This is a genomic window from Rhizobium sp. CFBP 8762, from assembly GCF_014841565.1.
In the GTDB taxonomy this organism is placed as follows: domain Bacteria; phylum Pseudomonadota; class Alphaproteobacteria; order Rhizobiales; family Rhizobiaceae; genus CFBP-8762.
This window is the reverse complement of the sequence record NZ_JACYUD010000013.1, coordinates 1-41457: the sequence shown is the minus strand read 5'-3', so window position 1 is coordinate 41457 and position 41457 is coordinate 1. Positions and strand designations below refer to the sequence as shown.

The following is a 41457-nucleotide window of genomic DNA, read 5'->3' as shown; positions in this document are numbered from 1 at the left end:
GGACCGATGGACACGACGACAACTTCGGAAGCCTTGCCAGCCTCTTTCAGGCGCAGCGCTTCTTCCACCGAGATTTCGTCGAACGGGTTCATCGACATCTTCACATTGGCCAGTTCCACGCCTGAACCATCCGGCTTGACGCGTATCTTGACGTTGTAGTCCACAACCCGCTTGACCGTGACCAGTACCTTCATATGTTCAATTCCTTCCCCAGCAGACGCACGAAAATGCGATACTTCAGACCCGCGTGATAGTCGATTGACGACATCGATACGCGTTTTTTCTCCAATTACAACAGACGTTTCATGGCATCCTTAAACTTCTTCAGGAACGGCCCCAACGTGTCGGTTCCGGCTCCGCTTGGGTTTGCGGGACCGGAATTTCAGGTTTTTCGTGCGCAACGGCCTTTGGTGTCACGATGGTGCGGTCGAACAATGGCACATCGGTACGTCGCAAAAAGACAATCAACAAAGACCCGGTCACGATACCGCCGACATGGGCTGCCCAGGATACGCCGCTGTCCTGATTGATAACCAGCATGTAGACCTGCTGACCGATCCACAGCGCAAGCGGAATGAAGGCGGGCAGGGGAAGCGGTATGCGGAAAAAGACGAGGACCCAGACCCGCACCTTCGGATGCAGCAGAAAATAGGCCGCTACCACGCCGGAAATCGCGCCGGATGCACCAATCAGTGGTGCTTCGGACTGCGGGTTGATCAAACCATGCGCCAACGCACCGGCCGCAGCACACAAAAGGTAGAAGCAGAGAAATCGAAAATGCCCCATGGCATCCTCGACATTATCGCCGAAGACCCAGAGGAACAGCATGTTCATGCCGAGATGGGTAATGTCCCCATGCAGAAACGCGTAGGTGATATAGGTGGCATATGGGGGCACCAGCACGGAGGCCGGGTCGATATACGCGAAATTGAAGGCCACCGCCGGAATGTAGCCAAGCCCCAGCACCGCAGCATTGGCAAACTGGTCGCTGGCAACCGGCCCCGTCAGCAGCCACACAACGATGTTGGCGAGGATCAGGGCAATCGTGACATATTGCTTGCGAATATGTTTCAGGGAATTTCGATCGTAGAGCGGAATGAACATGAAATTCCCTGAACAAGACTAGAGCATAATCCGACCGGAGCGAAGCGAGGATCGAAAAGATTATGCTCACAAATAAACGACTTAGAGCGCCGATCTGATTCAATCAGATCGAATAGCGTTCTAGCGGTTTTTGCCGGGGACCCACAGCACATCGGCGCGGCCCTGGTCGTTGACCCAGCGCGCCGCCACGAACAGAAAGTCCGATAAACGGTTGACATAGGCCAGCGCCTCGCGGCTCACCACTTCCCCGTCTGTCTTCGACAACGCCACCATGTCGCGCTCTGCGCGCCGGGCAATGGTGCGCGCCACATGCAGGGCTGCGGATGCGGCACTGCCGCCGGGCAGCACGAAGGAGGTCAACGGCTGGAGATCGGCGTTTAACCGGTCGATTTCCTGCTCGATTCGGTCCACCTGTTGGCTAACGATGCGCAACGGCTCCCATTCCGGTTTTTCTCCCGTGTCAGGGGTTGCGAGATCGGCCCCGAGATCGAACAGGTCATTCTGGATCCGCATCAGCATGGCATCGAGGTCTGGCAGATCAGCGGTGTACTGGCGGGCGACGCCAAGATAGGAATTGGCCTCGTCGACGGTACCATAGGCTTCCACGCGCAGATCGGCTTTCAGGCGACGGGGGCCGGAAACCAGACCTGTCGTGCCGTCGTCACCGGTTTTCGTGTAGATTTTATTGAGCTTGACCATGATCGGACCCCTTCAACTTATCGACCGCCGCCCGTTATCCAGAGCGTAAACATGATGAGAAGAATGGCTACCGCCTGTAGCAGGATGCGGGCCTGCATCAGCTTGTTGGATGTATTGCCGCTGCCGCCGCGCGCCATATTGACGAGACCGCGCACCAGCACAATGGCGACAAGGCCCATGACGATCAGGGTCAGAACTGTAAGAAAAGTGGACATGGGACCATTCGATTTTTGGTTGCTGGGCGATTTTGGTTGATAGATTCAGCCGAACTTGGCGATGATGCGGTAGAACGTGGCAGCGGGCAAAAGCTTCTTCAAAAGCATACCCTGCTTTGCAGGCGTCGTAACAGGGTAGTGGGGCTTTGGATTTCTAGCCGTCAACGCATGGGCGAGAACCTTGTACACGGCATCCGGTTCCAGCTTGCCCTTGGCCGGCGGCGCCTCGCCCTTCAAGCGGCGCAACTGGCGGCGATAGTCTTCTGCATGAACCGAGTTCTCCACATCAATGTTCTTCTCGACATGAAGTAGCGCATTGGCGGTAAATTTCGAGGCGATGGGGCCGGGCTCAATCAGGCTGACGTGAATGCCGGTGCCGCTCAGTTCCATGCGCAGGGTCAGGCTTAGCCCTTCCAGCGCAAATTTGGAGGCGTTATAGGCCCCGCGCCAGCGATAGGGCACAATGCCAAGCACCGACGAGCACTGCACGATGCGGCCATGACCCTGACGGCGCATGATGGGAATGACCTGCCGTGTCAACTCATGCCAGCCGAACACGTTGGTTTCGAACTGCTGACGCAGCACCTCCGTGGTCAGGTCTTCCACCGCGCCGGGCTGACCATAGGCACCGTTGTTGAACAGCGCATCCAGCGTGCCGCCGGTGCGGGTGAGCACCGCTTTGACCAGACTCGAAATGGTATCAGGCTGCGTATAGTCCATGATGAACGCCTCAATGCCGTCCGAGGTCAGCGCTTTCAGGTCTTCTGTTTTGCGCACGGTGGCAAACACCCGCCAGCCATCCCGCTGCAAGGCACGCGCGCACCATGCGCCAATGCCGGATGAACAACCGGTGATGATGATGCTGCGTTGTGCTTTCATACATACGATCCCTGTATAAATCGGATCAGCTTTCCCATATCTAGTCGCTCCTTACAATTGCGATAGCCGATGCCAAGACGGAGATTACATGCCTGTAGCCCTCAAAATGGCTTATAAAGTAATTTTTGATGCACTGTGGCATTTTAGCGATGACGATGGGTGGGCCATGGCCAGCCATATTGCGCTGTCCACCCTGTTGGCCTTGTTTCCGTTTCTCATCTTTGGTGCAGCGCTCGGCAATTTTCTGGGTGCGGACCAGTTTTCCGCAACTGCCGTTCATCTGATTTTCGATACATGGCCGGAAGTCATCGCCAAGCCGATCTCGGATGAAGTGGTGCGGGTGCTGACCATCCCGCGCGGTGGCTTGCTGACGGTATCGGTGCTGGCTGCAGCCTACTTCGCCTCCAACGGCGTCGAGGCCTTGCGGGTATCGCTGAATCGGGCATACCGCGTGCCGGAAACCCGGCCATGGTATGCCACCCGTCTTGCGAGCCTTGGTTTCGTCATTGCTGGGGTGTTGAGCCTTGTCGCGGTCAGCATCGGGCTGGTCGCGGCACCGCTGGCGCTGAACTTTACCTATCGGTTTATTCCCGGTTTGCGCGAATTTCTGTCGCTCATCGGCAATTGGGGTCTGGTGGTTGCGCTCGTGGTTCTCACCATTGGCCTGGTGGTCTGCCATCTCTGGCTACCCGATGGCCGGCGCAAGATCATGGATGTGGTGCCGGGAATTCTGTTAACTTTGCTGCTCTGGTCTACCGGTGCCTACGCCTTTGCTTATTATCTCTCTATGTTTGCCAATTACGCTGCAACCTATGCCGGTCTGGCCTCGCTGATGATCGCACTGGTTTTTCTCTATATGGTAGGCATGATTTTCATCATCGGCGCCGAAATCAATGCGGCGATCATGAAATTCAAAGTAAAACGCATGGTCATCCGCAGCTTTCGCTCGTCTGAGGAAAAACGCCTGTCAGAGGTTCAGTAGCGAACGGATGGTGCCGGGGGTGCAACCTTCCGCGCGCAGCTGGTGGAGCCCCTTGTCCCCGTTGCTTTTGGCAAGCTTACGGCCATCCGGTCCCGTGATCAGGCGATGGTGGTGATACACCGGCTCGGGCAAATCCAGCAGATGCTGCAGCAGGCGATGGATGGACGTGGATGAGAAGAGATCGAGGCCGCGCACCACATGCGTGACCCCCTGAACTGCATCGTCCAGCGTGGCCGCCAGATGATAGCTGGCCGGAGCATCCGAGCGGGACAGAATCACATCGCCCTAGACTGCCGGGTTGGCCTGGACAATACCCTTCTGGCCATCCCCGGTTTCCTGCCATGTGAGGATCTCGCCAACGTCCTGCAAAGCGCGTTGCATATTGAGCCGCCACGCATGGTGTTCGCCATTGTCCAATCTGCGTTGACGTTCGCTCGCGTCCATGTCGCGCTCGAATGTCGGGTAGAGCGGTGTGCCATCGGGGTCTTTCGGCCAGTCGGCGGTGGTCTGTGCTCTCACCTCCTTGCGCGTGAGAAAGGCAGGGTAGACAAGGCCGCGAGCTTGAAGTCGCTCCAGCGCGTGCGCGTAGTCGGCGAAATGGTCTGATTGTCGCCGCACCGGTGTCTCATAGGAGACGCCAAGCCAGTTCAGATCGTCGTAAATCCCCGCCTTGAATTCGGGCGCACACCGGACGCGATCGATATCCTCGATCCGCAGCAGCAGACGCCCGTTCCCTGATTCTGCCATCGTCTGATTCAGCAATGCCGAAAAAGCGTGGCCCAGATGCAGGCGGCCATTCGGACTGGGGGCGAAGCGAAAAACCGGCTGAGACATCGAAGAGGCAGAAAGAGGCGACATGTCCAAGGTTTTGCCATAGAAATTGTGTCTTGCCTATGTCCAGAAGAGGCTGATGGTATGCAGATCATTCATACCCATGAGGATATGACAGCGGGTCTCAATGGCCTGATGATGCTGGATGCGCGGCTGATTGCCGTTGTGGAAAAAGCAGGCCCGGTGCCTTTGCGCCGAACCCCGCCCGGCTTTCCCAGCCTTGCCGATATCATCGTGTCGCAAATGGTTTCCAAAGCCAGTGCCCGTGCTATCTGGCAGCGGCTGGAACAGGTCTGCGGTATGGTGACGCCGGAGGCTGTACTAGGGCTGGATGAAGAAGCCTCCCGGCGTATCGGGCTCTCCCGTGCCAAATTCTCCACCTTGCAGGCTGCCGCGCATGCAGTCGCCTCCGGTGCGCTGGATCTTTATTCCGTGTGCGAGATGGAGCCGCATCTTGCCATATCATCGCTCACCAAAATCCGGGGTATCGGGCGCTGGACTGCGCAAGTGTATCTTGTGTTTTGCGCGGGCCATCCCGATATATTTCCAGTGGGCGATGTTGCTTTGCAAAATGCCGTTGGACACGGTCTGTCTTTGGGCATGCGGCCAAGTTTAGTAGAACTGGATGTTGTTTCTGCTGCGTGGTCACCGTGGCGCAGCGTCGCCGCCCGCCTGTTCTGGGCCTATTATGCACGGCAGATTCGCCGGGATAGTGGGGTTTGAACAATACCGCTGAATTTTAGCGTTTTATCTTCACAATTCTGTTGCAACGCGCTTAGTATATATTTGCAGGTGCCGTATCGATCAGGAGACTAGCTTGACGATTGCAGTTTCACCACAAGGCCTTCCGGCGCTCGTTCTGAACGCCGACTTTCGGCCGCTGAGTTACTACCCCTTGTCGTTGTGGTCCTGGCAGGACGCGATCAAGGCCGTTTTTCTTGACCGTGTGAACATTCTGGCAGAATACGACCACTCGGTTTCATCCCCAAGCTTTTCCATGCGGCTTCCAAGCGTCGTGTGCCTGAAAAGCTATGTTCAGCCCTCCCGCCACCCGGCCTTTACCCGATTCAATGTGTTTTTGCGGGATAAGTTTGAATGCCAGTATTGCGGCTCACCGGATGATCTGACCTTCGATCACGTCATTCCGCGGCGGGCAGGCGGGCAGACGACCTGGGAAAACGTCGTGGCGGCCTGTTCACCGTGCAATCTGCGCAAGGGCGGCAAAATGCCCAAGCAGGCGGGCATGTTTCCGCACCAGAAGCCGTATGCGCCCACAGTGCAGGATTTGCACAACAACGGGCGGCATTTTCCACCCAATTTTCTGCACGAAAGCTGGATGGATTATCTCTATTGGGATGTCGAGCTTCAACCCTGACCCTTGCTCACGCCCCAGAAGGCGACAGCGGCAAGCGCGAGGCTGGCGAGAACATTCCACCCGGCAAAGGACAGGCCGAGAACGCGCAGCGATGCGTCCGAGCAGGATGGCGGCTTGACCGCATCCAGATCCCCCAGCAGGTTGCCGGCGCTGGTGGTAACGGACGGTGCGCTGGTGGCGCAGGTTGCTGGTCCTGCCCAGAAATGCCACTCCACCCCTGCATGGTAGACGGCAATACCCGCGCCAATCAGCATCACAACGCCGATAATGGCGAGCAAGACCCGCACGGTCCATAGCGGCAGGTGAAAGGCGATGAAGGCAATCGCCAGAATGCCAAGCGGAATAGCAAAATAATAGGGATCGCGTTGTACAAGGCACAGCGCGCATGGCACGTAACCACCCAGATGCTGGAAGCCAAGCGCGCTTGCGACCGTGACAATCATGCCAAGGGTAACGATGAGCGTTGCCGTCAACGGCCGGGAAGGCGCAACAGGTGTTCTTTCCATCAGAAATCCCACTTCAGATCAGGGTGCGGTACGCACCATACAAAAGAATCAGTATGAACGCGCCCAACCCTGCAATCAGGCCAAGCTTATTCTCGATAAAGTGCCTGATACTTTCGCCATAGCGCTGCAACAGCCAAGCCAGCACCAGAAAACGGGCACCGCGGGCAATGATGGCAGACACCACGAACAGGCCAAAATTGATATTGACCGCGCCCGCCAGGATCGTCACGACCTTGATGGGGGGCAGGTGTGCCAGGCCGGATGTGACCAGCAGCAGCACCATCATCTCATAGCTGACGGAGCTCTTCATCTGCTCGAACACATCGAGCTTGCCGTAAAACTCCAGAACAGGGCGTGCGATGGCCTCGAAGGCAAAATGGCCGAGCAGCCAGCCAGCCATGCCGCCAAGAACTGAAAACACCGTGGCAATAATGGCGTAGCGCCACGCCTTTTCCGGCTTAGACAGCGCCATCGGTACAAACAGCACATCGGCAGGCACCAGAAAAACCGAGCTTTCGACGAAGGCGATCACGCCGAGCCAGGCTTCAGCGGATTTTCTGCCTGCCAGAGACATGGTCCAGTCGTACAATTTGCGCAGCATGCAGATATCCAGTTTTCGTTGCGTTTGCCTTGTAAGCAGGAACGGCCAAGCTGTAAATGCCGCTGGTTATGACTGTGCTCTCACGCATTTGTGAAAGAAGCTGAGTGTTGATGCAAAATCCCAGTTGACCGCACGGAAGCTGTTCGTATAGATCGTCTCCGTCGACCAGACATGACGGCTTTGCGGGTGTGGTGGAATTGGTAGACGCGCTGGACTCAAAATCCAGTTCCGAAAGGAGTGTCGGTTCGAGTCCGACCACCCGCACCATCGTTATCCCCCCGCCGAACATACAGATGCCTTCGTCTGGAAGAGGCTTCAACCTCACTGTCTCAGAACCAGAACACCAGCTACCTTGTTCGAGCGGTTGCATATCGACGCAAGGCGCGCCGCGCGGGACATTCCAGCAGCGAATAGGACGCCTGGGAGACAATGGTGAGGGCTGCGATAAAGCCGAACAACATGGCGGGCTGTGAAAATACCGTTCGGGCATAGCCTAGGCTGTCCAGGACCAGAGCGAAGATTAGCTGTAGTGGAAAATGCCACAGGTAGATCGAAAAGCTGACGTCCCCCAGCCATTTCAGCGCCCGGTTGGCAACCGGCCAGCAGAAATTTACCGCTGCCAGAGCTACAATCGTTACAGGAAAAGCAATGGTGTTGAGCAGGAGCTGGCGGCTCGCTGGAAACGCGGCGATTGCCAACCAGCAGATGACGGCAGTCACCACACACAGAAGGATCGTTGCCTTGCGGGACCGCGCAAAACCGTATCGAAATCCGATGAATAAGAGTCCTGCCGCATAAAACTGTGTGAGCCCCATGGCCAATTTGTCGGTCGGTGCTGGCAGACAGTAGCCAAGGAGAAGAAGTGCGGCAAAGGCCAGATACCGAAGTCTTCCCGTCAGGCATGCGCCTACAAGGCTTATGTACAGGAAGATCTCGACCGAAATGGACCAGACCGGTCCATTGAACGACCATCCCTTTTCAAAGCCCCATCCCGACATGAACAGGATATTCAAAACGGCATGGTAGAGGTCGTTATAATTGTAGACGAAGAAATGGCCTTTGTGATGCAGGTAAAGCGCCTGCAATAAAATGACAGCACCGAAGGTGGCATAATAAAGCGGCGCGATTCTACTGAATCGATCTATACAAAATTGACGCACACCGATGTCCCGCCTTGCCAACCGTTCCTCAAACAGCCAGAAAAAAATGACGCCTGAAAGGGCAAAGAACAGCGGCACGGCAAGCCATCCATGCAGATAAAACAGTGAGAAGACTGGAAATAATGGCTGGCTTTCCATGTCGTACTGATAAGGTTTTTCCGGTACGAGATAAAAATGGTGCCAATGCCAGAAGACAACAGCATAGGCGGCAATTCCACGAAGTCCGTCCAGCAGAAGAAGTCGATTTTCGCTCGGTCGGTTCTTCATCATCGGCCTGCGCTAAAGTCTGTCATGGACGGGATGTCTCCAGCAACTCTTGATAGACTGTTGCGTAGGCATCGGCCATGCGGGTTGCAGTAAAGTGTTGCTCGTAGCGCGCCAGCGCCGCTTGTCCGTATCGGGCCGCCAGATCAGGATTGTCCCAAAGGCGCGTCATTGCCTCAGATAATGCCGGTGCATCGTCCGGAGAAACGATAAGACCTGTTACCCCGTCAAGGTTCACAAAGCTGGTTCCGGTACCAATTTCGCAGGAGATCATCGGCTTGGCGAACATGGATGCCTCGACCAGAGACAGGCCGAACGCTTCTGAGCGAAGGTGGGAAGGGAAAACCACGGCGCTGCACAGGTCCAGAAGAGCCACCTTATCCTCATCCTGAACCGGCCCGAGGAAATGAATATTGGTCAGCCCCAACTGTGCCGCTTGTGTTTTCAGGTCCTGTTCGGTCGGCCCGCCACCCACGATCACGATAGGATAGGGGGCAAGCTTGGCCGCATTGAGCAAAATGTGCAGGCCCTTGTAGTAGCGCAGTACGCCGATGAACAGAAAGAAGCGGTCGGGGAGCCGTTCTCGCCATTGCTCTCTTACGGTGTCATCAACCTGTGGATAGGAACTGCGTGCCAGTCCAATGGGAATGACCGTGGTTTTGTCCTTGAAGTCACGCAGTTGCTCGCTGGTTTCCAGATAGTTCGACGAGGTTACGACGATCCGGTCAACGCTGCGCAGAAACCGGCGCATCAGCGGCCTGTACAGTTTCAAAAGTCCATTCTGCTTCACAATATCGGAATGATAGGTAACGAGGCTGGGCTTCTGGACGCGGCTGGCAAAGTGCACGATATCCATGAATGGCCATGGAAAATGATAGTGTATGATGTCTGCTTTTGCGGCCAGTGACGAGAATTTTGAGAACGCATCACGGGAGAATCCGGTCGATGCGAATTCGAAATCCTGCTTCGCCTTATGAGCATGGTGACCGTTGAAGACGACCGAGTTTTCCTCAGGCGTCTTGCTGAGTGACAGAACATCGGTCTCGATCCCATGCTTGGCCGTGCCCGTGGCAATTGCATCAATCGTGCGTTCGATGCCGCCAAACGTATCGGGCCAATAGGTTTTGAAAAAATGAAGAACCCGCATGGACTGGTTATTGATCTCTTTTGTCGGCGCAGCAGTATGAAATCTGAACTCAATGTGTTCTTCATATTGTTCGCGTCAAGAAAAAGAGCAAATTTTATTCTGATCTTACCTTTCGTTCTACGTTGAGCAGATGCTGTTTGCGCTTCACACCCCAGCGATAGCCTGAAAGGGTGCCATCGTTTCGCACAACGCGATGACAGAGAATGACGACCGCAAGGGCGCTGTCAGCGCAGGCATGAACCACAACTCGGACTGCCTTTGGTGCGTCTATTTGCGTTGCAATCTCGGTGTAGCTTGCGGTGTATTCCACGGCGATAGTTCGCAACGCGTCATACACTTGCTGTTGAAAAGCCGTTCCGCGCGATAGCAAATCAGTTTCAACCCAATGCTTGGCCGTACCGGTGGCTATCGCATCAATCGTGCGCGCGACGCCGCGAAACCTATCGGGCCAATAGGTCTTGAAAAAATGAACAACCCGCATTGGCTGGGTATCGAGCTGTTTTGCCACGAAAGAGCATGAAATTTGAACTTAATGTGTTCTTCATATTGTTCGCGACAAGCAGCAGAGCAAATTTAGTCCGATCTTTCCTTGTGTTCTTCGTTAAGCAAGCGCTGCTTGCGCTCTACACCCCAACGATAGCCTGAAAGCGCGCCATCGTTACGCACAACGCGGTGGCAGGGAATGGCAACCGCCAGCGCGTTGGCGGCGCAGGCCTGGGCCACGGCACGGACGGACTTTGGTGCGCCGATCCGTATTGCAATCTCGGTGTAGCTGGCGGTGTGTCCGATAGGGATGGCCCGCAAAGCCTCCCACACCTGCTGTTGAAAGGCGGTTCCACGAATGTCCAGCGGAAGGGTCAAAGCGCGGGAGGGTTGATCGACAAAGGCAATGATGGCAGCAAGGCTTTCATCGAAGGTTGGATCATTACCAATCAGCGTTGCTTTGGGAAAGCGATCCTGCAAATCCTGCAACAAAATGTCGGGGTCGTCGCCGAGAAGGATGCAGCAGACGCCTTTTTCACTGCGCGCGGCCAGCACGAACCCAAGTGTGGATGTGCCGATGCCAAACCAGATCGGCGCTTTTGAACCGCCGTTTTTGTAGTCGGTGGGTGTCATTCCGAGTGTTGCGTCCGTGGTTGCGTAAAAGCGGCTGGCTGTCTGAAAGCCTGAGGCATAAATCGCCTCTGTCACGTTGGCGGTGCCGTATACGTTGTCCCGCAGCCGATCATTGCGTTTTGCCACAGCATATTGGCGCGGGGTAATACCCGTGGCGGCCTTGAACAATCGGTGGAAGTGAAAGGGGCTCAGTCCGGCTGCCTTGGCCAGCGAATCGAGTGAGGGCAGGTTGTCGCTGGCCTCAATCGTTCGGCAGGCGGTCAGGATCAATTCAGATTGCTGTTCCAGTGGATCGCCGGCTTCGGGCCGGCAACGCAGGCAGGGGCGAAAGCCAGCTTTTTCAGCTTCATTGCTCCTACTGAAATACAAGAGGTTTTCCCGCTTTGCGCGGCGCGAAGGGCAGGACGGGCGACAGTATATCCCGGTTGTCTTGACAGCATAGACGAAGGGATCATCGGGCAGGGACTTCCGGCGGACAAGTGCTGACCACCGGGCCGCATCCTGATCTTCATGTGATTGCTGCATGGCGTGGTTCCTCGAAGCCGTAGCTATAGCCTCTTCTAACGTCCTGACGAGAGGACCACATCCCGTTGCTTGCTGTCAAATTTTACCAAAGCTGAACGCGCGCTCAGGTGTACTTGCACGCGCGAACGGCTTGCAAGTCTAAAATGAGCTTTGTTGACGGGCGCAAAGGTAAGGGGTCAGCACCGTAACAACTGTTCTCTCTGCGCCATGCAGTGGCGCATAATTCTATAATCGCAGTGAGTGAAAAACGCTGTTGGCAGATACCGAAAAACTGTGGCAGGCTTGTGAAAAGACAGTAACGGCAAGTGGCTCCTGTTGCTGTTCTACAAAGGAAGCCGCTCAAAAAAGGGGAATAGTGATGAAAACAATTTTGCTCTCAACTGTGCTGGCAGCGGGTACGATGCTGGCGACAGGACAGGTTATGGCTGCGGACTGTGGCACCGTAACGATTGCCAATATGAACTGGCAATCGGCAGAGGTGCTCGCCAATGTCGACAAAATCATTTTAAGCGCAGGCTATGGCTGTCAAGCCGAACTGATCGTTGGCGATACGGTGCCGACGTTGACGTCCATGGCCGAAAAGGGCCAGCCCGATGTGGCGCCGGAGGCCTGGGTGGGTCTGGTGCCGGAGGTGTTGAACCGGGCATATGAAGAAAAGAAACTGATCTCCACAGGCAAGTCATTGGCGGATGGCGGTGTGCAGGGCTGGTGGATTCCCAAATATCTGGCCGATGCCAATCCGGAACTGAAATCCATCAGTGATGTCTTGAAGCACCCTGAACTGTTTCCGGATGCGGAAGATAGCAGCAAGGGCGCTGTGTATAACGGTCCGGCGGGTTGGGGCGGAACGGTGGTCACCACCAATCTGTACAAGGCATTCGACGGCGACAAGGCCGGGTTCCGCCTTGTTGATCCCGGTTCAGCAGCGGGGCTGGATGGCTCGATGGCAAAGGCCTATGAGCAGAAGAAAGGCTGGGTCGGCTATTACTGGGCGCCCACGGCGCTGCTCGGCAAGTATGAGATGGTCAAGCTGGAACACGGCGTTCCTTATGATGAGGCAGAATGGAAGCGGTGCAACACTGTTGCCGACTGCGCAGACCCCAAGCCCAATGAGTGGCCACGCGACACCGTCGAAACCGTGATCACCACCGAGTTTGCCAATCGCGCTGGTGATGCCGTCAACTATCTGAAGGCGCGCAACTGGAGCAACGCGACCGTCAACAAACTGATGGCGTGGATGACCGATAATCAGGCTTCTGGCGAAGAAGGTGCCAAGGAGTTCCTGAAGACGCAACCCGAGCTCTGGACGAAATGGGTTTCGCCAGAGGTTGCCGAGAAGGTCAAAGCCTCCCTTTAAAGGAGATGAAAGCACATGCGATAGAGCATTTCCAGTGAAACGCAGAGATTTTCACGTCCGGACAATGCGGCAAAACAAGGAGTTAGAGCATTTTTGGCGAAAGCAGTTCGTCGAAGATGCTCTAGCGATATCGGGTGTGCTTTCGCATGTCTTGTCGAAGCAGTTGCAAGCGAGCTAACGCCATGGAATGGTTCTATAAATTTCCCAGCATGAATGCCGACAGCCTTCGGGCATTGAAGAAGGCTATCGATGAAGGTTTCCGGGGTTTCACACGCGGCTATGGCGATGTGATCGAAGCGTTGTTCAATCCCTTGAAGGCGTTTCTCATCTGGTCCGAACGGCTGATGACCTCGACACCCTGGCCCATTGTGATTGTGGTGATCGCTGCCATCGCCTGGTTTGCCAGCCGGGATGTTCGCATCACCATCGGCTCGGTGGTGACGTTGCTTCTGATCGGTTATTTTGAAATGTGGGACGATACGATGAAGACGATCTCGATGATCTTCGTCTGTACCATCCTGTCCATTGTCATCGGTATTCCGCTGGGCATCATCATGGCGCGGTCGGACCGTGTTCAGAGGGTCATCAATCCGGTTCTGGATGTGATGCAGACCATGCCAAGCTTCGTCTATCTGATACCGGTGGTGATGTTGTTGGGCATCGGCAAGGTGCCGGGGCTGATTGCGGTGGTCATCTATGCCTTGCCGCCGATGATCCGCCTGACCAATCTGGGCATCCGCCATGTGGATCGCGATGTGCTGGAAGCAGCCGACGCCTTCGGCTCATCCGAATGGCAGACGCTACGAAAGGTGCAGATGCCGCTGGCGCTGCCCACGATTATGGCCGGAATCAATCAAACGATCATGATGGCGCTGGCCATGGTGGTGATTGCATCCATGATCGGCGTGCAGGGTCTGGGGCAACCGGTTTTGAAGGCCATTGCCAACCAGTATTTCACGCTTGGCATTTTCAACGGGTTGGCAATCGTCGGTATCGCCATTCTGTTTGATCGGGTCAGTCAGGCCTATGGAAAGCGGCTGCAACGGCATCAGGAGCAGGTGCACGGGTAGAACGTAACCTTCGGACGCACGATGACATGGCGGTTTTCAATACTATATGTTTCTTCCCGATGTTCTTTCCGGCGGAAACGAACAGGCTGAAAAGGAGAAACTATGCGCGCCGTTGGTTATCAAAATCCACTTTCTATCGACGACCCCGATGCCCTCGTGGATATCGATCTGCCCAAACCAGCGCCGCAAGGTCGTGACCTGCTGATTGAGGTAAAGGCGGTCTCCGTCAATCCTGTCGATACGAAGGTTCGCAAAAATGCGCGGCCGGATGAGGGGCAGTGGAAAGTTCTGGGCTGGGATGCTGCGGGCATCGTGGTTGAAACGGGACCGGATGCGGAGCTGTTTAGTGTTGGCGATGCCGTTTTCTATGCCGGTGCGCTCGGGCGGCCTGGCACGAATGCGGAGTTTCATCTGGTGGATGAGCGCATTGTTGGTGAAAAGCCGAAATCACTGGACTGGGCACAATCAGCGGCCTTGCCATTGACGGCTATTACCGCGTGGGAGGCTCTGTTTGATCGTCTCGATGTCAACAAGCCGGTACCAGGTGGTGCGCGTTCCATTCTGATCGTCGGCGGAGCAGGCGGCGTTGGTTCGATAGCCATTCAACTGGCACGGCAACTGACCGATCTTACCGTTATTGCGACCGCATCCCGCCCGGAAACACAGGATTGGGCGCGCGATCTTGGAGCGCATCACGTCATCGACCACAGCGCAGGTTTGAGCAATGGCATGGCGGCGCTTGGTATCGGTGCACCTTCCTATGTGTTTTCCACCACCCATACGGATGAGCATTTGCCCGATATTGCCGAGCTGATTGCGCCGCAGGGCCGGTTTGCGCTGATCGATGATCCCGGCACGCTGGCGGTCAACGCATTCAAGCAAAAAAGCGTTTCTACGCATTGGGAGTTCATGTTTACCCGCTCCATGTTCGAAACCGATGATATGGAAGAACAGGGGGCCTTGCTCAACGATGTCGCACGGCTGATTGATGATGGCACGTTGCGCACCACCTTTGGCCAGCACTTTGGTGTGATCAACGCTGACAATCTCAAGCGCGCCCACGAACTGCTGGAAAGTCATGCAGCCATGGGCAAGATTGTGCTTGAGAATTTCCAGTAAAAGCGAACTGGCTTTAGAGCATAATCCGACCGGAGCGAAGCGAGGATCGAAAAGATGATGCTTACAAATAAATGACTTAGAGCGCCGATCTGGTTCAATCAGATCGAATACGCTCTAGCGCCGCGTCAATGATCTCAGTTTCTGCCGCAGCATCCGGGCAATCTGACGGGTGTTGCGGTAGAGATGCAGTTGCGCCGCGACCTGCCGCACATCACGGTCTGCGGAGGGTTTCAGGCCGATGATCAGTGTGCCCATATCCTCACGTTCCTTCCAGAAGCGGCTCATGATGGGATGGTCCGGAACGGCGCAGGAATCGGACCGGCTGATGTTTGGATCGTCGAGATTCCATTCCGTGACTTTCATTGCCAGAAGCTTGCCCGGCGAAAAGCTGGCATAGGCTTCGTTGTAGGCCGTTTTCCACGTAAACGCCTCACCACCCATCAGCAATACGATCATGGACGCCAGGACCTGACCATCGAGGCTCAATGTGTGAATGCGCACCGCATCGCTGTCGGCTAGATTGGTAACGGCTTCGCGGGCAAAGGCAGCGTGGTAGCGATCCGTGACCATGGCCGTGCGCTTCTGCCCTTTCCAGCCGCTGGCCTCCAGCGCAAGAAATTCCTCTAGCCGGAAATGAATATCCTGAGGCTGGCGGGCAACGTCATAGATCAGAGCACCATTTTCCGAGAGTTTACGCCATTGGCGCTGCATATCCCGGTAGTGATGCGGTGTGATGGCGTCCTTGAGATAGTTTGGACCATCATCCAGACTGTCGAGCATGGGGCGTTGTACCGTGTCGGTGGTGTCCAACGGCAGGTTAAGGTTGATGGCAACGGCACGGGCGAGCCGCGCGAACGGTCCGTTCAGCCGTAAATCGGGAAACACCAGCACATCCGGCAGGCCGAGGGCTGGGTTGGCGAAGGCCTCCAGCATATGCGACATGCTGTCAACCGCACCCTCGCCATCCAGCAGCGGCGTGCCCAGCGGCGCGAAGGGGTTGGACCAGGCACGGATGATCGATGAACCCAGCGAGTAGCCCGGTCTCTCAATGGTGAAGGGCATCAGGAAACGCAGGCGGCTTCGCGTGCCGTCCTCGTCGCGCAGCAGGGCCAGACGCACGGTGCGCTCGTCCACGCGCGGCATGGCCGGAGCCAGAAAACGGCCCGTGAAAAACACGTTTGGCTCTATGGCGCGATAGGAGAGAAAATCGAGTTCTTCCTGAAGATCATAGCCCATCTGTGCGGTGTAGAGGCAGAACTCCCGGCCCTCCGGGCCAATGGGAACGGCCATATCGGCAGGCGGGGCAACCTTTGACGCTCTGGCAGTGTCGATAAAGCGCGGGCTGTTTGCCCGTCTGGACTTCAGATCTGTACGCATTACCATTTTTCACGCTCAAAAGCAGAGTTCGGCTCCGCGACATTGGAAAACGCAGTCAAAACAACACCAAATCGATAGCGCACCGCCACATGCAGCATCACAGTTTCCACGATCATCGCCGACATTGTTGAAAGTGCCGCGCCCACGGTGCCAAACAAAGGAATAAAGATAACATTGACGATGATGCTGAACATCACGGCACCGCCATAAATCCCTACACACAGCTTTTGTTCCCCGGCCATCATCAGCAACGTTTCTGCAGGGCCGACAAAAGCCTTGCAGGCAATACCGATAAACAGAACGAGCATGAGACTATGCCCTGTAACAAAACTGGTTCCAAACAGCGCGAGCAGCCAAGGGCCTGCGAGCAGAAGAACAACACCAAGCGCCAGCGACGGAAAAAACGTCCAGCGTGCGCTCTCAACCGCGATATGCGATAATTGGGCAGTATTTCCGGCAGCGATGGCATTTGCAAAGCGTGGCCCCGCAGCCGCTTTTACGGCAAAGATGACGAAATTGACCAGCGCAATCACCTTGGCAGCAGCAAAATAGATCGCAACGTCCTCCGGTCTCAAAAAGAACCCGACCATGACCACATCCGAGTTGGTCAACAGAAAGCCGAAGAGCTCAATGACCAGAATGGGTAGCGCTACCGGCAGCCATTTCGCAAATTCCAGTGCATGCGGCTCCCGCGGCACCTGCGCGAGAAGCCGCTTCATGACCAGCAGACATTGCCCCATACTGGTGAGATAGGTGGCAAGCAGAGCTGCTATCAGCGCCACGCGCGCACTGTGGTCGTAACCAAGTGCGGCTGCCAGCTTCATAAAGGCCAGAATGGCCAGAGGCCGCACGATATAGGTGGGACTGAGCGCGATAATGGGCCACCCACTGGCACGCGCAATGCCATCCATCATATCGCCGAGAGCAATCATCGGCAGTATCATCAGGCCAATCGTCAGCGGCACAAGCATGTATGCTTCGATATGCGCACTGACATGCTGCATCGCAAACCAGCCAATAAGCGCCAACAGGCTGGCAGTGCCCATCGCCAGCAAAGGGGCGGCAAGTGTCAGGCCGCGAATGTGGCCGAACTGCCCATCGGCGCGGTATTGCGGCAGAAATCGAATGATTGTGGTGGGAAAACCAAAGCCGGACAGCGTGCCGACGATGATCACCAGAACCCAGACGAAGGTGAAGACACCATAGTCGAAGCCACCCATCAGACGCGCCAGCATAATCTGCGACAGGAAGGCGATTGCCGCGCTGACAATGCGAATAGAAAAAGCAGTCAGCGCAAAACGCTCCGGTGTGCCGGATACCAGCACCCTGCCAGCCAGGATTTGAAACCGCAAAAACCAAGCCACCCTATCCGCCCGCCTTTAGGGTTTAGCCAAAGAAAAACGCCCCGTCAGGGGCGTTCATGTCAGGGATCAAACGGATTCAAAGCTGCCATGGCAGTGCTTGTACTTCTTGCCGGAACCGCATGGGCAGGGCTCGTTGCGCGAGACCTTGCCCCAGGTGGCGGGGTCTTCCGGGTCGCGATTGTGCGGAGCAACCACAAACTGCGGACCGGAGCCATCATTGTCGCCGAAATCATCCTCGCCGGTCAGAGCGTCAATATGGTGGCCTTCCATTTCAGGCAACGGCTGAGGCTCGGCCTCACGCACCAGCTCCACGCGCATCAACTGCGCGGTCACGGCCTGCCGCAGGTTGGCAAGCAGAGCATGAAACAGTTCAAAAGCCTCGGACTTGTATTCCTGCAACGGATCGCGCTGCGCGTAACCCCGGAACCCGATGACCGAGCGCAGATGATCGAGGTTGACGATATGCTCGCGCCACAAATGATCCAGCGTTTGCAGCACGACGGAGCGCTCCACATACAGCATCATATCCGGGCCGAACCGCTCCGCACGGTCCTTCGCGGCGGCATCGGCTGCGGTGCGGATACGCTCTCGGATATCGTCTTCGGCAATGCCTTCCTCGGCAGCCCATTCCACAATCGGCAGATCGAGATTGAGCTGTGTTGCCACTTCGGCTTGCAGGCCAACGGCATCCCACTGCTCCGCATAGGCGCGCTCGGGAATATGCTTGTTGACGAGATCGTCAATGACTTCGTGGCGCATATCGGTCGTGGTTTCGGAAATATCCGGCGAATCCATCAGCTCGATGCGCTGCTCGAAGATCACCTTGCGCTGATCGTTGAGCACGTCGTCGTATTTCAGCAGGTTTTTGCGTGTGTCGAAGTTGCGGGCTTCCACCTTCTTCTGCGCACGCTCCAAAGCCTTGTTAATCCACGGATGGACGATGGCTTCGCCTTCTTTCAGACCGAGCTTCTGCAACATGCTGTCCATCCGGTCCGAGCCGAAAATGCGCATGAGGTCGTCCTGCAACGACAGGAAGAACTTGGAGCGGCCTGGGTCGCCCTGACGACCGGAACGGCCGCGAAGCTGGTTGTCAATCCGGCGGCTTTCATGGCGCTCTGTTGCCAGAACGTAAAGACCGCCAGCGGCCAGCGCCTCTTCCTTCAACCGCTTTACATCGGCAACGATGGCGTCATGCCTGGCATCGCGCTCGGGTCCGGGCTCCACGCCCTCCAGCTCACGCTCCAGACGCATTTCCAGATTGCCGCCGAGCTGGATGTCGGTGCCGCGACCGGCCATGTTGGTGGCAATGGTCACAGCACCGGGTACACCGGCCTGACTGACGATATAGGCTTCCTGCTCATGGTAGCGGGCGTTCAGAACCTGAAAATCCTTGAAGCCTTCCTTGGCGAGAAGCGTGGCCAGAAGCTCCGATTTTTCGATGGACGTGGTGCCGACGAGAACCGGCTGCTTGCGCGACTGTGCTTCGCGAATTTCCACCACGATGGCTTTGTATTTTTCCTCGCCGGTGCGGTAGACTTCATCGCTTTCGTCAATACGCTTGATCGGCAGGTTGGTGGGCACTTCCACCACTTCCAGACCGTAGATATTGCCGAACTCTTCCGCTTCGGTCGAGGCCGTGCCGGTCATGCCGCCCAGCTTGTCGTACATCCGGAAATAGTTCTGGAACGTGACCGATGCCAGCGTCTGGTTTTCCGGCTGGATGGTAACCTTTTCCTTGGCTTCCAGCGCCTGATGCTGACCTTCGGAGTAGCGGCGACCCGGCATCATGCGGCCCGTGAATTCATCGATGATGACGATTTCGTCATCGCGGACGATGTAGTCCTTGTCGCGCTGGAACAGCTTGTGGGCCTTCAGCGCATTGTTGATGTGGTGGACGATGGCAACGTTTTCGACATCATACAGCGTTTCGCCGCGCAGGAGATTGGCGTCGCGCAGCAGGTTTTCCAACTTTTCAGTGCCCACTTCTGAGAAGTTGGCCGAGCGCTGTTTCTCGTCAATTTCGTAGTCTTCCTCCGACAGCATCGGAATGAAGGCGTCGATGGTGTTGTACAGCTCGGAACGATCATCCAGCGGGCCGGAAATGATCAGCGGCGTGCGGGCTTCGTCTACCAGAATGGAGTCGACCTCGTCGACGATGGCGAAGAAGTGGCCGCGCTGCACCATCTGGCCGCGATCATACTTCATGTTGTCGCGCAGATAGTCGAACCCGAGTTCGTTGTTGGTGGCGTAGGTGATGTCACAGGCGTAGGCCGCGCGTCGCTCTTCGTCCGAGAGGCCATGGACGATGACGCCCGTGGTCATGCCGAGAAAGGAATAAATCCGGTTCATGGTCGCCGAATCGCGACTTGCCAGATAGTCGTTGACGGTGACGACGTGCACGCCCTTGGATGCCAGCGCATTGAGGTAGACTGGCAGCGTTGCCACCAGCGTTTTGCCTTCACCGGTTTTCATTTCGGCGATGGAGCGCTCGTGCAGGATAATCCCGCCGATCAACTGCACATCGAAGGGCCTGAGACCAAGAACGCGGCGGGATGCCTCACGCACCACGGCGAAGGCTGGCACCAGAAGATCATCGAGCGTTTTGCCATCTGCCAGTTGCTGGCGAAATTCGACAGTCTTGGCCGCCAGCTGCGCATCTGACAGCGCCTGCATGTCTGCCTCAAGCGCATTGATGGCATTGACGCGGGAAGAATAACCCTTCACGCGGCGGTCATTGGACGAACCGAACAATTTGCGGGCGATGCCGCCGAGACTGACCATTTATATGGCCCTTTCCTTTAATTCCGTGGCCGTACCGCCCGGAACTGATCTGGACGTGAGATTGCGTGACAGATAAGAGGGGGGTCGAATTATGTCAACGGGAGACAGGGGTTTCGCCTTCGTACCACAACGGCCACAATCTGGTGATGTGGACAGGATAATCTGGAATCAGTCCAGTGTTGGAGCATTTGTTTACCGCATTGTCCGGGCATGAAAGCGATTCCGCTTTCACTGGAAATGCTATCATGTGAAAGGTCACAGGAATGAAGACGTACAATAGGCTTGCCGCTGCTGCACTGGTTGCATGGCTTGGCACGACGGCAGCATATGCTCAAGGCGCTGCCGATCCCGTTATCGCCAAGGTTGGAGACGCTGAAATCCATCAGTCTGAAGTCGATCTTGCCATGACCGGTCTTGATCCGCAGCTGGCAAACCTTCCGGACGACCAGAAGCGTGTGGCTGCCTTGTCTGCCGTGATCGACGTCAAGCTTCTGGCCAAGGGTGCCAAGACCGATGGTCTGGAAAACGATACGGGCTTCAAAAACCGCATCGCCTATCTTACCGAGCGCGAGCTGCACAACAGCTACTTCAAGAAGTATGTTGTCGATACCGTGACGCCGGAAGAGGTGAAGGCCCGGTATGAGGCCGAAATGAAGAAGATTCCGCCGCAGGAAGAAGTCAAGGCCAGCCACATTCTGGTGAAGACCGAGGAAGAAGCCAAGGCGATCATCAAGGAACTGGATGGCGGCAAGGATTTCGCAGCCGTTGCGAAGGAAAAATCTACCGACAGCAACAAGGACGATGGCGGCGACCTCGGCTATTTCACCAAGGGCCGCATGGTTCCCGAGTTTGAAACCGCCGCTTTCGCGCTGGAGAAGGGCAAGTATACCAAGGAGCCCGTCAAAAGCCCCTTCGGCTATCACGTCATTCTGCTGACCGACAAGCGCACACAGCCAGCCCCGACATTGGAGCAGGTTGAGCCGCAGGTTCGCCAGCTTGTCATGCGCGACAAGTATGTGGACCTTTTGACCAAGGCTAAGGCTGATGCCGGTGTGGAAATTTCCGACCCGGCCCTGAAGAAGGCCTATGAGGACGTCAACAAACAGGAAGCTGGCGAAGAAAAGCCCGCCGAATAAGTTTTACATGTATTTTGCCCGGGCCGGACACGTCGGTCCGGGCACTTCCGTTCTTCGTTTTATAGGTTGGCCCATGTCCTCTGTTTCGCCGCTTGCTCCAAAATCCTATCCCGATATGCCGGAGGTGCGCGGCGTGCGCATGGCAACGGCAGCGGCGGGCATCAAGTATAAAAACCGCACGGACGTGCTGATGATGGTTTTCGATGCGCCCGCGGCCGTTGCCGGCGTCTTTACGAAATCGCGCTGCCCCTCGGCCCCGGTTGATCTTTGCCGCGAGCATTTGCGTGGCGGCGTTGCCCGCGCGGTTGTCGTCAATTCCGGCAACGCCAACGCCTTCACAGGCAAAAAAGGCCGGGAGGCAACGGCGCTGACGGCGAAGTCGGCGGCAAGCGCGGTCGGTTGCACCGAGACCGAAGTCTTTCTGGCCTCGACAGGCGTGATCGGCGAGCCGCTGGACGCAACAAAGTTTTCCGGTGTTCTAGATGAGCTGAACAGCTCAGCCACGGGTGATTTCTGGCTGGAAGCGGCCAAGGCCATCATGACCACCGATACCTACCCAAAGGTTGCGACACGCAGCGCCGACATTGGTGGTGTTACGGTTACCATCAACGGTATTGCCAAGGGTGCAGGCATGATTGCGCCGGATATGGCAACCATGCTGTCTTTCGTGGTGACGGATGCAGATATCGCACCCGCAGCCCTGCAAACACTGTTGTCAGATGGTGTCGGGCCCACGTTTAATTCGGTGACTGTCGATAGTGACACCTCAACGTCCGATACGCTGATGCTGTTTGCAACGGGGGCTGCCCACGCCGACGGACAGGCGAAAATAACCGATGCGGCGGACCCGGCACTGGCCGGTTTCCGTGATGCACTGAACGCTGTCCTGCACGATCTGGCTTTGCAGGTGGTTCGCGATGGCGAAGGTGCGCGCAAGATGGTGGCGGTGACGGTCGAAGGGGCTGAAAACGATACGGCTGCCAAGCGCATTGCGCTGTCCATCGCCAATTCGCCGCTGGTCAAAACCGCTGTGGCCGGTGAGGATGCCAATTGGGGCCGTGTCGTCATGGCCGTTGGCAAATCCGGCGAGATGGCGGATCGGGACCGACTGGCAATCTGGTTTGGTGATGTGCGCGTTGCCGTCGATGGCGAGCGTGACCCCAGCTATAGCGAGGATGCGGCATCCGCTGTGATGCGCGAGCAGGATATTGCCGTGCGGGTGGAGATTGGTCTGGGTGAAGGCAAGGCCACCGTCTATACCTGTGACCTGACCAAGGAATATATCGAGATCAACGGCGATTATCGTAGCTGACATGATCGCTGTGCAGGACCGAAATGCTATGACCGATTTACCCAGTGTCCGCCGTCTGGAAGCGGTGGCCTTCCGCGCATGGCCGGCGGCCTCGGTCCTTTACGATGGAAGCTGGCTGATCCGCCTGACGGCGGGACATGATTCCAAGCGTCTGAATTCTCTCAATCCGCTGGACCCGTCCGACACGGCCAATATTGCCGTGCGGCTGGAAAAGGCAGCGCGCCGCTTCGCCGATTATGGCCGTCCGCTGACGGTGCGGCAGACCCCTTTGACGCCGCTGCCGCTGGTCTCCCACATGGACGAGCAGGGTTGGAGCAGCCTTGGCGAGACCATCGTCATGCGCGTGGACCTGACCGTCAGCGACCCCGGCGATGGCATGGACCATCTGCCGATCCGCGATGTCGGTCGCTTCGTCGATGCACGGCTTTCGGTTAGCGGTGAGGATGCGTTTCTCAAAGCGGGCCTGAGCGAGATCATCAATGCCATCAAGCCCGAGCGTGGCATGTTCCTGTTTGAAGATGCCAAAAGCGGTCCCGAGGCTGTCTGTCTGGCAGTGCAGGATAATGACATGGCCGGTATTCTCCAGATGATTGTGCGCAAAGACCTGCGTCGGCAGGGCATAGGTTCCGCCATCCTGGGCACCTCGCTGCGGTGGGCGCGTTTGCGCGGCGCCAAGACGGCATGGTTGCAGGTGGAGGCCGATAACGCCCCGGCGATTGCCATGTATCGCACCTTCGGGTTTGGCGAAGTGTATCGCTACACCTACCGCCGTCCCGCTGTTGTCGGTGCGTCCGCATGAGTGCGGCGCGCAAAATCCTTCTGGTAGCGGCCTGTGCGCTCATTGATGCGGATGGTCGTATTCTGCTGGCACAACGGCCGGAAGGCAAATCGCTCGCCGGTCTCTGGGAGTTTCCCGGCGGCAAGGTAGAGGCGGGCGAGACGCCTGAGGAAACGCTGATCCGCGAGTTGAACGAAGAACTCGGTATCACCACGAAGGTTGCGTGTCTCGCGCCGCTGACCTTTGCCAGCCATACCTACGAGACCTTTCATCTGCTGATGCCGCTTTATGTCTGCCGCCGGTTTGAAGGCACGCCGCATGGCCGGGAAGGCCAGGCCATTAAATGGGTGCGCCCGAAAGCCCTGCGCGATTACCCCATGCCACCCGCCGATGAGCCGCTGATTCCATATCTCATGGATCTTTTGTAGGGGATAACCGCCTCATTCCCATTTTAACGGGGAAATTTCCGTTTCGTTAATCAATCTTTTATCCCAGTCCGCCACAGTTACCCCACGGATAAGCTTATCGCAGCGCTGCTCGTCTTTGACGCGTGGTGCTGCCGGTTTTCGGAGACGGGCTATGGTTGATGACGAGTTTTGGAGAACGGTGCAGGAAAAAGAGATGGGATATCATCCCTCTCCGAAGACCGGTGCGCTCAATCTCGCTCTGTTGTTCGGCACGGCGGCCATTGCGCTCACGCTCGTGCTGACGCCGATGCTGTCGTCCAAGACCGACAGCCGCCTGATTGCGAATTCGCCCGTTGATTACGACATGATCCAGACCGGCAGTATTCCTGACGTCAAGGTCAAGAAAAGCGACCGTTACACCGTGCGCGACAGCGCCGTGCAGCCGGTTCCGGGTGCCGTCTGCATTATCGACAGCAACGGCGCGAAAAGCGGCTGTTAATTCTTCAACGGTCGTTCTGAAACCCCAAGTGCATCGGAAAGCCGTGTTTTGGCCGATCCCGGTGCCAGTGGTTTCTGCTGGCTTTCATGCGGTGCCCATCCCGAAATATAGATGACCGAGAAGGTGGCGCGGATGCGCCCGTCCGGATCGGAAAAGCGCTCCGCATAGATTTCGGCGGCCCGCAGAAAAAAGGCTCTGTTGGCCGGGGTCCGGGGGCGGTTGATCAGCGGATTGGTCATGCCCATGATCCGCAGATCGCGCATCAATGCAAAAATCGAATCATAGCGCACCGTGTAATTTTCCGTATCTGCTACCGGAAGGGCGAAGCCCGCACGCTGCAACAGCGCGCCGGTATCACGCACGTCCGCAAAGGGAATCACACGCGGGCTTGCGCCACCGCTCAATTCGCTTTCCGTCTGCAACAGAACATCGCGCAGCTCGCTCAACGTGCCGCTGCCGGGAATGGCCGCCAGAAACAGGCCGTCCGGCTTCAAGGCGCGCCGGATTTGAATGAAGACACCGGGTGTGTCATTGGTGAGATGCAGCGACAGGGGCGAGACGATGAGATTGGTGGACGCCGGCTCAAGCGGCACGATTTCCAGCGGTGACTGGACAAAATCAAGTCCTGCTGTTGCGAAGGCCGTTTCGGTTTCCACCCGTGTCAAATGGTTGATCTTGCCGGTTTCCAGCATGTAGCGCGCCGTCAAGCCGGAATAGCCGTGCAACTCCACAGCCGTCTCGAACTGGCGCTCGACCACGGCCAGCCGTTCCGCCAGATCACGAGCGGCAATCTCCAACAGAAAATCCGCCTTCGGACTGGCCGTTGCAAAAGCGCGGCGTCGTTTCGCTTCTATCAGCGTCTGGTCAAATATCTTGTCCATACGGACGCTCCTTCACACGAATAGATGTCGCAATGGCTCAAACGGCGATATAGTGTCAACTCCATGGTGTTTAAACACGCACGAATGCTGATGACGGCCACCGGGGCAAGCGCAAAACGAGCGTTGGCCTGTGCAGTGGATATCGCGTTTCCGCCGGTATGCGGTGGTTGCGGTGTGTTGATCGCCAGCCCCGGCGGCGTGTGCGCGCAATGTTGGACAACATTGCGGCTGATTGAGCGTCCCTATTGCGAGGTGTTGGGCCTGCCGTTTTCACGCGATATCGGCAAGGGCATCCTGTCGGCGCAGGCAATTGCCGAGCCGCCGGTGTTTGATCGTTTGCGCTCGGTTGCGCTGCATGAGGGCGTGGCGCGAACGCTTGTGCACAAATTGAAGTATCTCGACCGGACGGATCTCGCCCACTCCATGGGACGATGGATGCTGCGCGCCAGTGATGGGACGGTGGACGCCTGTGACGTCATCATTCCCGTTCCCTTGCACCGAGCGCGACTGATTTCGCGCAAATTCAACCAGTCTGCCGAACTGGCGCGGGCCATGGCGAAAGCGGCCAACAAACCTTATCTCGCGGATGTTTTGATTCGCACCAAGCGCACCAGCCAGCAGGTGGGGCTGGGCAAGGCCGCACGGCAGGACAATGTGCGTGGCGCGTTTCGCGTGCGCGAAAACGCGCTGCCGCAGCTTTTTGGCAAGCGCGTGGTTCTCGTGGACGATGTCTACACCACAGGCGCAACCGTTTCGGCGGCAACACGAGTGCTGAAGCGTGCGGGTGTGGCCGATGTCACGGTTTTGACCTTTGCAAGAGCGTTGGCCGCGCCTATATGATGGGTGTTGAAATGAAGGCTTGTCAGGATAAATCATGGCGTCTGTTACAATCTACACCCGGCAGTTCTGCAGCTATTGTGCGGCTGCCAAGCGGCTCCTCACCTCCAAAGGCGTGGCCTTCACCGAGCATGACGCAACGGGCTTGCCGGAACTGCGTCAGGAAATGATCAGTAAAGCCAATGGTGCTTCGACCTTCCCGCAGATTTTCATCAACGGCCAGCATGTCGGCGGTTCGGATGATCTTCACGCGCTGGACCGCGAGGGCAAGCTTGATCCCATGCTGGTGGCGTAAAGGTGTAACATGATCCTGCGCGCTGCTGCTGTTCAAATGTGCTCCGGCACTGATCCGCTTGTAAACGCCAACCATTTGGCCCGGCTGGTGCGCGATGCGGCAAGCCAGGGTGCCACCTATATCCAGACACCGGAAATGACGGGTGCACTCCAGCGGGATCGTAACGGTCTTCGCGCTATTTTGCGCAGCGAAGCCGATGATGTGATCGTGGCCAAAGCGCAAGAACTTGCTGGGGAACTCAAAGTCTATGTGCATATCGGCTCGACGGCGATAGCGCTTGAGGATGGCAAAATTGCCAATCGCGGCTTTCTGTTTGGCCCGGACGGTGCCAAAATCTGCCATTACGACAAGATTCATATGTTCGACGTGGATCTGGACAACGGTGAAAGCTGGCGGGAAAGCGCAGTCTACCGGCCCGGCGAACAAGCGCGCACGGCGACTTTGCCTGTCGGGAAATTTGGGTTTGCCATTTGCTACGATGTGCGGTTTCCGCAGTTGTTTCGCGCCCAGGCTTTAGATGGCGTGGATATTCTGACGGTTCCAGCGGCATTCACGCGCCAGACAGGTGAGGCCCATTGGGACATTCTGTTGCGTGCCCGCGCCATTGAAAACGGCGCCTTCGTCATCGCCGCAGCCCAAGGTGGTGTGCATGAGGATGGGCGTGAGACTTATGGTCATTCCATCATCATCGATCCATGGGGCAAGGTTTTGGCGCAGGCCGGTGGTGTGGGTGAGGCGGTCATCATCGCCGATCTCGACCTTGATCGTGTTGGCCAAGCAAGGGCAAAAATCCCCAACCTGAAAAATGAGCGCGAATTCGTGCTCAATCCGGCAGCGTCATGATCCGCTACAGTCTGTCCTGTGATCAGGCCCATGCTTTTGAAGGCTGGTTTGGCTCCAGCAGCGATTTTGACGATCAGTCGGAGCGCGGGCTGGTGAGCTGTCCCGTTTGTGGATCTTTGCGCGTTGGGAAGGAGCTAATGGCTCCATCCGTGTCCACCGCTCGCAAAAAGGACGAGGCCCGCGCCGTAATCATGGATTCAGCTCAAAAAGAGGTCATCGGAAAAATACGCGAGATGGTAACCTCCATTCGCCAGAATGCCGAGGATGTCGGCGAGCGCTTTCCCGAAGAAGCCCGCAAGGTGCATTACGGCGAGGCCAATGCCCGTGGGCTGATTGGTAAGGCGACGCCGGATGAAGCACGGGCGCTGATCGATGAAGGCATCGAGATTGCGCCGCTGCCGGTGTTGCCGGAAGATATCAACTAGCGATTGGTAACAATACGGAATGATCAGGCATTGGTATCCTTCCTGACCGTTGCTCGTCACAGGACCAAGGATGGGCATAGGACGGAAAGATCGCGTGATCGCGAAGGGGGTCGAGTTTTTCAGGGTGGTTTAACCCTGCAACGGTCGTTCACCGATATCTTCGGCAAGGCGAAGCAGGTAGCCGTCCGGGTCCTGTACGATGAACTGGCGCTGACCAACCTCTTTATCATCCGCGCGATACCACGCCTCTTCGCACTCCATAAACAGCGAAATCCCGGCAGCAGCGAGACGGTCCAGAATGGGCTGGACAGCGGCGACCTCGATCTGAAAATTGATGCCGCGGCCATAGGGGCGATCCAGTGGGCCGGTCAACCATTGGCGCTCTTCCTCATCGCGCTCCTCCAGCATCACATGCGCACCGTCGCAATCGAGGTAGGCGAAGCCTTCTTCCGGACGGTCATAGTGAATTCGGAAGCCAAGCACATCCACCCAGAAGCGCAGGCTTACCGCCAGGTCGCTCACCAGAAGTTCCGGCACAAGTTTGGGATAGAGTGTCACGATACCTACCTGTTGCGGGCGACGATCATGTAGTTCATGTCCATGTCGCGCGACAGGTTCCAGCTGTTGGTCAGCGGGTTGAACGTCACGCCAGTCCGGTCGGTGATGGTCAGACCGCTGGCCGTCAACGGCGCTTCCAGCTCGTCCGGACGCACCAGTTTTTCAAACTGATGCGTCCCGCGCGGCAGCCAGCGCAAAATATTTTCTGCGGCGAAAATGGCCAATGCTCCCGCCTTGACTGTCCGGTTGATGGTGGCGACGAACATCAGGCCATTGGGCCGCACCATTTTGGCGCAGGAGGTGAGAAACAGGTTCACATCGGCAACATGCTCCACCACTTCCATGTTCAGCACGATATCGAAGGTTTCACCCGCATCGGCCAGAGCCTCGGCGGTAACGGCGCGGTAATCTACCGTAACGCCGCTCTGCTCGGCATGGGTGCGGGCAATCATCACGTTCTTTTCAGAGGCATCGGCGCCCACGACATCTGCGCCCATCCGCGCCATCGGTTCGGACAAAAGCCCGCCACCACAGCCGATATCCAGCACGCGAAGACCTTCCAAAGGGCGATTGGCCAAAGGGGAATTGGGTTTGGCATCGCCGCCGAAATGGCTGGAGGCCAGATCACGAATATAGGCTAGGCGCACCGGATTGAATTTGTGCAAAGGCTTGAACTTGCCGGTCGGGTTCCACCACTCTGCGGCCAGCGCGGAAAAACGGTCCACTTCGCCTTGGTCAATGGTGGTGCGCGGGGTGGATTCGGTCATTGTTTCAAACTCCGTCATGCTTTGCTTGTGAAGTCGGGCGAATGGCGCGCGAAGTCAAGTGCGGTGAATATGCACGATAAAGGAAATAAAGACGACAAATTGCTGCATGTCTTTGATATTGGCTCCACGTTGGCCCTTTGGCTGCCTTGCGAGGCGGGTGAATTTTGGCTAAGAGGGCGGCGCATTCGGCTGTGCAGGCTTGAAACAGCAGGCACGGCCATCGTCCTAGACCCTTTTGATTATCAGGTTTTCCTATGGCACGCATCGTGATGAAATTTGGTGGCACCTCGGTTGCCGACATGGACCGCATCCGTAATGTTGCCCGCCATGTGAAACGTGAGGTCGATGCCGGCCACGATGTTGCCGTTGTCGTTTCAGCCATGTCCGGCAAGACCAATGAACTGGTCGGCTGGACACGTGATGCGTCCCCCATGCACGATGCCCGCGAATACGATGCTGTTGTCGCGTCCGGCGAGCAGGTCACGTCTGGTCTGCTGGCAATTGCGCTGCAGCATATCGGCATCAATGCCCGCTCCTGGCAGGGCTGGCAAATCCCCATCCGCACCGACAACGCCCATGGAGCCGCGCGCATTCTGGATATTGACGGCTCCGAACTCATTCGCCGCTTTGGCGAGGGACAGGTGGCCGTTATCGCCGGTTTTCAAGGCATTGGCCCGGACAATCGCCTTGCAACGCTTGGTCGTGGCGGGTCCGATACCAGTGCCGTCGCCATCGCTGCTGCGATCAAGGCGGACCGCTGCGATATCTACACAGATGTGGATGGCGTTTACACGACCGATCCGCGCATCGTGCCCAAGGCACGCCGCCTGAAAAAGGTGGCGTTTGAGGAAATGCTGGAAATGGCGTCGCTTGGCGCCAAGGTATTGCAGGTTCGCTCTGTCGAGCTTGCCATGGTTCACAAGGTGCGCACATTCGTGCGCTCCAGTTTTGAAGACCCCGATGCACCGGGCATGGGCGATCTGCTCAATCCGCCCGGAACGCTGATTTGTGACGAGGATGAGATCGTGGAACAGGAAGTCGTAACCGGCATCGCCTATGCCAAGGATGAAGCGCAGATCTCGCTCCGGCGCTTAGCAGATCGGCCGGGCGTATCGGCTGCGATCTTCGGCCCGTTGGCCGAGGCGCATATCAATGTCGATATGATCGTGCAGAACATTTCCGAGGACGGTTCGCGCACGGATATGACTTTTACCGTGCCATCGGGTGATCTCGACAAGGCGCTGAGAGCGCTGAACGAATCAAAGAACACCATCGGGTTCGATGTGATCCAGCATGAGTCCGGTCTGGTGAAGGTATCGGTCATCGGTATCGGCATGCGCAGCCATGCGGGCGTTGCCGCTAGCGCTTTCAGGGCGTTGGGCGAAAAGGGTATCAACATCAAGGCGATAACCACCTCCGAGATCAAGATTTCCATTCTGATCGACGGTGCATACGCAGAACTTGCCGTGAGGACTTTGCATTCCGTCTACGGTCTGGATAAGAGTTGATCTCGGGCACACCGGTGTCCGCGTAACTTGATCAGGAGACACCACGCGATGAGAGACCTCTCCGCAGGTCCGCGCGTTCTGCTTAAGAAGCTCCGCGAATTGATGGCGGAGCCGCTTGAGCCGCAGGAGCGCCTAGACCAGATTGTTCGCCAGATCGCGAGCAATATGGTCGCGGAGGTGTGTTCAGTTTACGTGCTGCGGTCCGATGGCGTACTGGAACTCTACGCCACCGAAGGCCTGAACAAGGATGCGGTTCACCTTGCCCAGTTGAAAATGGGGCAGGGCCTTGTGGGCACCATTGCCGCCAGTGCACGGCCTCTCAACCTGTCGGATGCGCAGGCGCATCCCGCCTTTACCTATCTGCCGGAAACCGGCGAAGAAGTGTACCACTCGTTTCTGGGTGTGCCCATCCTGCGCACGGGCCGTGCGCTTGGCGTTCTCGTGGTGCAAAACAAGGCCAGCCGCAATTATCGCGATGACGAGATCGAGGCGCTTGAAACCACGGCTATGGTGCTGGCCGAAATGGTGGCCACCGGTGAGCTGAAAAAGATCACCCGACCCGGCCTTGAACTGGACTTGAGTCGTCCTGTCACGATTGAGGGCAACAGTTTTGGCGAAGGCGTGGGCCTTGGCTACGTGGTGCTGCATGAGCCGCGCATTGTCGTTACCAACCTGTTGAATGACGACACCGATCATGAATTGCAGCGGCTGGCGGATGCCCTGGGCTCGCTGCGCATCTCGATTGACGACATGCTGTCGCGCCGTGACGTGTCGATGGAAGGTGAGCACCGCGCAGTGCTGGAAGCCTACCGTATGTTTGCCCATGACCGGGGCTGGGTGCGCAAGCTGGAAGAGGCCATCCGCAACGGCCTGACCGCCGAAGCGGCAGTGGAGCGGGTGCAAAGCGAGACCAAGGCACGGATGATCCGCATGACGGACCCGTATCTACGCGAGCGCATGCATGATTTTGACGATCTGGCCAATCGTCTGCTGCGGCAACTCACAGGCTATGGCGCGAAACTGTCCGCCGACTCGTTCCCGGACGACGCGATTGTCGTTGCACGTGCGATGGGTGCAGCCGAGTTGCTGGATTATCCCCGGCAGAACGTGCGCGGCCTGATCCTGGAAGACGGGGCGGTCACGAGCCACGTGGTCATCGTCGCCCGCGCCATGGGCATTCCTGTCGTGGGACAGGCGGCGGGCGTCGTGGCGCTGGCGGAAAACAATGATGCCATCATCATCGATGGGGATGATGGCAAGGTGCATTTGCGGCCCATGGCGGATCTGCAAAGAGCTTACGAAGAAAAGGTCCGGTTTCGCGCCCGCAGGCAGGAGCAGTTTCGCGCGTTGCGCGCCGTCGAGCCGCTGACGCTCGATGGCCAGCGGATCAGCCTGCAAATGAATGCGGGACTGATGGTGGACCTGCCGCAACTGACCGAATCCGGTGCCGAAGGCATCGGCCTGTTTCGCACTGAGTTGCAGTTCATGATTGCGTCAACCATGCCCCGCGCCGATGAGCAGGAAGCGTTCTACCGCAATGTTATGAAGCAGGCTGCCGGTCGCCCTGTCACCTTCCGCACGCTGGATATTGGCGGCGACAAGGTGGTGCCGTATTTCCGGGCAGCGGAAGAGGAAAACCCGGCACTGGGCTGGCGTGCCATTCGTTTGTCGCTGGACCGGCCTGGACTGCTGCGCACGCAACTTCGCTCCATGCTGCGGGCCTCTGCTGGGCAGGAACTCAAAATGATGCTGCCAATGGTGACGGAGGTGGCCGAACTGCGCGCCGTGCGCGAGCTGATGCAGAAGGAAATTCAGCGCCAATCGAAGCTGGGCGAGCAATTGCCGCGCAAGCTGCAATTTGGCGCTATGCTGGAAGTGCCCTCTCTGCTCTGGCAGTTGGACGAGTTGATGGACGAAGTGGATTTCGTGTCCGTCGGTTCAAACGATCTGTTTCAGTTTGCCATGGCGGTGGATCGCGGCAATGCGCGTGTGTCCGACCGGTTCGATGTGCTGGGCAGACCCTTCCTGCGTATTTTGCGCGATATTGTGCGGGCAGGGGAGCGCAACCAGACACCGGTGACGCTGTGCGGAGAGATGGCGAGCAAGCCGCTATCGGCGATGGCGCTTCTGGCGCTTGGGTTCCGGTCCGTGTCCATGTCACCGACGGCGATTGGTCCGGTCAAGGCCATGCTTCTGGCGCTCGATACGGCAAAACTGGCAGAGCGGCTGAACGAAACGCTGGACGACCGCAAGGCGCTGACATCTGTGCGCGACATGCTCAAAGATTTTGCTGCGGATAACAACATCCCGCTTTAACATAGATTTTGTGGAGTAACCGGGTGGCCAAGCTTCCTGTTGAAAAGATGCGTGATCTTGAGCGCCGTTTTGGAGAAATCGAAGCGCGCATGTCTGCCGGTCCGCCATCGGATGTATATGTGAAACTCGCCTCGGAATATTCGGAACTGCAACCGGTGGTGACGAAAATCCGCGCCTATGACAAGGCGCTCGGCGAGCTGGCCGACCTCGATGCGCTGCTGGATGACAGATCGACGGATCGCGATATGCGCGATCTGGCGGATATGGAAAAGCCGGAGGTTGAGGCTCGGATCGAGGCGCTGGAACAGGACATGCAGATCCTGCTGCTGCCCCGCGATGCGGCGGACGAGAAAAGCGCCATTCTGGAAATCCGCGCCGGAACGGGTGGCTCGGAAGCAGCCCTTTTTGCCGGCGATCTCTTCCGGATGTATGAGCGCTTTGCCAGCGCCAACAACTGGAAGGTAGAGGTGCTGTCGTCCAGCGAGGGTGAAGCGGGTGGTTTCAAGGAAATCATTGCCACCATTTCCGGGCGGGGGGTGTTTTCGCGGCTGAAATTCGAGTCCGGTGTGCACCGTGTGCAGCGCGTACCGGAAACGGAGGCGGGCGGCCGCATCCACACCTCTGCGGCAACCGTCGCGGTTCTGCCGGAGGCAGAGGATATCGATATCGAGGTGCGACAGGAGGATATTCGCATCGATACCATGCGCTCGTCGGGTGCAGGCGGTCAGCACGTCAACACCACGGACTCAGCCGTGCGTATCACCCATATCCCCTCCGGTATCGTGGTCACGAGTTCGGAAAAATCGCAGCACCAGAACCGGGCGCGGGCCATGCAGGTTCTGCGCGCGCGTCTTTATGACATGGAACGGCAGAAGGCCGACAGTGAACGGTCCGCTTCGCGCAAAAGCCAGGTCGGATCTGGCGACCGCTCCGAGCGTATCCGCACCTATAATTTTCCGCAGGGGCGCGTGACGGATCACCGGATCAACCTGACGCTCTACAAGCTTGATCGCATGATGATCGGCGAAATCGATGAGATCGTCGATGCGCTTCTGGCCGATTATCAGGCGGGTCAGTTGGCGCAGCTGGGCGAAGTGCAGGGATGATGGACACAGCCGATAGTCTTGTGCTGGAAGCGCGCCGTCAGTTTATGGCGGCGGGATTGCCGGATGCCAGCCTTGATGCGCGTCTGCTCGTATCCAACCTTCTGGACCTTTCGTCAGCCCATATGATCTCCCATGGCGGCGACGCGGTGGAGGCACACAAGGCCGAGGTTGTTCGCAGCGCAATCGAGCGGCGGCTCGCACACGAACCGGTGCATCGGATTTTGGGCGAGCGCTGGTTTTTCGGGCTGAAGCTTGCGCTGTCGCCTGACACGCTGGAGCCAAGACCGGATACGGAAATTCTGGTGGAGCGGATGCTATCCGTCGTATCGCAAATCGCTGCGCAAAAGGGTGCCTGCCGTGTGCTGGATCTTGGGACGGGAACCGGTGCAATCTGTCTGGCTTTGGCAAACGCAGATGAGCGGGTGGCGGGAACGGGTGTGGACCTCTCGCCCGGTGCGCTGGAAACCGCGAGCCGCAACGCGAAAGAGAATGGGCTGGAAAGCCGGTTTATCGCGCTTCACAGCAACTGGTTTTCGGCGGTCGATGGTGTTTACGATGTGATCGTCTCAAATCCGCCTTACATTTCGTCAAGTGTCATTCCGTCGCTTTCGCCTGATGTTCGTCTTTACGATCCGCTTCTGGCGCTGGATGGCGGTGACGATGGGCTTGATGCCTACCGGATCATCGCGCAGGGAGCGACATCTGCCCTTGAGCCCCATGGTGTGATCGGCGTGGAAATCGGCTTTGACCAGAAGCTGGAGGTCTGCCGGATCTTCGAGGCGCAGGGCTTTATCTTGCGTGAGGCTGCGTCCGATCTCGGTGGGAATGACCGGGTCCTGGTGTTCGCCTTATCGAGGTAACCAATGCAAAAAGGAAACATGCAAATGTTCTTTTGCAAAGGCGAAGAAAAGGGCTTTTCATTGGTCGGGAAGCGGGCTAGGTTGCTTTACGCACTCGGAAGTCAGGTCCTACCAGAGATTCGTTTCGGTTTGGCTCAAGCCGCAAGGGCTTCTCCTTTTTGGGGATGCCAGGGTTGAACGGTGCCAAATGCGGGTGCCTATATACATAACGTAAACCAGCGATAAGCACAGCGGTGTCTGGCTTCTTCGCGGCGCGCATATGCCTGATCTGGGTCTCCCGGGCTGGCTGCGTTGCACATATCATCAATCAAGAGAATTCAGGTGAGTTAATGATGAGGCCAGGACAGCAAAACAAGCGCGGCCGTGGGCGTAATAACAACAACAATAGCAGCAGTAACAACAATAATAATGGCGGTAACAACAACCGCAAGGGCGGAAACCCGCTGACACGGTCTTACGACAGTTCCGGCCCGGACGTGAAGATCCGTGGTACTGCACAACATATTGCTGAGAAATACGCCAACCTGGCGCGTGATGCGCAAAGTTCTGGTGATCGTGTCGTCGCTGAAAATTATCTTCAGCACGCCGAGCATTACAACCGCATTATTGCTGCTGCCCAGGCCCAGATGCAGGAGCGTTTCCAGCGCGAAGAGCGTCAGGATTACAACGACCAGAACGGAAATGAGCGGGATCAGGATGATCGCGATCAGGACTCGATGGACATGGACACTGACGATTCGGGCAATGGTTCGCAGCCGGTCTATGTTCAGGCCCCTGAACATAGACCCGTGCAGCAGCATCAACCTCGTCCGCCGCGCCCCGTTCAGGCACCACGCCCTGTTCAGGAACAGGCCGCAGCCGAGCCGACAGACGTCAACTCGGATGAGGATGCACCGGTTGTTGTACAGCCGCCGCGTCAGCGTCAACCCCGCCCAGTGCGCGTTCCTCGTGAGCGCAATTTCGATCAGAACCGTGAGCGGACTCTGGAAACAGCGAAAACACCGGAGCCAGCACGCGAGCAGGAGCCCGTGCGTGAACCGGAACCCGTTGCCGTGAAGCAGCCGGAACCTCAGCCGCAGCCGGTTATCGATGGTTCCGGTCCGCAGCCAGATATTGAGGGCATCCCGGCAGAAGTTGCACTGGACGACCAGGCTCCGGCCCGCGCTCCTCGCCGCCGCGCGCCGGCCCGTCCACGTCGTCAGCCCCGCGCTGCCGCCGATGAGGGTGGTGCCGATGCAGGTGACGGCAAGCCAGCTTTGGCTGCTGTCGAAAGCGAATAAGCCACGTATATTGTGCTGAATTGGTGAAACTGAGAATGCCGCGCTTCCCATGGAAGCGCGGCATTTTTGTTTTCACAGCTCTTTAATCCCCGGAAATCATTCACCATATTGAGTTCAAGCGCCGTGAATGCGGCCTGTGGCTTGCCTTTGAGGGAGCCAGTCCTGAACCGTTGACCGGTGCCGTAAAGGGCCGGGCGATCATATGGAGATGAACATGAATATCGAAAAGTACTCCGAGCGGGTTCGCGGCTTTTTGCAGTCCGCACAAACCTACGCGTTGGCCGAAGGCCACCAACAATTTACCCCCGAGCATGTCCTGAAGGTTCTGCTTGATGACGACCAAGGCATGGCCGCCTCGCTTATTGAGCGGGCAGGGGGGCGCGCGAAGGATGCACGCCTTGGCAATGATGCGGCTTTGGCGAAACTGGCAAAGGTTTCCGGTGGAAACGGGCAGGTCTATCTGTCCCAGCCGCTCGCGAAGGTGTTTTCCACCGCTGAAGAGGCTGCCAAGAAGGCAGGTGACACTTTTGTTACCGTCGAACGTTTGCTGCTGGCTTTGATCATTGAAAAGTCTGCTGCAACATCGTCCGTGTTGGAAAAAGCCGGTGTAACCGCCAGCGCCATCAATCAGGTGATCAACGACGTTCGCAAGGGCCGCACTGCCGACAGTGCCAATGCGGAGGCCGGTTTCGAGTCGTTGAAAAAGTACACACGGGATCTGACCGCCGATGCGCGTGATGGTCGGTTGGACCCGGTAATTGGCCGTGATGATGAAATTCGCCGGACCATTCAGGTCCTATCGCGTCGTACGAAAAACAACCCGGTTTTGATCGGCGAGCCCGGCGTTGGCAAGACCGCGATTGCGGAAGGGCTGGCGCAGCGCATCATCAACGGCGATGTGCCGGAGTCCCTGAAAGACAAGCAATTGCTGGCGCTCGATATGGGCTCGCTGATTGCAGGTGCGAAATTCCGTGGCGAGTTTGAAGAGCGGCTGAAAGCGGTTCTCTCGGAAGTGCAATCGGAAAACGGCAACATTATCCTGTTCATTGATGAGATGCACACGCTGGTGGGTGCGGGCAAAGCCGAGGGCGCAATGGACGCCTCCAACCTGCTAAAACCGGCCTTGGCGCGCGGCGAACTTCATTGCGTGGGTGCGACAACGCTGGATGAGTACCGCAAGCATGTGGAAAAGGATGCGGCGCTGGCCCGCCGTTTCCAACCTGTCATGGTGGAAGAGCCGACTGTTGAAGATACGATCTCCATTCTGCGTGGTCTGAAGGAAAAATACGAGCAGCATCACAAGGTGCGAATCTCCGATTCCGCGCTGGTGGCCGCTGCAACCCTGTCCAATCGCTACATCACTGACCGTTTCTTGCCCGATAAGGCCATCGACCTGATGGACGAGGCTGCATCGCGGCTGCGGATGCAGGTGGATTCCAAGCCCGAAGAACTGGACGAACTGGACCGCCGCATTATTCAGCTCAAGATTGAGCGCGAAGCGTTGAAAAAAGAAACCGACCGTGCGTCCGTGGATCGGTTGGAAAAACTGCAACTGGATCTGACCGATCTGGAAGAGCAGGCCGATGCGCTGACTGCCCGGTGGCAGTCGGAGAAGCAGAAGCTTGGGCTTGCCGCCGACATCAAGAAGCAGTTGGATGAAGCTCGTAACGAACTGGCGACTGTGCAGCGCAAAGGCGAATTTCAGCGTGCCGGGGAGCTTGCCTATGGGGTGATTCCGCGTCTGGAAAAAGAGCTGGAAACGGCGGAAACCCATGATGCCGATGCCCAAAGCCCGATGGTGCAGGAGGTGGTGACGCCCGATAATATCGCGCATGTCGTTTCCCGCTGGACCGGCATTCCCGTCGACAAGATGCTGCAGGGTGAGCGTGACAAGTTGTTGCGGATGGAAGACGATCTGGCCAAATGGGTCGTGGGGCAGGGAGACGCTGTGCAGGCCGTTTCCCGTGCCGTGCGCCGTTCGCGCGCTGGATTGCAGGACCCGAACCGCCCGATGGGCTCGTTCATCTTCCTCGGGCCAACCGGCGTGGGCAAGACCGAACTGACGAAATCGCTGGCTCGCTTTCTGTTCGACGATGAAACCGCGCTCGTGCGGATGGATATGTCTGAATATATGGAGAAGCACTCGGTTGCCCGTCTGATCGGCGCACCTCCCGGCTACGTCGGCTACGACGAGGGTGGCGCGCTGACGGAGGCCGTTCGCCGCAGACCCTATCAGGTGATCCTGTTCGACGAGATCGAAAAGGCGCACCCCGATGTGTTCAACGTGCTGTTGCAGGTACTGGATGACGGACGCCTGACCGATGGACAGGGCCGTACTGTCGACTTCCGCAACACGATGATCATCATGACATCGAATCTTGGTGCGGAATATCTGACTGCGCTGGGCGAGGACGAAGACAGCGAAAAGGTGCGCGATCAGGTGATGGATGTGGTGCGGGCATCGTTCCGGCCGGAGTTCCTGAACCGTGTCGATGAAATCATCCTGTTCCACCGGCTACGCCGGGCGGAAATGGGCGCGATTGTCGATATCCAGATGGGACGTTTGCGCAATCTGCTCGCAGATCGCAAGATCACCATCGAGTTGCGCGACGATGCGCGCAACTGGCTGGCGGATCGGGGTTACGATCCCGTCTATGGCGCACGCCCGCTGAAGCGCGCCATACAGAAGCACTTGCAGGACCCGTTGGCGGAGAAAATTCTCTCTGGGGATGTGCCGGAAGGATCGCTGGTGAAGATCGATGCCGGTTCGGATCGGCTGATCTTTTCCGTGGGATCGGCAATCAAACGTGCTGCATAATCATAAAAAGGGGGCCAGTTGGCCCCCTTTTTATGTCGCGAAAAAATGCTTTGCCGATTTGTTTTGCTCATCTTCCGAAGGTAAAACCGCTACGTAGTTTTATTGGAAATGATCTCATTATTGGCTGGCGATTTGATCGCCCTTGTTTTCTGGACCAAGCAGATCGTCAATACGGCCGCGCTCGGTTTCAAATTTCGCCAGTGCATCCCCATCCAGAGACTTGCCGCCCGGAAGGCGAATACGCAGAGCATCAACCTTGGTGCCGTTGACGATCAGTTCGTAGTGAAGATGCGGCCCGGTCGAGAGCCCTGTCGTGCCGATGAAGCCAATCACCTGTCCCTGAGTTACCTTCGCACCCGGCACGACACCTTTTGCAAACCCGTTCTGGTGATTGTATGATGAGACATACCCGTTCGCATGGCGGATCAGGGTCTGGTTTCCATAACCACCGGAATCCCAGCTTGCCTTTTCTACGATACCATTGCCCGCGGCAATAATCGGCGTGCCGCGCGGTGCGGCCCAGTCAACACCGGTATGCATGCGGGAGAAGCCGAGGATGGGGTGGCGGCGCATCCCGAAGCCCGATCGGAATGTACCGTTGGGCACGGGGTTGCGAAGGAGGAATTGCCGCGTGCTTTTGCCGTCTTCGTCGTAGTAATCGACCGAATTGTCTTCCGGGTCCTGAAAGCGGTAGAAGCGCGTTTCGGCGTCGCCAAACTTGGCGTGCACATACAGAAGCTCGGAATCGATGGTGGCATTGCCGCTGGCATCGGCCACGGAGAAGAATGCTTCCAGCGTATCGGTCGGGCGAAGCTGCGCCTGGAAATCGACATTGCTGGCCAGCAGCTTGATGATCTGCGCGGTCATATCCTTGCTCATTCCGTAGGACAGTGCAGCGCGGTAAATACCGTCATATACGCGAATGTCGCGGCCTGATGTCACCACAGGCGTCGACATATTGTCAAAGGCTGAAGCAACGGCATCCAGTGTCGGCGGCTCTGCGCCCTGCACTAGCCGCCCCTTGTCATCCAGACAAATCGTCAGACTATGTTTGCCGCGTGAGTAGACGCTCGCGCGGATAATACTTGCCTCTTCGCCTTTCTGAATCACACCGATGCGCAGCACATCCCCATCGATCAAATCAGGTGATTTGCGCAACTCTGTCAGATAGCTGCTGATATCATCCGCTTGCGCCCGGGAGTAACCGGCAGCCACCATCACACTTCTGATGTCCGTGGTCTTGCGCACCGGGATCACATCGTCGGCAAACTCCTCTGTCGACTGCGTGATGTTTTCGTAAGGAGACACTGTCATGTTCTGCTCGACGATACGGGCAGACAAGCCCTGCATCATGTCGATATTATCGGAGTCGGATGCAAATCGCTGCGGATCGACATAGGCAAGAGACGCAAGCTGTGTATCGCCTTCAGTCAGAACGGAACCGTTTGTGCGCACATCCTCCTCCACCTCATCCAGAGACATGGTGCCAGCATAGGTCAGGCCGGAGGCATTCACCGGAAAATCGACAGTCTTGAGACTGACCTCCGATTCAACGTCGGATCCGTAGATCGTGCCTGCTCGCACCGTCGGCTGCTCGACCTTGCCGTCGGACGAGAAAATGGCGAGCGGATCGAACGCGGGATAGTCTTCCTGCGTTGTATGGTTGGCCGCCAGGGACATTTTTACGTACGCGAAGGGCTGGCGGCGGACAACTTCCTTCTCGCCCTCCTTGACCATGGTCGGCACTTCCATGATCTTGCGATCGGATGGCTTGGCGACGAGGGTCGGGGTAACGATACGTCCGCCGCGCTTGGCAGCGGTCGGTGCTGAGGACGCACCTGCATTCAAAGCGGCATAGGCTTCCGCTGGAATTGCCAGTTGTTGGCGTCCGTCCAGCGCGGCAAACAAGGCAACACCCATAAGGATACTGCTGGTAACCCCGGTCAGAAACGTGCCAGACAACCAGCGGAACGAAATCTCACGGCGGTCTGGTGACTTGCGCCCATCCGCCAGAATAGGCGGCTCGTTGCCGAGTGAGCGGATCATGTTCTTGTCCGTCATCATGCTGTGTCGCTGACCCAATCCTGTTTGACGCGAAGAGATGTGCCCGTTTCACGCTTTCAAGTCAAACTTGAGCGCCGCTTCGTCCAACGCTTAGAGGCCATGATTGTGAAAAAGGTAGGGCAAGGGTGGAAATCGCTACCTTTGCAACTCATATGAAGACGAGCGCGTGACGCCAACGCCCTTTTTTCAAGCATTCTGCATAAAAATGAAGTTTTTTTGAAAATGGTCGTTGACTTCCGTCGTCCCGGGGCCTTATAAGCCACCTCACGAACGGCGGCGGCGGCGCTTCTGGCGG

At 57.2% G+C, this 41457-nt stretch carries 39 protein-coding genes, 1 tRNA gene and 1 pseudogene; 22 read left to right on the top strand and 19 right to left on the bottom strand.

Annotated features, from left to right (window positions below; translation table 11 throughout):
• The 5 genes from IFT84_RS20915 to IFT84_RS20895 all read right to left on the bottom strand — a co-directional run.
• Window positions 1-194, bottom strand: a 194-nt coding sequence (locus IFT84_RS20915) for an electron transfer flavoprotein subunit beta/FixA family protein (protein WP_446737588.1), incomplete at its 3' end; no start/stop codon positions are given.
• 130 nt (window positions 195-324) lie between these two features.
• Window positions 325-1104 (bottom strand): rhomboid family intramembrane serine protease, encoded by a 780-nt coding sequence (locus tag IFT84_RS20910; protein WP_192122567.1) that lies wholly within the window; start codon window positions 1102-1104, stop codon window positions 325-327.
• Window positions 1105-1224: 120 nt separating this feature from the next.
• Entirely contained in the window at window positions 1225-1803 is a 579-nt protein-coding gene (locus tag IFT84_RS20905; protein WP_192122566.1) for a cob(I)yrinic acid a,c-diamide adenosyltransferase, read from the bottom strand.
• 17 nt (window positions 1804-1820) lie between these two features.
• On the bottom strand, window positions 1821-2018 hold the full coding sequence (locus tag IFT84_RS20900) for a twin transmembrane helix small protein (RefSeq protein WP_192122565.1): 198 nt from the start codon (window positions 2016-2018) through the stop codon (window positions 1821-1823).
• Between the two features lie 45 nt (window positions 2019-2063).
• The gene (locus tag IFT84_RS20895; RefSeq protein WP_192122564.1) at window positions 2064-2897 is read right to left on the bottom strand and encodes an SDR family oxidoreductase; all 834 of its coding nucleotides are present in this window, start codon (window positions 2895-2897) and stop codon (window positions 2064-2066) included.
• 88 nt (window positions 2898-2985) lie between these two features.
• On the opposite strand from IFT84_RS20895, the gene IFT84_RS20890 reads away from it, so the two are divergent.
• Entirely contained in the window at window positions 2986-3879 is an 894-nt protein-coding gene (locus IFT84_RS20890) for a YihY/virulence factor BrkB family protein (RefSeq protein WP_192122563.1), read from the top strand.
• Here the strand turns inward: IFT84_RS20890 and gluQRS are convergent.
• Window positions 3865-4713, bottom strand: a pseudogene (gene gluQRS, locus IFT84_RS20885) (tRNA glutamyl-Q(34) synthetase GluQRS). The gene IFT84_RS20890 and the pseudogene gluQRS overlap by 15 nt on opposite strands.
• A gap of 81 nt (window positions 4714-4794) precedes the next feature.
• Here gluQRS and IFT84_RS20880 point away from each other — a divergent pair.
• Both IFT84_RS20880 and IFT84_RS20875 read left to right on the top strand, forming a co-directional pair.
• A complete protein-coding gene (locus IFT84_RS20880; RefSeq protein ID WP_192122562.1) occupies window positions 4795-5433 on the top strand; it encodes a DNA-3-methyladenine glycosylase family protein in 639 nt (212 codons plus the stop codon).
• Between the two features lie 94 nt (window positions 5434-5527).
• Window positions 5528-6085 carry an HNH endonuclease gene (locus tag IFT84_RS20875; protein ID WP_192122561.1) on the top strand — a complete coding sequence of 186 codons (558 nt, stop codon included), beginning with the start codon at window positions 5528-5530 and terminating at the stop codon, window positions 6083-6085.
• Here IFT84_RS20875 and IFT84_RS20870 read toward each other — a convergent pair.
• Window positions 6076-6591 carry a disulfide bond formation protein B gene (locus tag IFT84_RS20870; RefSeq protein WP_192122560.1) on the bottom strand — a complete coding sequence of 172 codons (516 nt, stop codon included), beginning with the start codon at window positions 6589-6591 and terminating at the stop codon, window positions 6076-6078. The genes IFT84_RS20875 and IFT84_RS20870 overlap by 10 nt on opposite strands.
• Window positions 6592-6604: 13 nt before the next feature.
• Complete coding sequence (locus tag IFT84_RS20865; RefSeq protein WP_192122559.1) at window positions 6605-7192, bottom strand: YqaA family protein; 588 nt, start codon at window positions 7190-7192, stop codon at window positions 6605-6607.
• Between the two features lie 182 nt (window positions 7193-7374).
• On the opposite strand from IFT84_RS20865, the gene IFT84_RS20860 reads away from it, so the two are divergent.
• Window positions 7375-7459 (top strand) — tRNA-Leu (locus IFT84_RS20860).
• Between the two features lie 80 nt (window positions 7460-7539).
• On the opposite strand, the gene IFT84_RS20855 is transcribed toward IFT84_RS20860, so the two are convergent.
• The 4 genes from IFT84_RS20855 to ada all read right to left on the bottom strand — a co-directional run bounded on the left by IFT84_RS20855 (window position 7540) and on the right by ada (window position 11404).
• On the bottom strand, window positions 7540-8619 hold the full coding sequence (locus tag IFT84_RS20855) for an acyltransferase family protein (protein WP_206757424.1): 1080 nt from the start codon (window positions 8617-8619) through the stop codon (window positions 7540-7542).
• A gap of 22 nt (window positions 8620-8641) precedes the next feature.
• Window positions 8642-9763, bottom strand: a complete 1122-nt coding sequence (locus IFT84_RS20850) for a glycosyltransferase family 4 protein (protein WP_192122557.1) — start codon at window positions 9761-9763, stop codon at window positions 8642-8644.
• Between the two features lie 94 nt (window positions 9764-9857).
• Complete coding sequence (locus tag IFT84_RS21820) at window positions 9858-10271, bottom strand: methylated-DNA--[protein]-cysteine S-methyltransferase (protein WP_446737634.1); 414 nt, start codon at window positions 10269-10271, stop codon at window positions 9858-9860.
• 65 nt (window positions 10272-10336) lie between these two features.
• Window positions 10337-11404, bottom strand: a complete 1068-nt coding sequence (ada, locus tag IFT84_RS20840) for a bifunctional DNA-binding transcriptional regulator/O6-methylguanine-DNA methyltransferase Ada (RefSeq protein ID WP_192122555.1) — start codon at window positions 11402-11404, stop codon at window positions 10337-10339.
• A 358-nt stretch (window positions 11405-11762) separates the two neighbouring features.
• Here ada and IFT84_RS20835 point away from each other — a divergent pair, with 358 nt between their 5' ends.
• The 3 genes from IFT84_RS20835 to IFT84_RS20825 all read left to right on the top strand — a co-directional run bounded on the left by IFT84_RS20835 (window position 11763) and on the right by IFT84_RS20825 (window position 14950).
• A complete protein-coding gene (locus IFT84_RS20835) occupies window positions 11763-12761 on the top strand; it encodes an ABC transporter substrate-binding protein (RefSeq protein WP_192122554.1) in 999 nt (332 codons plus the stop codon).
• 182 nt (window positions 12762-12943) lie between these two features.
• Complete coding sequence (locus IFT84_RS20830; RefSeq protein ID WP_192122553.1) at window positions 12944-13831, top strand: ABC transporter permease; 888 nt, start codon at window positions 12944-12946, stop codon at window positions 13829-13831.
• A gap of 102 nt (window positions 13832-13933) precedes the next feature.
• On the top strand, window positions 13934-14950 hold the full coding sequence (locus tag IFT84_RS20825) for a zinc-binding alcohol dehydrogenase family protein (protein WP_192122552.1): 1017 nt from the start codon (window positions 13934-13936) through the stop codon (window positions 14948-14950).
• 114 nt (window positions 14951-15064) lie between these two features.
• Here IFT84_RS20825 and IFT84_RS20820 read toward each other — a convergent pair whose 3' ends face one another.
• The 3 genes from IFT84_RS20820 to secA all read right to left on the bottom strand — a co-directional run bounded on the left by IFT84_RS20820 (window position 15065) and on the right by secA (window position 20472).
• Entirely contained in the window at window positions 15065-16327 is a 1263-nt protein-coding gene (locus tag IFT84_RS20820; protein WP_192122551.1) for a GNAT family N-acetyltransferase, read from the bottom strand.
• The gene (locus IFT84_RS20815; protein WP_197975630.1) at window positions 16327-17679 is read right to left on the bottom strand and encodes a lipopolysaccharide biosynthesis protein; all 1353 of its coding nucleotides are present in this window, start codon (window positions 17677-17679) and stop codon (window positions 16327-16329) included. Before IFT84_RS20815 ends, IFT84_RS20820 begins: the two co-directional genes overlap by 1 nt.
• Window positions 17680-17757: 78 nt before the next feature.
• The gene (gene secA, locus IFT84_RS20810; protein ID WP_192122549.1) at window positions 17758-20472 is read right to left on the bottom strand and encodes a preprotein translocase subunit SecA; all 2715 of its coding nucleotides are present in this window, start codon (window positions 20470-20472) and stop codon (window positions 17758-17760) included.
• Window positions 20473-20735: 263 nt separating this feature from the next.
• Here secA and IFT84_RS20805 point away from each other — a divergent pair, with 263 nt between their 5' ends.
• The 5 genes from IFT84_RS20805 (at window position 20736) to IFT84_RS20785 (ending at window position 24604) form a co-directional block, all read left to right on the top strand.
• Window positions 20736-21608: a peptidylprolyl isomerase gene (locus tag IFT84_RS20805; protein WP_192122548.1), complete on the top strand. Its 873-nt coding sequence runs from the start codon at window positions 20736-20738 to the stop codon at window positions 21606-21608.
• Between the two features lie 73 nt (window positions 21609-21681).
• Window positions 21682-22920, top strand: coding sequence for a bifunctional glutamate N-acetyltransferase/amino-acid acetyltransferase ArgJ (argJ, locus tag IFT84_RS20800; protein WP_192122547.1), 1239 nt, complete (start codon window positions 21682-21684; stop codon window positions 22918-22920).
• Between the two features lie 28 nt (window positions 22921-22948).
• Window positions 22949-23719 (top strand): GNAT family N-acetyltransferase, encoded by a 771-nt coding sequence (locus tag IFT84_RS20795; protein ID WP_192122546.1) that lies wholly within the window; start codon window positions 22949-22951, stop codon window positions 23717-23719.
• A complete protein-coding gene (gene mutT, locus IFT84_RS20790; RefSeq protein ID WP_192122545.1) occupies window positions 23716-24126 on the top strand; it encodes an 8-oxo-dGTP diphosphatase MutT in 411 nt (136 codons plus the stop codon). Before IFT84_RS20795 ends, mutT begins: the two co-directional genes overlap by 4 nt.
• A 151-nt stretch (window positions 24127-24277) precedes the next feature.
• On the top strand, window positions 24278-24604 hold the full coding sequence (locus tag IFT84_RS20785) for a hypothetical protein (RefSeq protein ID WP_192122544.1): 327 nt from the start codon (window positions 24278-24280) through the stop codon (window positions 24602-24604).
• Here IFT84_RS20785 and IFT84_RS20780 read toward each other — a convergent pair.
• Window positions 24601-25485: a methyltransferase domain-containing protein gene (locus IFT84_RS20780; RefSeq protein ID WP_192122543.1), complete on the bottom strand. Its 885-nt coding sequence runs from the start codon at window positions 25483-25485 to the stop codon at window positions 24601-24603. The two genes, IFT84_RS20785 and IFT84_RS20780, sit on opposite strands and share 4 nt — an antisense overlap.
• An 84-nt stretch (window positions 25486-25569) precedes the next feature.
• Here IFT84_RS20780 and IFT84_RS20775 point away from each other — a divergent pair, with 84 nt between their 5' ends.
• From IFT84_RS20775 to IFT84_RS20760, 4 genes are read left to right on the top strand one after another with little or no spacing between them, the layout of a single operon-like run.
• Window positions 25570-26325: a ComF family protein gene (locus IFT84_RS20775; RefSeq protein ID WP_446737635.1), complete on the top strand. Its 756-nt coding sequence runs from the start codon at window positions 25570-25572 to the stop codon at window positions 26323-26325.
• A 34-nt stretch (window positions 26326-26359) separates the two neighbouring features.
• Window positions 26360-26617, top strand: a complete 258-nt coding sequence (gene grxC / locus IFT84_RS20770) for a glutaredoxin 3 (protein ID WP_192122541.1) — start codon at window positions 26360-26362, stop codon at window positions 26615-26617.
• 9 nt (window positions 26618-26626) lie between these two features.
• Complete coding sequence (locus IFT84_RS20765) at window positions 26627-27460, top strand: carbon-nitrogen hydrolase family protein (RefSeq protein WP_192122540.1); 834 nt, start codon at window positions 26627-26629, stop codon at window positions 27458-27460.
• Window positions 27457-27885 carry a DUF1178 family protein gene (locus tag IFT84_RS20760; protein WP_192122539.1) on the top strand — a complete coding sequence of 143 codons (429 nt, stop codon included), beginning with the start codon at window positions 27457-27459 and terminating at the stop codon, window positions 27883-27885. Before IFT84_RS20765 ends, IFT84_RS20760 begins: the two co-directional genes overlap by 4 nt.
• A 129-nt stretch (window positions 27886-28014) precedes the next feature.
• Here IFT84_RS20760 and IFT84_RS20755 read toward each other — a convergent pair whose 3' ends face one another.
• Both IFT84_RS20755 and ubiG read right to left on the bottom strand, forming a co-directional pair.
• The gene (locus tag IFT84_RS20755; RefSeq protein ID WP_192122538.1) at window positions 28015-28443 is read right to left on the bottom strand and encodes a VOC family protein; all 429 of its coding nucleotides are present in this window, start codon (window positions 28441-28443) and stop codon (window positions 28015-28017) included.
• Window positions 28444-28448: 5 nt separating this feature from the next.
• Window positions 28449-29210: a bifunctional 2-polyprenyl-6-hydroxyphenol methylase/3-demethylubiquinol 3-O-methyltransferase UbiG gene (ubiG, locus tag IFT84_RS20750; protein WP_192122537.1), complete on the bottom strand. Its 762-nt coding sequence runs from the start codon at window positions 29208-29210 to the stop codon at window positions 28449-28451.
• Between the two features lie 254 nt (window positions 29211-29464).
• On the opposite strand from ubiG, the gene IFT84_RS20745 reads away from it, so the two are divergent.
• The 6 genes from IFT84_RS20745 (at window position 29465) to clpB (ending at window position 39098) form a co-directional block, all read left to right on the top strand.
• Window positions 29465-30718, top strand: a complete 1254-nt coding sequence (locus IFT84_RS20745; protein WP_192122536.1) for an aspartate kinase — start codon at window positions 29465-29467, stop codon at window positions 30716-30718.
• A gap of 48 nt (window positions 30719-30766) precedes the next feature.
• The gene (gene ptsP, locus IFT84_RS20740) at window positions 30767-33034 is read left to right on the top strand and encodes a phosphoenolpyruvate--protein phosphotransferase (protein WP_192122535.1); all 2268 of its coding nucleotides are present in this window, start codon (window positions 30767-30769) and stop codon (window positions 33032-33034) included.
• Between the two features lie 23 nt (window positions 33035-33057).
• A complete protein-coding gene (prfA, locus tag IFT84_RS20735; protein WP_192122534.1) occupies window positions 33058-34140 on the top strand; it encodes a peptide chain release factor 1 in 1083 nt (360 codons plus the stop codon).
• Window positions 34137-35000 carry a peptide chain release factor N(5)-glutamine methyltransferase gene (gene prmC, locus IFT84_RS20730; RefSeq protein WP_192122533.1) on the top strand — a complete coding sequence of 288 codons (864 nt, stop codon included), beginning with the start codon at window positions 34137-34139 and terminating at the stop codon, window positions 34998-35000. The genes prfA and prmC overlap by 4 nt, the downstream gene beginning before the upstream one ends.
• 329 nt (window positions 35001-35329) lie before the next feature.
• Window positions 35330-36280, top strand: coding sequence for a DUF4167 domain-containing protein (locus IFT84_RS20725; protein ID WP_446737633.1), 951 nt, complete (start codon window positions 35330-35332; stop codon window positions 36278-36280).
• Between the two features lie 214 nt (window positions 36281-36494).
• Window positions 36495-39098: an ATP-dependent chaperone ClpB gene (gene clpB / locus IFT84_RS20720; protein WP_192122532.1), complete on the top strand. Its 2604-nt coding sequence runs from the start codon at window positions 36495-36497 to the stop codon at window positions 39096-39098.
• Window positions 39099-39215: 117 nt separating this feature from the next.
• On the opposite strand, the gene IFT84_RS20715 is transcribed toward clpB, so the two are convergent.
• Window positions 39216-41162 (bottom strand): M23 family metallopeptidase, encoded by a 1947-nt coding sequence (locus IFT84_RS20715; RefSeq protein WP_192122531.1) that lies wholly within the window; start codon window positions 41160-41162, stop codon window positions 39216-39218.
• Window positions 41163-41457: the final 295 nt, after the last annotated feature.

What these genes read in the sequence shown, in the direction of transcription:
- IFT84_RS20910 (WP_192122567.1), bottom strand. Translation starts at nt 1,104, where the DNA reads ATGTTCATTCCGCTCTACGATCGAAATTCCCTGAAACATATTCGCAAG.
- IFT84_RS20715 (WP_192122531.1), bottom strand. Translation starts at nt 41,162, where the DNA reads ATGATGACGGACAAGAACATGATCCGCTCACTCGGCAACGAGCCGCCT.
- IFT84_RS20825 (WP_192122552.1), top strand. Translation starts at nt 13,934, where the DNA reads ATGCGCGCCGTTGGTTATCAAAATCCACTTTCTATCGACGACCCCGAT.
- IFT84_RS20725 (WP_446737633.1), top strand. Translation starts at nt 35,330, where the DNA reads ATGATGAGGCCAGGACAGCAAAACAAGCGCGGCCGTGGGCGTAATAAC.
- IFT84_RS20880 (WP_192122562.1), top strand. Translation starts at nt 4,795, where the DNA reads ATGCAGATCATTCATACCCATGAGGATATGACAGCGGGTCTCAATGGC.
- grxC (WP_192122541.1), top strand. Translation starts at nt 26,360, where the DNA reads ATGGCGTCTGTTACAATCTACACCCGGCAGTTCTGCAGCTATTGTGCG.
- IFT84_RS20870 (WP_192122560.1), bottom strand. Translation starts at nt 6,591, where the DNA reads ATGGAAAGAACACCTGTTGCGCCTTCCCGGCCGTTGACGGCAACGCTC.
- ptsP (WP_192122535.1), top strand. Translation starts at nt 30,767, where the DNA reads ATGAGAGACCTCTCCGCAGGTCCGCGCGTTCTGCTTAAGAAGCTCCGC.
- IFT84_RS20765 (WP_192122540.1), top strand. Translation starts at nt 26,627, where the DNA reads ATGATCCTGCGCGCTGCTGCTGTTCAAATGTGCTCCGGCACTGATCCG.
- IFT84_RS20895 (WP_192122564.1), bottom strand. Translation starts at nt 2,897, where the DNA reads ATGAAAGCACAACGCAGCATCATCATCACCGGTTGTTCATCCGGCATT.
- argJ (WP_192122547.1), top strand. Translation starts at nt 21,682, where the DNA reads ATGTCCTCTGTTTCGCCGCTTGCTCCAAAATCCTATCCCGATATGCCG.
- IFT84_RS20775 (WP_446737635.1), top strand. Translation starts at nt 25,570, where the DNA reads ATGCTGATGACGGCCACCGGGGCAAGCGCAAAACGAGCGTTGGCCTGT.
- IFT84_RS20745 (WP_192122536.1), top strand. Translation starts at nt 29,465, where the DNA reads ATGGCACGCATCGTGATGAAATTTGGTGGCACCTCGGTTGCCGACATG.
- secA (WP_192122549.1), bottom strand. Translation starts at nt 20,472, where the DNA reads ATGGTCAGTCTCGGCGGCATCGCCCGCAAATTGTTCGGTTCGTCCAAT.
- IFT84_RS20785 (WP_192122544.1), top strand. Translation starts at nt 24,278, where the DNA reads ATGGTTGATGACGAGTTTTGGAGAACGGTGCAGGAAAAAGAGATGGGA.
- IFT84_RS20760 (WP_192122539.1), top strand. Translation starts at nt 27,457, where the DNA reads ATGATCCGCTACAGTCTGTCCTGTGATCAGGCCCATGCTTTTGAAGGC.
- clpB (WP_192122532.1), top strand. Translation starts at nt 36,495, where the DNA reads ATGAATATCGAAAAGTACTCCGAGCGGGTTCGCGGCTTTTTGCAGTCC.
- IFT84_RS20900 (WP_192122565.1), bottom strand. Translation starts at nt 2,018, where the DNA reads ATGTCCACTTTTCTTACAGTTCTGACCCTGATCGTCATGGGCCTTGTC.
- ubiG (WP_192122537.1), bottom strand. Translation starts at nt 29,210, where the DNA reads ATGACCGAATCCACCCCGCGCACCACCATTGACCAAGGCGAAGTGGAC.
- IFT84_RS20835 (WP_192122554.1), top strand. Translation starts at nt 11,763, where the DNA reads ATGAAAACAATTTTGCTCTCAACTGTGCTGGCAGCGGGTACGATGCTG.
- IFT84_RS20820 (WP_192122551.1), bottom strand. Translation starts at nt 16,327, where the DNA reads ATGCGTACAGATCTGAAGTCCAGACGGGCAAACAGCCCGCGCTTTATC.
- IFT84_RS20830 (WP_192122553.1), top strand. Translation starts at nt 12,944, where the DNA reads ATGGAATGGTTCTATAAATTTCCCAGCATGAATGCCGACAGCCTTCGG.
- IFT84_RS20805 (WP_192122548.1), top strand. Translation starts at nt 20,736, where the DNA reads ATGAAGACGTACAATAGGCTTGCCGCTGCTGCACTGGTTGCATGGCTT.
- IFT84_RS20795 (WP_192122546.1), top strand. Translation starts at nt 22,949, where the DNA reads ATGACCGATTTACCCAGTGTCCGCCGTCTGGAAGCGGTGGCCTTCCGC.
- IFT84_RS20850 (WP_192122557.1), bottom strand. Translation starts at nt 9,763, where the DNA reads ATGCGGGTTCTTCATTTTTTCAAAACCTATTGGCCCGATACGTTTGGC.
- IFT84_RS20905 (WP_192122566.1), bottom strand. Translation starts at nt 1,803, where the DNA reads ATGGTCAAGCTCAATAAAATCTACACGAAAACCGGTGACGACGGCACG.
- IFT84_RS20890 (WP_192122563.1), top strand. Translation starts at nt 2,986, where the DNA reads ATGCCTGTAGCCCTCAAAATGGCTTATAAAGTAATTTTTGATGCACTG.
- IFT84_RS20780 (WP_192122543.1), bottom strand. Translation starts at nt 25,485, where the DNA reads ATGGACAAGATATTTGACCAGACGCTGATAGAAGCGAAACGACGCCGC.
- ada (WP_192122555.1), bottom strand. Translation starts at nt 11,404, where the DNA reads ATGCAGCAATCACATGAAGATCAGGATGCGGCCCGGTGGTCAGCACTT.
- IFT84_RS20865 (WP_192122559.1), bottom strand. Translation starts at nt 7,192, where the DNA reads ATGCTGCGCAAATTGTACGACTGGACCATGTCTCTGGCAGGCAGAAAA.
- mutT (WP_192122545.1), top strand. Translation starts at nt 23,716, where the DNA reads ATGAGTGCGGCGCGCAAAATCCTTCTGGTAGCGGCCTGTGCGCTCATT.
- prmC (WP_192122533.1), top strand. Translation starts at nt 34,137, where the DNA reads ATGATGGACACAGCCGATAGTCTTGTGCTGGAAGCGCGCCGTCAGTTT.
- IFT84_RS20855 (WP_206757424.1), bottom strand. Translation starts at nt 8,619, where the DNA reads ATGAAGAACCGACCGAGCGAAAATCGACTTCTTCTGCTGGACGGACTT.